38 protein-coding genes (1 of these 38 running past the window's edge) are annotated in these 57,671 nt (G+C 72.8%); 23 read left to right on the forward strand and 15 right to left on the reverse strand.

Going from position 1 to position 57,671, the window contains the following annotated elements; translation table 11 throughout:
* Positions 1-239: 239 nt before the first annotated feature.
* On the forward strand, positions 240-866 hold the full coding sequence (locus ABD978_RS38600) for a sulfotransferase family protein (protein ID WP_345365719.1): 627 nt from the start codon (positions 240-242) through the stop codon (positions 864-866).
* Positions 867-1,007: 141 nt separating this feature from the next.
* Positions 1,008-2,555: a SagB/ThcOx family dehydrogenase gene (locus ABD978_RS38605; RefSeq protein ID WP_345365722.1), complete on the forward strand. Its 1,548-nt coding sequence runs from the start codon at positions 1,008-1,010 to the stop codon at positions 2,553-2,555.
* A gap of 1 nt (position 2,556) precedes the next feature.
* Here the strand turns inward: ABD978_RS38605 and ABD978_RS38610 are convergent, their stop codons facing one another.
* Positions 2,557-3,450: a S1 family peptidase gene (locus tag ABD978_RS38610; protein ID WP_345365724.1), complete on the reverse strand. Its 894-nt coding sequence runs from the start codon at positions 3,448-3,450 to the stop codon at positions 2,557-2,559.
* A gap of 197 nt (positions 3,451-3,647) precedes the next feature.
* Positions 3,648-4,991 (reverse strand): 6-phospho-beta-glucosidase, encoded by a 1,344-nt coding sequence (locus tag ABD978_RS38615; RefSeq protein WP_345365726.1) that lies wholly within the window; start codon positions 4,989-4,991, stop codon positions 3,648-3,650.
* A gap of 223 nt (positions 4,992-5,214) precedes the next feature.
* On the opposite strand from ABD978_RS38615, the gene ABD978_RS38620 reads away from it, so the two are divergent.
* From ABD978_RS38620 to ABD978_RS38630, 3 genes are read left to right on the forward strand one after another with little or no spacing between them, the layout of a single operon-like run.
* Positions 5,215-6,030: a trypsin-like serine peptidase gene (locus ABD978_RS38620; RefSeq protein WP_345365728.1), complete on the forward strand. Its 816-nt coding sequence runs from the start codon at positions 5,215-5,217 to the stop codon at positions 6,028-6,030.
* Positions 6,031-6,044: 14 nt separating this feature from the next.
* Positions 6,045-7,367 (forward strand): dihydrolipoyl dehydrogenase family protein, encoded by a 1,323-nt coding sequence (locus ABD978_RS38625; RefSeq protein ID WP_345365730.1) that lies wholly within the window; start codon positions 6,045-6,047, stop codon positions 7,365-7,367.
* 40 nt (positions 7,368-7,407) lie between these two features.
* Entirely contained in the window at positions 7,408-9,675 is a 2,268-nt protein-coding gene (locus ABD978_RS38630; protein WP_345365732.1) for a WD40 repeat domain-containing serine/threonine protein kinase, read from the forward strand.
* 45 nt (positions 9,676-9,720) lie between these two features.
* Here the strand turns inward: ABD978_RS38630 and qcrB are convergent, their stop codons facing one another.
* On the reverse strand, positions 9,721-11,391 hold the full coding sequence (qcrB, locus tag ABD978_RS38635) for a cytochrome bc1 complex cytochrome b subunit (protein WP_345365734.1): 1,671 nt from the start codon (positions 11,389-11,391) through the stop codon (positions 9,721-9,723).
* Between the two features lie 180 nt (positions 11,392-11,571).
* On the opposite strand from qcrB, the gene ABD978_RS38640 reads away from it, so the two are divergent.
* Entirely contained in the window at positions 11,572-12,816 is a 1,245-nt protein-coding gene (locus ABD978_RS38640) for a PucR family transcriptional regulator (protein ID WP_345365736.1), read from the forward strand.
* A gap of 5 nt (positions 12,817-12,821) precedes the next feature.
* Here ABD978_RS38640 and ABD978_RS38645 read toward each other — a convergent pair whose 3' ends face one another.
* Positions 12,822-13,322, reverse strand: a complete 501-nt coding sequence (locus tag ABD978_RS38645; protein WP_345365738.1) for a hypothetical protein — start codon at positions 13,320-13,322, stop codon at positions 12,822-12,824.
* 133 nt (positions 13,323-13,455) lie between these two features.
* On the opposite strand from ABD978_RS38645, the gene ABD978_RS38650 reads away from it, so the two are divergent.
* Genes ABD978_RS38650 through ABD978_RS38660 form a run of 3 tightly spaced genes read left to right on the forward strand, consistent with a single transcriptional unit; the run spans position 13,456 to position 16,198 of the window.
* Complete coding sequence (locus ABD978_RS38650) at positions 13,456-14,718, forward strand: sensor histidine kinase (protein ID WP_345365740.1); 1,263 nt, start codon at positions 13,456-13,458, stop codon at positions 14,716-14,718.
* Positions 14,706-15,356 carry a response regulator gene (locus ABD978_RS38655; RefSeq protein ID WP_345365742.1) on the forward strand — a complete coding sequence of 217 codons (651 nt, stop codon included), beginning with the start codon at positions 14,706-14,708 and terminating at the stop codon, positions 15,354-15,356. Before ABD978_RS38650 ends, ABD978_RS38655 begins: the two co-directional genes overlap by 13 nt.
* Entirely contained in the window at positions 15,353-16,198 is an 846-nt protein-coding gene (locus ABD978_RS38660) for a DUF4097 family beta strand repeat-containing protein (protein ID WP_345365744.1), read from the forward strand. The genes ABD978_RS38655 and ABD978_RS38660 overlap by 4 nt, the downstream gene beginning before the upstream one ends.
* A 134-nt stretch (positions 16,199-16,332) precedes the next feature.
* Here ABD978_RS38660 and metG read toward each other — a convergent pair whose 3' ends face one another.
* From metG to ABD978_RS38685, 5 genes are all read right to left on the reverse strand, one after another.
* A complete protein-coding gene (gene metG, locus ABD978_RS38665; RefSeq protein WP_345365746.1) occupies positions 16,333-17,913 on the reverse strand; it encodes a methionine--tRNA ligase in 1,581 nt (526 codons plus the stop codon).
* Between the two features lie 187 nt (positions 17,914-18,100).
* Positions 18,101-19,129: an alpha/beta fold hydrolase gene (locus ABD978_RS38670; RefSeq protein ID WP_345365748.1), complete on the reverse strand. Its 1,029-nt coding sequence runs from the start codon at positions 19,127-19,129 to the stop codon at positions 18,101-18,103.
* Positions 19,119-20,501, reverse strand: coding sequence for an amidase (locus ABD978_RS38675; protein WP_345365750.1), 1,383 nt, complete (start codon positions 20,499-20,501; stop codon positions 19,119-19,121). The genes ABD978_RS38670 and ABD978_RS38675 overlap by 11 nt, the downstream gene beginning before the upstream one ends.
* 29 nt (positions 20,502-20,530) lie before the next feature.
* Positions 20,531-21,733, reverse strand: a complete 1,203-nt coding sequence (locus tag ABD978_RS38680; RefSeq protein WP_345365752.1) for a hypothetical protein — start codon at positions 21,731-21,733, stop codon at positions 20,531-20,533.
* Between the two features lie 12 nt (positions 21,734-21,745).
* Positions 21,746-22,666: a nitrilase family protein gene (locus tag ABD978_RS38685; RefSeq protein ID WP_345365754.1), complete on the reverse strand. Its 921-nt coding sequence runs from the start codon at positions 22,664-22,666 to the stop codon at positions 21,746-21,748.
* 224 nt (positions 22,667-22,890) lie between these two features.
* On the opposite strand from ABD978_RS38685, the gene ABD978_RS38690 reads away from it, so the two are divergent.
* Complete coding sequence (locus ABD978_RS38690) at positions 22,891-23,919, forward strand: LacI family DNA-binding transcriptional regulator (RefSeq protein ID WP_345365756.1); 1,029 nt, start codon at positions 22,891-22,893, stop codon at positions 23,917-23,919.
* A gap of 295 nt (positions 23,920-24,214) precedes the next feature.
* Here ABD978_RS38690 and ABD978_RS38695 read toward each other — a convergent pair whose 3' ends face one another.
* Positions 24,215-24,637, reverse strand: coding sequence for an ATP-binding protein (locus ABD978_RS38695; protein ID WP_345365758.1), 423 nt, complete (start codon positions 24,635-24,637; stop codon positions 24,215-24,217).
* Positions 24,638-24,760: 123 nt separating this feature from the next.
* Between ABD978_RS38695 and ABD978_RS38700 the strand changes: the two genes are divergently transcribed.
* From ABD978_RS38700 to ABD978_RS38710, 4 genes are all read left to right on the forward strand, one after another.
* Complete coding sequence (locus ABD978_RS38700) at positions 24,761-25,591, forward strand: helix-turn-helix domain-containing protein (protein WP_345365760.1); 831 nt, start codon at positions 24,761-24,763, stop codon at positions 25,589-25,591.
* Complete coding sequence (locus tag ABD978_RS44110) at positions 25,582-25,686, forward strand: DUF397 domain-containing protein (RefSeq protein WP_425550815.1); 105 nt, start codon at positions 25,582-25,584, stop codon at positions 25,684-25,686. The genes ABD978_RS38700 and ABD978_RS44110 overlap by 10 nt, the downstream gene beginning before the upstream one ends.
* Positions 25,687-26,212: 526 nt before the next feature.
* Positions 26,213-26,644, forward strand: a complete 432-nt coding sequence (locus ABD978_RS38705) for an Rrf2 family transcriptional regulator (RefSeq protein ID WP_345365762.1) — start codon at positions 26,213-26,215, stop codon at positions 26,642-26,644.
* A gap of 67 nt (positions 26,645-26,711) precedes the next feature.
* On the forward strand, positions 26,712-27,446 hold the full coding sequence (locus ABD978_RS38710) for an NIPSNAP family protein (RefSeq protein WP_345365764.1): 735 nt from the start codon (positions 26,712-26,714) through the stop codon (positions 27,444-27,446).
* A 57-nt stretch (positions 27,447-27,503) separates the two neighbouring features.
* Here ABD978_RS38710 and ABD978_RS38715 read toward each other — a convergent pair whose 3' ends face one another.
* Positions 27,504-28,151: a nitroreductase family protein gene (locus ABD978_RS38715; protein ID WP_345365766.1), complete on the reverse strand. Its 648-nt coding sequence runs from the start codon at positions 28,149-28,151 to the stop codon at positions 27,504-27,506.
* A gap of 32 nt (positions 28,152-28,183) precedes the next feature.
* On the reverse strand, positions 28,184-29,554 hold the full coding sequence (locus tag ABD978_RS38720; protein ID WP_345365768.1) for an MFS transporter: 1,371 nt from the start codon (positions 29,552-29,554) through the stop codon (positions 28,184-28,186).
* 144 nt (positions 29,555-29,698) lie between these two features.
* Between ABD978_RS38720 and ABD978_RS38725 the strand changes: the two genes are divergently transcribed.
* The 3 genes from ABD978_RS38725 to ABD978_RS38735 all read left to right on the forward strand — a co-directional run bounded on the left by ABD978_RS38725 (position 29,699) and on the right by ABD978_RS38735 (position 31,722).
* A complete protein-coding gene (locus tag ABD978_RS38725; protein ID WP_345365770.1) occupies positions 29,699-30,154 on the forward strand; it encodes a MarR family winged helix-turn-helix transcriptional regulator in 456 nt (151 codons plus the stop codon).
* An 89-nt stretch (positions 30,155-30,243) separates the two neighbouring features.
* On the forward strand, positions 30,244-30,870 hold the full coding sequence (locus tag ABD978_RS38730; RefSeq protein WP_345365772.1) for a TetR/AcrR family transcriptional regulator: 627 nt from the start codon (positions 30,244-30,246) through the stop codon (positions 30,868-30,870).
* A 12-nt stretch (positions 30,871-30,882) separates the two neighbouring features.
* Complete coding sequence (locus ABD978_RS38735) at positions 30,883-31,722, forward strand: NAD(P)H-binding protein (RefSeq protein WP_345365774.1); 840 nt, start codon at positions 30,883-30,885, stop codon at positions 31,720-31,722.
* Positions 31,723-31,889: 167 nt separating this feature from the next.
* Here the strand turns inward: ABD978_RS38735 and ABD978_RS38740 are convergent, their stop codons facing one another.
* The 3 genes from ABD978_RS38740 to ABD978_RS38750 form a co-directional block, all read right to left on the reverse strand.
* On the reverse strand, positions 31,890-32,075 hold the full coding sequence (locus ABD978_RS38740; RefSeq protein WP_345365776.1) for a hypothetical protein: 186 nt from the start codon (positions 32,073-32,075) through the stop codon (positions 31,890-31,892).
* A gap of 159 nt (positions 32,076-32,234) precedes the next feature.
* Positions 32,235-33,548: a crotonyl-CoA carboxylase/reductase gene (gene ccrA / locus ABD978_RS38745; protein WP_345365778.1), complete on the reverse strand. Its 1,314-nt coding sequence runs from the start codon at positions 33,546-33,548 to the stop codon at positions 32,235-32,237.
* A gap of 8 nt (positions 33,549-33,556) precedes the next feature.
* The gene (locus ABD978_RS38750) at positions 33,557-40,144 is read right to left on the reverse strand and encodes an SDR family NAD(P)-dependent oxidoreductase (protein ID WP_345365780.1); all 6,588 of its coding nucleotides are present in this window, start codon (positions 40,142-40,144) and stop codon (positions 33,557-33,559) included.
* A 151-nt stretch (positions 40,145-40,295) separates the two neighbouring features.
* Here ABD978_RS38750 and ABD978_RS38755 point away from each other — a divergent pair, with 151 nt between their 5' ends.
* The 6 genes in view from ABD978_RS38755 to ABD978_RS38780 are tightly spaced (at most 43 nt apart) and all read left to right on the forward strand, a layout consistent with a single transcriptional unit that may run on beyond the window.
* The gene (locus tag ABD978_RS38755) at positions 40,296-41,939 is read left to right on the forward strand and encodes an MFS transporter (RefSeq protein WP_345365782.1); all 1,644 of its coding nucleotides are present in this window, start codon (positions 40,296-40,298) and stop codon (positions 41,937-41,939) included.
* 5 nt (positions 41,940-41,944) lie between these two features.
* Positions 41,945-43,225, forward strand: coding sequence for a glycosyltransferase (locus tag ABD978_RS38760; RefSeq protein WP_345365785.1), 1,281 nt, complete (start codon positions 41,945-41,947; stop codon positions 43,223-43,225).
* Between the two features lie 13 nt (positions 43,226-43,238).
* Positions 43,239-44,978, forward strand: coding sequence for a fatty acyl-AMP ligase (locus ABD978_RS38765; protein WP_345365787.1), 1,740 nt, complete (start codon positions 43,239-43,241; stop codon positions 44,976-44,978).
* Between the two features lie 43 nt (positions 44,979-45,021).
* Entirely contained in the window at positions 45,022-45,426 is a 405-nt protein-coding gene (locus tag ABD978_RS38770) for an acyl carrier protein (protein WP_345365789.1), read from the forward strand.
* 6 nt (positions 45,427-45,432) lie between these two features.
* The gene (locus tag ABD978_RS38775; RefSeq protein WP_345365791.1) at positions 45,433-56,298 is read left to right on the forward strand and encodes an amino acid adenylation domain-containing protein; all 10,866 of its coding nucleotides are present in this window, start codon (positions 45,433-45,435) and stop codon (positions 56,296-56,298) included.
* Positions 56,295-57,671, forward strand: partial view of an amino acid adenylation domain-containing protein gene (locus ABD978_RS38780; protein WP_345365793.1) — the 5' end (the start) only. 9,234 nt of this gene lie beyond the right edge of the window; only the first 1,377 of its 10,611 coding nucleotides appear in the window; its start codon is at positions 56,295-56,297; its stop codon lies off the right edge, out of view. The genes ABD978_RS38775 and ABD978_RS38780 overlap by 4 nt, the downstream gene beginning before the upstream one ends.

Below are 57,671 nucleotides of genomic sequence, written 5' to 3' on the forward strand. Positions count from 1 at the left end.
TGAGCGCAGTGCTTGACGAGCCTGCTCGTGTTGAGGCCGCGCAACTCGTCTCGCAGCTGCGTTCGTCATCGGCGCGACGTTCTCCGCGTTCAGCTACTTCACCCCGATCCTCACCCGGCTCACCGGGTTCGGCGCCGGAACCGTCCCGGTCCTGCTCATCGCGTACGGCGCCTCGTGCGGGTTTGAGGGGATCCGTACGGGGATGACCTCCACCGGGCGGTGATTTTGGAGGGATCATCGTGTTGGAGGTCATCGGGGCCGGGTTCGGGCGTACCGGGACGCTGTCGTTGAAGCTGGCGCTGGAGCGGCTCGGGTTCGGGCCCTGCCACCACATGACCGTGCTCATCGACGATCCGGAGCAGATCGACCGGTGGACGCGGGTGCTCGAGGACGGCGGCCCGGACTGGGACGAGGTCTACCGCGGCTACCGCGCGACCACCGACTGGCCCGGGGTCGCGTTCTGGCGGCAGCTCGTCGAGCACTACCCCGAGGCCAGGGTGATCCTCACCGTCCGCGACCCGAGAAGCTGGTACGAGAGCGCCCGCGAGAGCATCTTCCGCGCCACGGCGATCCACCCGGCCGATCCGCTCGGCGCACGACGGCGGCGGTTCGTGCAACGGCTGGTGTGGGACGGCGACTTCGGCGGCCGGTTCGAGGACCCCGAGCACGCGATGGCGGTGTTCACCGAGCACAACGACGCGGTACGCCGCGAGGTCCCGGCCGACCGGCTGCTGGAGTTCCGCGTCAGGCAGGGCTGGGGGCCGCTGTGCGACTTCCTCGGGGTGCCCGTTCCCGGTGAGGCGTTCCCGCGCACCAACGACCGTCAGGAATTCGCCGAACGGGTCGCCCAGCGGGAAGGACGGTGAGGCGTCCCGCGCGGAACACCGCCCTGCCGGCGCGCGAGATCCTCTCCAACGCGGGAGTGCCGGCCGGCGCGTGACCGCGAGCAGGCCCACCGTGCGCCGGTTTCCCGCGTACGACCGGGCCGGTTGAGGTATACAGCGCAGATGAGCGACGGCGAGATCTCCCGGCTCTACCACGAGGCCACCGGCTTCGGCTCCGGACGGCCGCCGCGGCCGGGCTTCCCCGGGTTCGTTCCGTCGGATCCGCAGAACCGGCCGCACCCGTTCAAGCGCTATCCCGGCGCACCGGTCCGGGACCTTCCCGCGGACCTTCCGCCCGGCGGGGCGCCGGCGGTCGCGGCGCTGTCCGGACGGGTGCCGGCCGGACAGACCGGCGTGGACCTGGAGTTCCTCGCCCGGCTGCTGTTCTTCGCCACGGGGGTGACGCGGCGCACCGTCGTCCAGGATCTGGACATCTGGTTCCGCACCGCGCCGTCCGCCGGCAACCGGCATCCGGTGGAGACGTACGTCGCCGCCGGGGCCGTCCAGGGGCTGGAGCCCGGCCTGTACCACTTCGCGCCGGACGTGTTCGGCCTGGAGGAGCTGTCCCCGGGGGACTGCCGCCCGGCCATGGCCGGCGCCGCCGCCGCATCCGAGGTCGCGGCCGCTCCGCTGGTCCTCGTCCTCACCGGGATCCCCTGGCGGACCGCCTGGAAGTACGGTGAGCGGGGCTGGCGGCACGTGTACTGGGACGCGGGGACGGCCCTCGCGAACCTCCTCACGGTCGCCGAGGCGTACGGGGTCCGGGCCCGCGTCCTGCTGGGCTTCGTGGACTCCGCGCTCTGCCGGCGGCTCGGGATCGAAGACACGGCGGAGTTCCCGATCGCGATGGTCGTCGTCGGCGGTCCCGGCGAGGCGACCGAGGCGGAGGCGGAGGCGTGTGCGCCGCCGGGACTGGCGGCGGTTCCGCTCTCCCCCGCTCCGCTGGAGTTCCCGCTGATCAGCCGGGTGCAGCAGGCGGGCGAGCTGGCGACGGCCGAACAGGTGACGGCCTGGCGGGCGACGGCTCGCCTCGGGTCGCCGACCGCGCGGGACGGGGCGGAGCCGCCCGCGTCGGCGTCGGAGGAGCCGATCGAGTCGGTGATCCTGCGGCGCGGGTCGACGCGGCGGATGCGGCAGGAGGTCCTGCCGGCCGAGCTACTGGAGTGGGGGATGGCGGTGGCCACCCGGCGGCTGCCCGCCGACGCCGTCCCGGCCGGGGCGACGCTGCTCTCCCACCAGCTCGACGTCCACGCGGTCCAGGGCGTCGAATCCGGGCTGTACCACTGGGCCGGCGGACGGGCGGAGCCGTACCGGACCGTGCCGGAGGCCGCGGTCCGCCGGCTGAGCCGGTACCTCTGCCGGAACCAGGCGCTCGGCGGCGACTCGGCCTTCACCGCCTTCATGTGCGCCGACCTGGACCGGGTGTTCGAGGCGTACGGCGACCGCGGTTACCGCGTCGCGCAGCTCGAGGCGGGGGTGGCCGCCGGGCGCCTGCAGCTCGCGGCGTTCGCCCTCGGGTACGGCGCCACCGGCCTCACCTTCACCGATGACGACGTGTCGGCGGCGTTCGGCAGCGGCGCGGCGTGCATGCTCGCCGTCTCCGTCGGGAGCCCCGCCTACCGGAGCCGGCCGGGCGGTCCGCCCGGCCGGCCCACACGGGTGCGGATCTGAACTACGAGATGACGCTGTTGATCCAGTTGTAGTAGGCGCCGACGCCGGTGTAGGCGTCCGGGCCGCCGCCGCAGATGTCGCTGACGCCGCGGCTGTCCACGCCCTCGAGCCGCCAGCGCCCGTCGACCAGCATCAGCAGCGGCGAACCGGAGTCACCGCCGCAGGGGCCGCGGACGCCCTCCGGGTTGTCGGTGCAGACGTCGCCGGGGTAGGCGCCCCACGCGTCGCTGCCGTTCTCGTCGACGTGGCACTTCGGCGTGCTCAGCGGGAGGACCGTGGTGTCGAGCTGCTGCAGCTGGGTCGGCAGCTGGCTGGGGTCGCTCGCCTCGTTGGAGGTGTAACCCCAGCCGATCTCCCGGACCTTGATGCCCGGGTCGGGCAGCTTCCAGTCCAGGGGAACGGTCTTCTCGGGCTGCGGGGTGGTGAGGTGGACGAGGGCGATGTCCTTGCCGAGGCTCTTGTCCGGGTAGTTGATGAAGTCGGGGTGCACGACGATCTTGTCGATGTCCGAGACCGTGCCGCCCGTGGTCCGGTCGTTGGAGCCGACCCGGACGTGCAGGAGCGAGGGGTCCCAGGGCACGGACGTGCTCGAGTCCGAGCCGATCGTCGTGACGCAGTGCCCGGCGGTGACCACCCAGTCCTTGCGGATCAGCGCGCCGCCGCAGCGGTGGGAGTTCGGGACCCCGTTGCGGGTGTACTGCAGCGAGATCATGAAGGGGTAGTTCTGGGTCGCCGTCCCGCCGCCCACGATCTTGGGCGAGGGGTCGCCGGTCGTGTCCGCGGTCGCGGCGGCGCCGGTGGTCGCCAGGGCGCCGGCGACCACGGCCGCCGTCGCCAGCACGCGCGCGAACGTCCGTCGCCGGTCGGTGGAGGGGGTGGCCAGAGTCGATGTCACCGTCTGCTGACTCCTCGTCACATCGTCTGTCAGGGGGGTGGATGTGAAGGGGCCGCGCGGCACGTACGCCATCGACCCCGCGCCGGACGCTACCGGGGCAAAGTTGATCTTGAAAATGTGATCTTGGTCTCGCCCCGGCGACCGGCGGCGGGCCGGGCCGGGTCAGGCGCGTAGGTAGGACAGCTCGGAGAGCGAGGTTAGGCGCGCAGGTAGGACAGTTCGGGGAAGCGGGCCTCGTACCGCTCCAGGAGGCGGCGGGCCACGGTCACGGAGTCGATGAGCGGGTGGGTGGCGAGGGCGCGCAGCGCGGCCGGGCGGGAGCCGGTGGTCGCGGCCTCGAGGACGGCGCGCTCGACGGCCTTGATCGTGGTGACGAGGGCGAGCTGGTGGTCGGCGAGCGGCGCGCAGGCGACCGGGCGGGCGCCGTTGGCGTCGACCAGGCACGGCACCTCGACGACGGCGTCGTCGTCCAGGCCCGGCAGGGCGCCGCGCCCCCGGACGTTGAGGATCAGGGTCGTGCGCTCGTCGTGCGCGATGGCGCGCATGAGCGCGAGCGCGACGTTCTCGTATCCGCCGGACTCCAGGTCGCAGGACTCGCGCTCGCCGGCGTCGGCCGCCTCGCGGTTCTCCGCCATGTAGGTGGTCTCGCGGGCCATCCGGGTGGTCTCCCACGCTTCGAGCGCGGAGCCGGGCGAGTCGGGCGTACGGGCGTAGAAGTCGCGCTGCTGGTCCCGGACGAGCGTGCCGCGGGTGCGCTCGGCGGTACGGGCGGCGGCGACCGCGTCGCGGGCGAAGTAGTAATAGTGCAGGTACTCGTTGGGGACCGCGCCGATGGCCCGCAGCCACTCGCCGCCGAACAGCCGGCCCTCCTCGAACGACGCCAGCGCCGCGTCGTCGGCCAGCAGCCCGGGAAGGACGTCGCGGCCCTCGACGCGGACGGCACGCAGCCAGCCGAGGTGGTTCAGCCCGGCGTAGTCGAACCACGCACTGCCCGCGTCGACGCCGAGCGCGGCGGCGACGCGGCGGCCGAGGCCCACGGGTGAGTCGCAGATGCCGATCACGCGGTCGCCGAGGTGGCGGGACATCGCCTCGGTGACGGTGCCCGCCGGGTTGGTGAAGTTGATGACCCACGCGTCCGGGGCGACCGCGGCGACGCGGCGGGCGATGTCGACGGCGACGGGGACCGTGCGCAGGCCGTACGCGATGCCGCCCGCGCCGACGGTCTCCTGGCCGAGCACGCCCTCGTCGAGGGCGAGCCGTTCGTCGGCGGCGCGGCCGTCGAGCCCGCCGACGCGGATGGCGGAGAACACGAAGTTCGCGCCGGTGAGCGCCTCGTCCAGGTCGGTCGTCGCGGTGACCGCCGGGGCGTCCGGGTGGCCGGCCGCCTGCTCGGCGAGGACCTGACGGATCACGGCCGTACGTGCGGGGTCGAGGTCGTACAGGACCACGTCGGTGACGCGGCCCTTGCCACGGTCGGCCAGGAGCGCGCGGTACACGAGCGGCACCCGGAACCCGCCGCCGCCGAGGATCGTCAGTCGCATGATCCCGAGGCTAACTCGCGTAAAGGTCGCCTGAGCGCCGGGCGGGGCGTTCGGCGGCCGGATAACGTTCATAACGAACGGGTCACGGTCGATCAGGGGCGAGGGCAGGGCGGGTGAGCGGTACCCAGACACCTCACAGCAAGCCCCCAGGGCGCGGTGAGTTTCGGGAGTTATCCCTAAGGAAAGAACGCGGCAGGGGGGTGCGATGCGTAGATTGTTGTGTTTGGTGATGTCGGCCGTGCTGCTGGCCGGCTGCACCACGGCTCACGGAAAGACGCCCCAGGTCGCGGCGGAGACCCGAACCGCCGGGACCCCCCACCCATCCCCGACGACCAGTGCTCCTCCGACTCCTCTCCCGAAGGGCACGCCGACCGCCAAGACCTTTCCCGAGGGCCGCCACGTCGGAGCGATCTTCTCCCACGACACCTCGGGCACCCACTTCTGCACGGGGAGCACGGTCGACAGCCCCAACCACAACCTGATCATCACCGCCGCGCACTGCCTGCACGGCGGCAAGGGCAGTGACTACACCAGCGACCTCGTCTTCGTCCCCGGCTACCACGACGGCAAGGCCCCGTACGGGGTCTGGAAGATCCGTACGCTGCTCGTCGACACCCGGTGGGCCCACGACTCCGACGAGGACCTGGACGTCGGCTTCGCCGTGGTCGCCCCGCTGAACGGCCAGAACGTCGGCGACGTCGTCGGCGTCAACACGCTCGGCATCGACTCCGGCTTCCGCAACGTCGTACGGGTCACGGGCTACCCGATGCGCTCCGACAAGCCGATCACCTGCGTGAACGCCACGAGCAAAGAGGACACCTACCAACTGCGCTTCGCCTGCGACGGGTACCTCCCCGGCACCAGCGGCAGCCCCTTCCTCGCCGACTACGACACGAACACCCATACGGGCAAGGTCGTCGGCGTGATCGGTGGCCGGGACGAGGGCGGCGACGAGGACGACGTCTCCTACAGCTCCTACTTCGACGACGACGTGAAGCACCTTTACGACGAAGCGGTACGGGAAAGCGCGCCGCAGTGACACACGATGGGGTCATGGACGTCGACGTCATCGTGATCGGGCTCGGACCGGGCGGCGAAGAGGTGGCGGGTGGTCTGGCCGCCGCCGGCCTCGCGGTGGTGGGCATCGAGGACCGCCTGGTGGGCGGCGAGTGCCCCTACTGGGGCTGCATTCCCAGCAAGATGATGATCCGCGCGGCGGACCTGCTGGCCGAGGCCCGCCGCGTCCCCGGCATGGCCGGAGAGGCGGAGGTCCGGCCCTCCTGGGCCCCGGTCGCGAAGCGGCTGCGCGAGGCCACCGACGACTGGGACGACAAGGTCGCGGCCGACCGGTTCACCGGCAAGGGCGGCACGCTCGTACGCGGCAAGGGCCGGATCACCGGTCCGGGCGAGGTCACCGTCGAGGACCGGGTGTTCCGCGCCCGCAAGGGCATCGTCATCTCGAACGGCACCGCCCCCTCCATCCCGCCGATCGACGGCCTGCGCGACACGCCGTACTGGACGAACCGGGAGGCGATCGAGGCCACCGAGGTGCCCGAGTCGCTGATCGTGCTGGGCGGCGGGGCGATCGGCGCGGAGCTGGCCCAGGTGTTCGCCCGGTTCGGCAGCCGGGTCACGGTGGTCGAGGCCCTCCCCCGGCTCCTCTCCGTGGAGGAGCCCGAGGCGGGCGACCTGCTGCGCGAGGTCTTCGAGGCCGAGGGCATCACCGTACGGACCGGCGCGAAGGTCGAGCGGGTCCGCCACGACGCCGACGGGTTCGTCCTGAACGACGACCTGCGGGCCGAACGGCTGCTCGTCGCCACCGGCCGGCGCACCGACCTCAAGGCGCTGGGCGTCGCGGCGGTCGGCCTGGACGAGGACGCGCGGTTCGTGGACGTGGACGACCGGCTGCGCGCCGCCGACGGCGTGTGGGCGCTCGGCGACGTCACCGGGAAGGGCGCGTTCACGCACGTGTCGGTGTACCAGGCGCGGATCGTCCTACGGGAGATCCTCGGCCAGGACGGGCCGCCCGCGGACTACCGGGCGCTGCCGCGCGTGACCTTCACCGACCCGGAGATCGGCGCGGTCGGGCTGACCGAGCAGCAGGCCCGGGACCGGGGAATGGACGTGCGCGTGTACCGGACGGACCTCGCGAAGTCCGCGCGCGGCTGGATCCACGGGGCGGAGGGCTTCATCAAGCTGATCGAGCACGACGGCGTGCTGGTCGGCGCGACGTCGGCCGGGCCGGTCGGCGGCGAGGTCCTCGGCGCGCTGGCCGTCGCCGTCCACGGCGAGGTGCCGGTGGAGCGGCTCCGGCACATGATCTACGCGTACCCGACGTTCCACCGCGCCATCGAGGCCGCGCTCCTGGAGGACTGAGCCGGGAACCCGGCGCGGAGGGCGCGCGTCTGAACCGATCATGGTGGACGGTACGCCGGAGGGCGAGCAGGAGCTCATCAACGGGCGGTACCGCCTGATCGAGGTGATCGGTCAGGGCGGCATGGGCACGGTCTGGCGCGGTCACGACGAGATGCTCGACCGCGAGGTCGCCATCAAACGGGTGCGCTTCTCGTCCGACCTCGACGAAGAGGAACGGGCCGAGCTCAGTGGCCTCGCGCTGCAGGAGGCGCGGGCGACGGCCCGGCTGAACCATCCCGGGATCGTCACGATCCACGACGTGATCGACGATGACGGCACCCCGATCATCGTCATGGAGCTGCTGAAGGGCCGTCCGCTCGCCGAGATCCTCCGGACGGAGGTGCGCCTGCCGTACCGGCGGGTCGCCGAGATCGGCGCCGCCGTGCTGGACGCGCTGCGGGAGGCGCACGACTCCGGGATCGTGCACCGGGATCTCAAGCCCGCCAACGTCCTGATCTCGGACCGGCGGATCGTGCTCACCGACTTCGGCGTGGCGCAGCGGGTCGGCGAACGCGCCGACGGCTTCGACGACGTCCTGGGGACTCCGGCGTTCATGGCGCCCGAGCAGGCGGAGAACGCCGCCGCCAGCCCCGCCGGCGACCTGTGGTCGCTCGGCGCCGTGCTGTTCAACGCGGTCGAGGGGCGGCCGCCGTTCCAGGGACCGGACCACGCGACCGTCCTGCTGACCCTCCTCACCCAGGACGCACCGGCGCTCGTGAACGGCGGTCCCCTGCGACCGCTGATCAAAGCGCTGCTGACCAAGGACCCGGCACGCCGCCCCACGGCCGAGGAGACGGCGGAACGGCTGGACGCGATCCTGCGCCGGGACGACGGCGCGCAGCCGGCCCTCCCGAGCCCGGCGAGCGCCCCGCCGGACGCCGCCAAGGCCACGCCGCCGCACTCCGGCACGAAGGCCGCGAAGGCCACGAAGCCGACCGCTCCCCCGCCCTCCACGGCCGCTTCCTCCGCGACCGGGCCCCGCAGCGCGGCCCCATCCGCCACCGGCACGTCGGGCGCCGGCTCGGGCACCGGCCCTTCGGGCTCTGGCACACCCGCCAAGGCGTCCGGGGTCGCCGCACGGCCCCGTATCGTTCCGAGCGGCTCGCGCCCCGCGCCGCAGGCACACGGGGTGCCCACGCCCCGCGCGCCGCTCACCCCCGCCCAGCGGGGGCGTCGCGCCCTGACCTCGCTCTTGCTCACCCTCCCCGCGGTGGGCGTGGTGTACTCCTGCATGGCCGAGCACTCGCCCACCCTCTCGAGCGGCATGAACGCGAACCCGTCGTACTCGTCGGGCGGACAGGCCGGCGCCCCGGCGGGCTCCTCGAGCGCCTCCGCCCACGCGGTGGCCTTCAAGGCCACGGCGTTCAGCCCGGACGGCGATCTGGTCGCGTTCGGTGATGACCACGGCGAGGTCCGGCTGTACGGGACGGCGTCGAAACGGTCACGGGGCTCCTTCGACGCCGATCCGGCGAGCGAGGTCCCCGTCGACGCCCTGGCCTTCAGCCCGGACGGCCGGAGTCTCGCGGTCGGGTTGGAAGGCGGCGGCGTGAGGATCTGGGACGTGAGAGGTCGCGGGCTACGCGAACTCGACGGCTTCACGGAAGAGGTCGACGTCGAGGCCATGGCGTTCAGCCCGGACGGCCGTACCCTCACCGCCGTCGGCGAGTCGGGGCTGGTGGGCGTCTGGAACGTGCGGACGCGCAAGTACGGCGGGCACCGGATGCCCCTGAGGGATTCCAGCTGCAAGTCCGGAGCGTTGAGCGCGGACACCACCGAAGCGGCGTGTATGACCCTCGACGGTGACATCACGGTGTGGGACGTCGAGAAGAAGTACGCGGTCGCCCAGTGGCCGGGGGCCGACCAGAACCTGGGCAAGGGCTTTGCCCTGAGCCCGGACGGAGCGACCATCGCCGTCGCTGAGGAGCCGAACTCAGGGCAGGCCGGCGTGCGGCTCTGGGACGTCCGCAACCCCGACAAGCGGACCGACCTGGCCGGCGTGATGACGTCGCCGGGGAACGCCCTCGTCTTCGGCGCGGACGGCAGGACGCTGGCGTTCCCGGCCTACTCCGGGGCCGCCGACAGCAATGGCCAGATCGAGGTCTGGAAGGTCCCGCACGGCGGCAAGAAGACCGCCTGGAACACGACGACGCCGCAGGTCTGGGCGATGGCGATCAGCCGGGACGGCCGCCTGGTCGCCACCGCCGATGTCGACGGCGCCGTCCTGTGGGACGCACGCTCGGGCAAGGAGGTGACGTCCTGGCACGCGTGACCTCTACGTGCCTCCTCCCTGCACGTGACCTCAGGTCCTGGCGCGTCAGTCGGAGTGCCTGACCGGGGTCCGCGCCGGGGCGCGCTCGCCGTCGCCGGTGACGGCCACGTGCTTCTCCCTGCCGTCGTCGGTACGGATCCAGGCGGTGTCCGGTGACGGGACCACGTTCACGAACGCGTGGTTCAGCTTGATCTTCAGCCGGGTCTTGGGGTGGAGGGCCATCTTGGGCAGCACGCCGTGCTCGTCGGGCCCCGCCCCGGGCAGCACCTTCGCGGGGGGCACCCGGCGGCCGAGGACCACCGCCGCGCCCTCCTCACTGACCGGGGCCTCGACCTCGATGTACGCGCCGTTGGGCAGCCGCTTGATGATGCCGGTCTCCACGCCGTGCTCGAGCATGTGCCGTTCACGGTGCTGCAGGCCGAGGCACATCCGCCGCGCGATGAGGAACCCGAGGATCGGCCCGACGATCACCGAGATCCGGAAGATCCACGTGGTCGTGAACAGCGGGATCTCGAAGGTCTTGGCGATGATGTCGTTGCCGCCGGCCAGCCACAGCAGGCCGTAGAAGATGACGCCCGCCATGCCGATGCCGGTACGGACGGGCACGTCGCGCGGCCGGTCGAGGAGATGGTGGATCTCGTAGTCGCCGGTGACCCAGCGTTCGAGGAAGGGGTACACCGCCAGTCCGGTGAACAGCACGCCCGGCACGACCAGCGCCGGGACGATGACGTTCATCGCGAGCGTGTGCCCCCACGCGTTGATCTCCCAGCTCGGCATGAGCCGCAGCGAGCCCTCCAGGAAGCCCATGTACCAGTCCGGCTGGGATCCCGCGCTGATGCTCGCCGGGTCGTACGGGCCGAACAGCCAGACCGGGTTGATCTGGAAGAACGTCGCGAGCAGCGCGATGAACCCGAAGACCCACAGGAAGAACGCCGTGGTCTTGGCGAAGAAGACCGGCCACATCGGCTTGCCGATGACGTTGCGATTGGTGCGGCCCTTCCCGGGGAACTGCGTGTGCGTCTGCCGCCAGGTGAGGATCACCCCGTGCAGCGGGATCAGCGCCATGAGGATGCCCGGGATCAGCAGGACGTGGATGGTGAAGAGCCGCGGGATGATGACGTTTCCGGGGAACTCACCGCCGAACAGCCACATCGACAGGTACGACCCGACGAGCGGAATGCTCAGCAGCACGCCCTCGAGGATCCGGATGCCGGTGCCGGACAGCAGGTCGTCCGGCAGCGAGTAGCCGAACAGCCCGTTCAGGATGGCGAGGAGGAACAGCGTCACGCCGATCAGCCAGTTGATCTCCCGCGGCTTGCGGAACGCTCCGGTGAAGAAGTTGCGCAGCATGTGGGCGACGATGGCCGCGAGGAACACGATCGTCGCCCAGTGGTGGATCTGCCGCATCAGCAGCCCGCCGCGCACGTCGAAGCTGATGTGGAGCGTGGACTCGTACGCCTCGCTCATCGTCAGGCCGCGCAGCGGCAGGTACCGGCCGTTGTAGACGACGTCGTGCATGCTCGGTTTGAAGAACAAGGTCAAAAAGATGCCGGTCGCGACGATGATGAAGAACGAGTACATCGCGACTTCGCCGAGCAGGAAGGTCCAGTGATCGGGAAAGACCTTCTTCAAGGCTTTTGAAAGGAAACGGGCGCCGCCGACGCGTTCATCGACCGCGCGGCCCGTCTTGGACAGTGGTTTCGGCACAGTCGCCATCGCCGCACTCCGCTCTGGCGGCCCCCCGACCGCCTCGGCATTCGGTCTTCCACCACTTGTAGTACTTCCCCGTTGGTAACGCAACGGAGTGGAGATGGCCACTTTTGGCACAATTAGTGCAAATAGTCACTTCCGCCCGGTAACTTGCGATCTCAGCCGGTGGGCTGGGGGAGGTTCCGTGTGACGAACGAGGGGCGGCCGTGGGCGTACATTCCGCCCGAACTCACCACCAAGGTCAGACCAGGGCTGGCCGACGAGATGATGGAGGAGATCCACCATCGGATCCCCGAATACGCCCGCCGCTGGGATGACGCCTTCGCCGCGGTCATCCGCTCGGCCATCGACCGGGTGATCGACGAGGTTTTAAGACGTGTCACCGAGGCCGGGGACGGCGAGTCCCCCGGCGCCTCGACCGCCGAGCCCGTCGCGGACTTCTTCCGGGCGATCGGGCGGAGCGTGGCCCGCGAGGGGCGCGGACTCGACGGCCTCCATACGGCCATCCGCGTCGCCGGGCTGGCCGTGTGGCGCCGGATCTCGGCCGACGCCGCGCCGCTCCGGCTGTCCGCGCAGCTCCTGTGCGTCCTCGGCGAGACGGTCATGCTGATCCAGGACGAGGTCGCCGCCGCGGCCGCCGAGGGCTACGCCCAGGCCGAGGCCGCCGTGGCGGGTGAGCTGACCCGCCGCCGCAACCAGCTCGTCAACCTGCTCCTGGCCCGGCCCCCCGCCTCCCCCGAGGACATCGCCGAACTCGCCCGCGTGGCCCGCTGGCCGGTGCCGCGTACGGTCGCCGCCGTCGCCCTCTACGAACGCCGGCAGGGCGTCGGCCGGCCCGCCCTGCCGCCCGACATCCTCGCCGATCTCAGCCGCTCCAAGCCCTGCCTCATCGTGCCCGACCCGGACGGGCCGGGCCGGAACCGCCTGCTCGACGCCGCCCTCACCGACTGGGTCGCCGTCGTCGGCCCGACCGTAGGGCTGTCGGAGGTCTCCCGGTCGATGCGCTGGGCCCGCCAGGGCCTCGACCTCGTACGCCGTGGCCTCATCGCCGACGACAGCGTCGTACGGTGCGCCGAGCACATGTCCACGCTGATCCTCTTCCAGGACGAGGAACTCCTCGCCGCCCTGTCCACCCGGCAGCTCGCGCCACTGGCCCACCTGCGGCCCAGCCAGCAGGACCGGCTGGCCGAGACCCTGCTGGCGTGGTTGCAGGCGGGGCGCAACGCCAACGAGGTCGCCGTACGGCTGCACGTCCACCCCCAGACGGTGCGGTACCGGCTGCGCCAGCTCGACGACCTGTTCGGCGACCAGCTCCAGGACCCGGACCTGCGGTTCGAGCTGGAGATCGTGCTGCGCGCCCGCGCCCTGCTGTCCGAGGACGCCCGCGCGCGGGAGCCCGCCGAAGGGCAGGTGATCAGCCTCCGCCGCTGACCCCGTCACCTCTGGCGGGGCAGCATGCGGAACGCGAGGACGACGGAGAAGACGGCCAGCGGGATCTCCAGGAGCACCGCCATCGCCACCGCCGTCACCTGGTCCGCGCCCGGCGCGGCGGTGGACACGTCGAACCACGCGTCCGCGACCAGCAGCGTCGCGGTGACCATCGCGGTCAGGCACGCCCGCGCGTCGCGCCGGATCACCAGCGCGCCCGTCGTGACGAACGAGAGCGCCTCCAGCATGTCGAACCCGACCCAGGCGACCCGCCAGTGGGCGGCGGTCGCCGTCGCGGGCAGGCTGGTGGCCAGCACGAACAGCCAGGGCAGGAGGGCCAGGCCGGCGCCGATCAGCCCGAGGCCCAGCCGGACCGGCCACCGCGACCGGGCACGAGACGCGACACCATGGGCCGGCGTCCTCGGCGCGACGCGAGGGGCCGGCGTCCGGAGGGCGGCGCGGCGGTCGGTACGAGGCCGGGAGGGCGGGGCGGCGGTGATCAGCGACATGATCACCAGCATCGCGTCCGGCGACGTCACCGTCAGTCACGCCGCTATCCGACCTGGGGGTGGTACTGGCTTCACCTTCGAGCGGGCGTCCGCTTCATGGCAGGGCGTCCACCGCCCGGATTAGGGTCTTCTCATGACTCAAGCGGTTCCCCTGCACCGCGCCTCCCCCCATTGGAGCGACTACCTTCCGTTGTCGCGCGGTGCGTGGCGGAACACGACCTTCGTCACGGCCGGCGTGCCCGCCCATCTCGTGGCGCTGTCGGTGTTCGCACTGCCCTGGCTGGACGCGCCCGTCTCCGTGGGGGAGGTCCTGCTCGCGACCCTGATCTCGCTCGCCCTGCCCTTCCTCCTGCTGCGGCCGTTGAACGCGATGCAGCGGAGCCGGTTCTGGGGGCTGCTCGGCGTCGACGTGCCCGTGCCACCCCGCGGCCGCCGCGACCTCCGCGCCGCCCTCCGCTCCCGGACGACGTGGCGGTCACTGATCTACCACGGGCTGGCCGGCCCGCTCCTGGCCGGCGGGGGGCTGCTGGTCGTGGCCATGTGGGCGACCGGCTTCGGGCTGGCACTGCTGTACGCGTACGCGTGGGCGCTGCCGCCGCGCAGCCCGCTCTCCCTCACGGAACACCAGAAGTTCATCAACGTCCTGACCGTGTGCGGCGTCCTGCTCCTGCTCGTCGCGCCCGCCGTCGCGGCGGTGGTGACGCGACTGGACACCCGGGCCGCCCTGGCCCTGCTGGGACCGAGCCGTACCGAGGAGCTCGAACGCCGCGTCGAGGACCTCGCCGAGAAACGGGCCGGCGTCGTCGACGCCGCGGACGCCGAACGCCGCCGCATCGAGCGCGACCTGCACGACGGCGTGCAGCAGCGGCTCGTCTCGCTCGCGATGAACCTCGGCCTCGCGCGGGAGACGCTCACGGACGTGCCGGAGGACGCCATGCGGGTGATCGCCGAAGCGCACGCCGAGGCCAAGGAGGCCCTGACCGACCTGCGGAACGTCGTCCGGGGCCTGCACCCGGCCGTCCTCGACGACCGGGGCCTGGACGCCGCGCTGTCGGGCATCGCCGCCCGCGCCCCCCTGCCCGTCAAGCTCCGGGTCGACGTTCCCGCGCGCCCCGCGCCGACCGTCGAGGCGATCGCGTACTTCGTCGCCTCCGAGGCCCTCACCAACGTCACCAAGCACGCCCGCGCCTCGCAGGTGGAGATGGAGCTGGTCCGCGTGGCGGACGTGCTGCGGATGACCATCACCGACGACGGCGTCGGAGGCGCCGAGCCCACGCGCGGCACGGGCCTGACGGGCCTGCGGCAACGCGTCGCGTCGGTGGACGGTACCTTCCGGATCACCAGTCCGGCCGGGGGGCCGACCGTCATCACCGTGGAGTTGCCGTGCGCGTTGTGATCGCCGAGGATTCCGTCCTGCTGCGAGCCGGGTTGATCAAGCTGCTCGAGACGTCGGGGTTCGAGGTGCTCGCCGCGGCCGACGACGCCGAGGGCCTGCTCGCCGCGGTCGAGGAGCACCGGCCCGACCTGGTGATCGCGGACGTGCGGATGCCCCCCGGCTACTCCGACGAAGGAGTGCGGGCGGCGCTCGTCATCCGCCGCCAGTGGCCGGAGATCGCCGTGCTGCTGCTGTCGCAGTACGTCGAGGAGCGGTACGCCGCGGACCTCCTCGCCACGAACACCAGCGGCATCGGCTACCTGCTGAAGGACCGGGTCGCCGACGTCTCGTCCTTCCTCGACGCGCTGCGCCGGGTCGCGTCCGGCGGCACCGCCCTCGACCCGGAGGTCGTCGCCCAGCTGCTCGTACGCCGGCAGAGCGACCCCCTCCAGGCCCTGACCCCGCGCGAACGGGACGTGCTCGCCCTCATGGCCGAGGGCCGCTCGAACAGCGGCATCGCGCAGGCCCTGGTGGTCAGCGAGAGCGCCGTCGCCAAGCACATCAACAACATCTTCGCCAAGCTCGGCCTGATCGACGGCGCGGCCGCGGATCACCGTCGCGTGCTCGCCGTCCTCCGCTTCCTGGAAGGAGGGTCGTGATCGAATCCCCCGATGTACCGCGGACCGCTGGGGAGCCGGTGGCCGAGGCGACCCCGCAGCGCCCGCGCCGCCGGGTGCTGTGGAGCTTCGTGGCCGCCGCGACCGCGTTCGTCCTCGTCGTGCCGATGGGCGTGCAGATCTGGGGTCGTCTGATCCACCAGACGCAGCGGAGCCGCCTCATGGTCAGCACCCACCCGATCACGGCGCTGGAGGTGGCCATCGGTCCCGGCGGCCTGTCGGTCACCGCCGACGACTCCGGCGGGGTCACGGTGGACCAGACACTGAAGTGGGCGACGCACAAGCCGCACGTCAAGGCGACCTGGGAGGGCACGACGCTGCGGCTCACGGGCGCGTGCACGGCGTGGCCGCCGTTGTCCGGCCTCTCGTGCAGCGTCGGCCTGGACATCCGCGTCCCGGCCGGAGTGACGCTGCGAGCGACGTCCACCTCGGGCACGATCGCCGCCACGGGGCTCACCGGACCCGTGCGGCTGTCGACCACCTCGGGCGTCGTCTCGATGCGGAACCTGACCGGATCGGTCTGGGCGCGCGCCAGCTCCGGCGCCATCGAGGGGATAAGGCTCCGGTCGCCCCGGGTGGACGCCGGGTTGACGTCCGGAGCCCTCGATCTGACCTTCGCGGACGCCCCGCAGGAGGTCACGGCGCGGGCCAGGTCCGGCGCACTGTCCGTCTTCGTGCCGCCGGGACAGCGCTACCACGTGACCACGAAGTCATCGTTCGGCGACCCGTCCGTCGAACGCGGGCTGGCCGACGACACCGCGACGCGCCGCATCGACGCACAGACCTCCTCCGGCTCGATCGAGATCAGGTACGCCCGCCCCTGACCGATCCGCCCGGCACAGCACCGACCGCCCGGGCCGTACGAAAGGTTCGGTGATCGCGGGGGCACAGGGCGCGGAAGCCCGCAAATCACCGGCCGCGCTCGTTGTCGCCCGAGCCTTTCGTACGGCCCCGCCGATCAGCGCCGGGCGAGCCTGGCGAACACCGGCGACGGGGCGGGCAGCCGACCGTCGACCACCGCGCACTGCCGGGTGATGCGCTCCGCGGCGTCCGGCAGGAACGGCGACAGCTCCGCGCCGAGCGTCCGGCACGCTTCCAGCGCCACCGCCAGGGCCGCGTCGAGGCGCCGCCCGGCGTCGCGGTCACCGGCCCGTTCGGCGCGCGCGAGCTCCCACGGACGGACCTGGTTGACGAACCGGTTGGCGGCGTCGACGATCGCCCGGACGGCCTCCGTCGCCGCCCGGAAGTCGAACGAGCCGAGCGCGGCGTCGACCAGCGCGGGCGCCCGTTCGCACGCCGCGACCACCTCGCCGCCCGAGCGGCCGCCGGGACCAGGCGGCACGGGCGGGCGGCCGGCGGGGCCGGGGAGCACAGACGGGCGGCCGCCGGGGCCGGGGAGCACGGGCGGGCGGCCGTCGCGGTACCGGTGGATCATCGCGACCACCCGGTTGACGAGGTTGCCGACGCCGTTGGCGAGCTCGTCGTCGGCGCGCGCGATGAGCCGGTCGTGGGTGAAGTCCGCGTCGCCGACGCGGGGCACCTCCCGCAGCAGCCACCAGCGGACCGCGTCGGTCCCGTACGCGTCGACCAGCGCCGTCGGATCGACGGTGTTGTCGCTGGACTTGCTGATCTTGCGGCCGTCGGCGGTGAGGTAGCCGTGCACCAGGATCTCCGTGGGCAGCGGCAGGCCGGCCGACAGGAGCATGGCCGGCCAGTACACCGCGTGGAACCGGACCACGCCCTTGCCCGCGAGGTGGACCCGGCGGTCGGCCGCCGACCACCAGCGCCGCAGGTCCGCGTCGTCGGTGCCGTATCCGAGCGCGGTCAGGTAGTTGCCGAGGGCGTCCCACCACACGTAGATGACCTGGCCGGGATCGCCCGGCACCGGAATGCCCCAGCCGCGGGCGCGGGCGACCGAACGCGAGATGGAGAAGTCCTCCAGCCCGCCCGCGATGAAGCTCAGGACCTCGTTGCGGCGTTCGGCCGGCTCGATGCGCAGGCGGCCGCTCTCGATGAGGTCGTGGAGCCGGTCGGCGTGGCGGGACAGCCGGAAGAACCAGTTCTCCTCGGCGACCCGCTGCGGCGTGGTGCCGTGCTCGGGACAGCGGCCGTCGTCGAGTTCGGCGGGGGCGTAGAACTGCTCGCAGCCGACGCAGTACAGGCCCTCGTAGTGCTTGCGGTACAGGTCTCCCGAGGCCTCGCAGGCCCGCCAGAACCGCTCGACGCCGGCCCGGTGCCGCGGATCGCGACTGGTACGGATGACGTCGTCGACGGAAAGCGTCAGCGGCCGGTGCAGCGCCACGAACGCCGCCGCGTTCCGGTCGACGAACTCCTGGACCGGGACACCGGCCCGCTCGGCGGCCTGCACGTTCTTCAGCGCGTTGTCATCGGTGCCGGCCTGGAGCCTGACGTGGTCACCGCGGCGGCGGTGATGTCGGGCCAGCACGTCGGCCTGCACCAGTTCCAGTGCGAACCCGACGTGCGGGCGGGCGTTGACGTAGGGGATGGTGGTGGTGATGTAGACGTGGTGTCGGGTCATCGGAACCTCCCGGAGAGCCGGGGCTCCGATGCGCGAACACGAATCGAGGCCCCGTGCCAGGGCCTCGGATTCGGTACGTCCGTCAGTGCCAGCGGCCCCGTGCGGGGCGCATCATCACCTGACCTACGGACGTGTTCATGCCTCCACCATACGGCCCGCGGCCCGTAGGGCACGGCGATTTCCGCGGCTACCCCCTGCCGGTCTCGGTGGCCAGCAGGTCACGGACGGCCGCGTCGATGAAGGCGGCGTCGGCGGGGTTGGCGCCACCGCCGGTCAGATGGCCCCAGATCCCGGGGATCACCCGGACCCGGCCGCCGGGGATGTGCCGCGCGGCGCGGATCTCGTCCTCGGGCGGGAAGTACAGGTCCTTCTCCGCGGGGAGGGCGAGGGTCTCGGCCGTGATGGAGCCGAGCGCGCGCTTGAGGTCGCCGTCCATCCCGGGCGTCGCCGACACGTCGGCGTGCCGCCAGGTCCACAGCATCGACAGCAGGTCGTTGGCGTCCTGGTCGATGAAGTTGGCCTCCCAGAAGCCGGGCAGGAAGTCCTCCAGTGTCGTGAACCCGAGCTGCCGGTAGGTCTCCTCCCAGTAGAAGGCCTGGGAGAACCCCCAGCCGGCGTAGACCCGGGAGAACGCCCTGATGCCCGCGAGGGGCTGCGTCGCATAGCGTCCGTCGCGGTAGGCGGCGTCCAGAGTGAGGGTCGCCCGCAGGCTCTCGATGAACACCACGTTGTGCGGCGAGGTCTTCGGCGCCCCGCAGAACGGCAGGGCGCGCGCGACCATCTCGGGATGGCTCACCGCCCACTGATAGGTCTGCAGGGCGCCCATCGAACAGCCGAGGACGAGGGCGAGCCGTTCGATGCCGAGGTGCTCGGTGACCAGGACGTGCTGGGCCCGGACGTTGTCACGGATGGTGACGTCGGGGAAGTCGGCGGCGGCGTGCGGCGACGGGGTGTTGGAGGGCGACGAGGACACGCCGTTGCCGAACAGGTTCGGCACGATGACGAAGTACTCCCGTGGGTCCAGCGCCCGGTCCTCGCCGATCAGCCACTCGTTGGAACGGTGATCCCCGGCGAACCAGGTGGGGAACAGGACGGCGTTGGTCCGGTCGGCGTTCAGCCGGCCGTACGTCCGGTAGGCGAGCCGGGCCGGCCGCAGGGTGTCCCCGTTCTCCAGCGCGAAGTCGGGAAGCTCCAGGATCTCGTGGTCAGTGGACAAGTGACTCTCCGATGAGGGGATCTTCGTGATCGGGTCGGGGAACGGCGCGGGCGGCGGTCTCGAAGAGCCGGTCCTCCTCGCCGGTCCGGCAGATGAGCTGCAGCCCGGTGGGCAGGCCGTCGACCGTCCCGGCCGGGACGGTGAGCGCGGGCAGGCCGAGAACGTTCCATGGGCTGGTCAGCGCGAGCAGGGCGTCCCGTACGCGCACCAGTCCGCCGTCCAGGTCGACCTCCCGCCGGTCGACGGGCGGCGCGGTGATCGGCACGGTCGGCAGCGCGAGGACGTCGTGGTCCTCGAAGAGCGCGGCGACGGCGTCGGCGAGCCGCGGGCGTGCCCGCAGCCCCCGCACGTACCGCCAGGCGGGCACGGTGGCGGCCGTCCGGAGGCGTTCGAGGACCTCCGGGTCGAACAGGCCGGGCCGCTCGGCCAGGCGTTCGGCGTGGACGGCCGCCGCCTCGCCGCTCTGGACGGCGACGAACGCCTCACGCAGGTCCTCGGCGACCCGCTGCGGGAGGCGGAGCTCGTCGAGCGGGCCCTCCAGCGCGGAGCGCGCCGAGTGCAGGACGCGGGTGTCGGCGGGGAAGAACGCGCGGGGGTCGAGCCAGCCGACTCGGGACGTGCCCTCCGCCGACGGTCCGCGGCACGGGACGAGTGCGCGGTAGGCGATCCGGCAGTCGTCCGCGCTCGCGGCGAGCAGGCCGACGTGGTCCAGCGTCTCGGACAGGGGGAAGACACCGTCGGTCGAGATCACGCCGTACGCGGGTTTGAACCCCGATACCCCGCACAGCGCCGCCGGGATGCGGACGGAACCGCCGGTGTCGGTGCCGATGGCGAGGGGGACCATGCCCGCCGCCACGGCCGCGGCGCTTCCGCCGCTGGAACCGCCGGACATCCGCGCGGGATCACGCGGGTTGCGGCAGGGGCCGGTCGCGGAGCGGTCGCCCGTGGGGCCGTAGGCGAACTCGTGGGTCGTCGTCTGACCGACCAGGATCGCGCCCGCCTCCTTCAGCCGCCGGACACAGTCGGCGTCGGTGGAGGGCACGTGGTCGGCGAAGTGCCGTGAGCCCATGGTCACGGGCCGGCCCGCGACCATGATGACGTCCTTGACCGCCACCGGTATGCCGTGCAGCGGGCCCCGGTCGAGGCCGTCGGCGAGTTCGCGGTCCGCCTGCCGGGCCGCGGCCAGCGCCTGGTCGGCGGACGTGGTCGTGAACGCGTTGACGAGGGGGTCGAGCCGGGCGACGGCGTCGAGCGAGTGCCGCGCGAGGTCGGTGGCCGTGATCCGGCGCCGCCGCAGGTCCGCGGCGAGGTCGCGGAGCGACCGGCCGGCGAAGTAGCCGCCGGTCGCGGCGCTCGTACGGGAGGAGGTCACGGTGTTTCCTTGGGAGTCGGCGGCCGTCGTCACACGTGCCGGAAGCCGGGGAGCAGGTCGAGCAGGGGGACGATCGTCGCCGTGCACAGCGCCATGGTGGCGGTGTAGGCGACCATCGGCGGCAGGTGCGGTGGCAGTCGCCGGGCCAGCGCCGCCGCGAGCGGGGGCGCGATCATCGCGCCGAGCAGGGCACCGAAGATGATCGCCTGGAGCGTTCCACCGAAGGTCAGCACGGTGGCCGGGGCGACCGACACGACGGGGACGAAGGTCGGGTACCAGCCGTGGGCCGCATGGCGCCCGCGCCAGAACATCACGCCGCAGGCGGCCGTCAGGATCTGGGCGGCGAGCAGGTGCGGCAGCAGGCCGCTGCCGTACGCGGGCGCGGCGGGGTTCAGGAGGAAGTGCAGCACGCAGCCCAGCAGCAGCCCGGCTCCGGCCCACTCATTGCCGTAGAACTGGGCCTCGGTGAGGTCCGCGAGGATCCGGCGCGGCACCCACGAGGGGCCGTGGCGGACCTGGGCCGGCGGCATCGGCTCGGCAGGGCTGAGGCTCACCCGGAGGGGCGGCATCCAGGGCAGCCTGGCGCAGATCGAGCAGGCGATGAGGCCGCCGAGGGACATGGCCAGCACGCTGCCCACCACCGGTGACAGGCCCAGCGGGACGCAGACCTCGTTCACCGCGAGCACGGCGATGGGCGTGACGAGGGTGGCGCCCAGCGCCGCCCCGGTCACGGCGACGAGCCAACCCTCGCCGTACAGGATCACCACCGCGGGCGGGACGGAGACGAACGGCGCGAACGTCGGCTGCCAGCCGCCCGGCGTGGACAGCGTCCACCCCCACAGCAGGTTGCTCGCCACCACTCCCAGGCCACCGCTCAGGGCGACCCACGGCCACATCCCCGTGCCGCACGCCTGCGTGAACCCCTGGTAGCGGGCTCCGCGTCGTCGGGCGGCATGGGCGAACGCCGCACCGGTGATCAGGAGCAGGCCGCCGAGAGCGGACTTGGCCAGCGTCGCCTCGGTGGTGTCGCCGAGGATCCAGTACACGTACCAGGCCGGATGGGCGTAGCCGAGCCTCCAGGAGGCGTACCCGGGGACGACGGCGGGGAGCGCGGGCCGCAGGAGGTCCAGCGCCATCGCCAGCGACGACGCCAGAGCGACGACCGTGATGGCGGTGGCCCAGAGCCGGAGGGCGTGCGCGCGTTCGGGCGCGCGGAGTGTCGTCGTGGTCATCGTGACCGGTCCTCAGCGCGGGGCCGCGGGGCTGCGGGTGTAGCCGAGCATCGGGTCGTACAGATCGGTGCGCCGGTCGCGGATCAGGTCGTTCAACGGGGTCCAGATCGGGGCGCTGCGGGCGGAGACGACGTCGATGTCGGCCATCAGGATGGTCTCCTCCTCGGCGCCCGCGACCCGGCCGATCGGCCAGCCGTTGGTCCCGGCGATGAGCGAACAGCCGAGGAAGCGGGCGTCCCGGTCGGTCCCGACCCGGTTGGCGGCGGCGATGAACACGTTGTTGACGTGCGCGGCGGTCATGGTCAGATACGAGGCCATGCACCTGCCGCTCTCGTCGAAGATCGGCGGTGGCGTCCACACCCAGTTGTTGACGCTGCAGATGATGTCCGCGCCCTGCTGGGCCAGCAGCCGGGGCACCTCGGGGAACCAGATGTCCCAGCAGACCAGCAGGCCGATCCGCCCGATCCGCGTCTCGAACACCGGGAAGCCCAGGTCACCGGGGGTGAACCACAACTTCTCCCGGTTCCACAGGTGGGCCTTGCGATAACGGCCCACGTAGCCGTCCGGTCCGACGAGGACGGCCGTGTCGTACAGGCGCACGCCGTCGCGTTCGGCCAGGCCGCCGACCAGGTACACCCCACGCTGCCGGGCGAAGGACTCCCAGGCCCGGACCGTCTCCCCGTCCGGGACGCTCTCCGCGTGGTCGTACGCCTCGGCGCGGTCGCGGAAGCTGTAGCCCGTCGTCGCCAGCTCCGGCAGGACGATCAGGGTGGCGCCGTCGTCGGCGGCCCGGGCCGCCAGGGCGAGCGCCCGTTCGGAGTTGGCGGCGCGGTTCTCCAGGCCGACCTGGGGGTCGAACTGGATCACGGCGACCCGCGCCGGGCTGACGGACGAGTCGGGCGCCGATGATCCGTGCGGAGGGGTGGTCGTCATCGCGGGGTCCTTTCCCGTTGCCCAAACGTTTGGGCCAAACGTTTGGGTTAGCATGGACGCCAGTCCCGGAGCCCGTCAAGAGGCCCGGCGCGATCCGTTTCACCAGTTGTACGTGGTGGGCGGCTCGCCGACCTCTCGCGGGGTACGGGCGGGCGGCTCACCGGTTGCCCCGGGACGCGGTCACCGGCATAGGGTGAGCCGGTGCCGAAGGAGGTGAGGGGTTCGTGGCGGATCCGAAGGCTCGCCCGGTGACTCTGCGGTCCATCGCCGATCAGCTCGGGCTGCACGTCTCCACCGTCTCCCGCGTGCTGAACGGCCCCGCCGAGGACGGTGCGCGCGCGGCCTCCGGCGACACCGCCGAGCGCATCCGCCGCCTGGCCGCCGAACTCGGCTATCAGCCCGACCCCCACGGCAGCGGCCTGCGTACCGGGCGCAGCAGGCTCATCGGGGTCCTGGTCCCCCGGCTGTCCGACCTCGTGCTCTCGACGATCTACGAGGGCATCGACGAGGCGGCCGGCGAACGCGGGCTCACCACCATCGCCGCCAACACCCTCGATGACGACGAGACCCGGCGAACGCGGACGAAGATGCTGCTCGCCCGCCGCGTCGACGGCCTGATCTTCGGCGACGCCCGCCTCGACGACGCCTTCCTCGACCGGCTGGCCACGGACGGAGTCCGGTTCGTCCTGGTCAACCGCAGGGCGGGGAACCATCCGTCGGTGACGCCCGACGACCGGCTCGGCGGCCGGCTGGCCGCCGAACACCTCCTGGGCCTGGGCCACACCGACGTCGCCGTGATCGCGGGCCCGCCGTTCGCCAGCACCGGCGCCGACCGCACCGCCGGCTTCGTCGAGCACTACCGGGACCACGGCATCCGCGTCCCGGAGGCGCGGGTGCTGCACACCCCGTTCGACACCGCCGGCGGACGAGCCGCCGCGGACGAACTGCTCCGATCGCCGGACCGGCCCACCGCGATCTTCGCCGTCAACGACTTCGCGGCGATCGGCGCCCTGGGCGCGGCCCGCGATCACGGCCTCCGTGTCGGGACGGACGTCGCGATCATGGGCTACAACGACACCCCGCTGGCCGCGGAGCTGCCGATCCCGCTCACCAGCGTCGCCGTGCCGATGCGCGAGATCGGCCGCCGCGCCCTCGAACTACTGACCCGCCTGCTGGCGGGCGAGGACGTCGAATCGGAGCTCCTACCTCCGGTACTGGCCCCCCGCGCCTCAACCGGCGCCGCCCGCGCATAGGACCACCCCCCGCATCGACGCGCGTCGCCCGGCCGGACGCGCCCCTGACCGACCCGCCCGGTACGGCGAGATGCCCGGCGGCTGCTCGCGTGAGCGCACAGGCTCGACGAAGACACCGCCATAGGCCGAAGTCGAAGGGTCGCCGCCCGCGACCCGTCTATGCCGAGGATTTCCGTCGCTCCAGCGACGGAAATCCTCGGCATAGACCCGCAGCTTAAGGACGGCGCGAGAGGTGCCCCGCCTGGGCGTCGGTTCTCGCAGGTGTGAGCAACGGAAGCCCGCCCAGGCGAGGAGCTCAAGGACCGAACCGAGCCCAGACGACCTTTCCCCGGTGCGGGGACGGCTGCCAGCCGAGTCGTCCGTTCGTCAGCTCCCGGATCAGGAACAACCCGCGGCCGCTCTCGTCGGCCTCCCCCGGATCGACGATTCGCGGCATCGTCGCGGTGTCGGGATCCCACACCCCGACCTCGATCACCGGATGCGCCGGACGGGCGACCCATACGTTGATCAGGGCGCCGGGGTACTGCCGGGTCGCGTTGGTGGCCAACTCGGTCAGGATCAGCCGCCCGAGGTCCCGGAGTTCGGCCAGGCCCCACGATGCGACGGCCTGGTCAACCAGATTGCGCACCAAGTAGACATTTTCCGGACAGGCATGCATTTCAAGAGTGAATCGGTCCGGGACCGTCCAGTCGTTCACCTGTAGGGCCGTCATCACCATGCCTCGTCTTTCGCCGAAGACCTCACCGTCTGCCGTGTATTGCGATCTGGCTACATGGTGCACAAGCATGGATACTTACGGTGACAGCCAGCAGTTCCGTGGCAGGTTCAAGAGTGAGCCTGCATGATCCGGTTGTCGCCGGTTGTGAACCGGAAATCGGGAGTGGTGATGACGGTCGGACGAACCACAATGCTGAAAGTATTCGGGGGCGAAGTGCGGCGATTCCGGGTCGCGGCCGGCCTCTCGCAGGACCGCATAGCAGCGAAGATTCCCATCTCGGGCTCACACATCGGCAAGATCGAACGCGGCGAGACCCGCTGCGATAGGGCCATCACGGTCAGACTCGACGAACTCCTGGATACGAGAGGCACCCTGCCCTCGCTCTGGGACGAACTCGTCAAGAGCGCAGCCTTCCCCGTCTGGTTCGACTGGCCTCCCGTCGAGGAGCAGGCCACTCTGCTCCAGTCATACGAGAACCAGGTCATCTACGGCCTGCTCCAGACGGAGGGATACGCCTCCGAACTCCTGAACGGCGACAAGGAGGCCGTGGCGGCCCGAATGGGGCGGCAGCAGATCCTCATCCGCGAAGACCCTCCGCCGCCTCGCCTGGCCGTCCTGCTAACCGAGTACGTTCTCTACCACGAGGTGGGGAACCGAGAGATCATGCGTGAGCAGCTTGAACACCTGCTCAGCCTGTCGTCGGACCGCATCTCGGTCCACATCGTCCCCGGCCCGCTTCACCCGTCAGGCACTGATGGCGCATTCGTCGTCGCTACCCTGCCGGACAGAAGCGAGTTGGCGTACATGGATACGGTGATTCGCGGACTTACCATCGATGATGTCGAGGACATTCGGGCATTGTCCGACGCATACGAGGCGATTCGGTCAAGAGCCCTGCCCGTCGATGCGTCGAAGGACTTCATCCGCAGGGTCATGGAGGAACGATGGTTGTGAAGGACGCCACTTGGCGCAAGAGCAGCCGCAGCGGCGGCAACGGCGGCAACTGCGTCGAGCTGGCTGTCGTCGAAAGGGACTCTGGCCGGGAGTAGTCCGGCCACGGCTTGACGGCGCCCCCTCACCGGCATGCGGGGGGCTCCGTCGCATCGCTCAGCCTTGCCACTGCACTTGTCGAGGGGCGCTGTTGCCACCTTGCCGTCGGGATGGACGCCTTGCCGCCGATATGGACGGCGCGTCGCCTGCTTTGTTGCGGATTGTGCGTCAACGACGGCGGCGAGGTCGGGGCGCGCGTGGCCTGACGACGTGCTGCGGCGATTATCGGCGGTTGCGGGCGAGCCGCACCGGCTGGTGCCGGCTCCGCGGTCGCTCCTGCGCTGAGCCTTCGACGGCCGAGACGACCGTTGCTGGAGCGTGCGGAAGGCTCGGCGATGGCGCAGCCATAGCGGGACGAAGTCAGCGAATCACCGCCTGCGACCCGCGTTGACCGAGCGTTTCGCGCGCCCCACCGTTCAGGAGCCGTGTGCGACACGCTTCGTCGCGCCGGCGGGCGACTGAAATCCGCGAATCGTGGGCGCGCTGGGCGAGTTTCTGTAACATCCTTTGTTACAGGAGGTGGTGATGGCGGCGAACAGTCGGCTTACGGTCGCCGTGCACGCTCTCGCCTGGCTGGCGCTGGCGCAGCGGCAGGGGCGGGATCAGCTCACGTCCGACCAGGTGGCCGCCAGCGTCAACACCAACCCGGTGATCATTCGCCGCAGTCTCGGCGACCTTCGGCGGGCGGGTCTCGTCAGCGTCCGTCACGGGCCGGGCGCCGGTTGGAGCCTCGCCCGGCCGGCCGAGGAGATCTCCCTCGTACAGGTCTATGACGCGGTCGAGCGGGATCCGTTGTTCGGGATGCACCGCAGCGAGCCGAACCTCGAATGCCCGGTCGGCAAGGGCATTCGCCCGGCGCTCGGGTCGATCTACGACGGGGCCGAGCAGGCCCTGCGACGGGAGCTCGGCCGCACGTCGATCGCCGACGTGCTCCGTCAGACCCTGCAGGTGAGCTGAGTGACCACGCCTGCCGCGCCGTCAGGGCAAAAGTGTAACAACCTTTATTACAGAAAGGACTGCCTCAATGAGCGGAGCCCGGTCGCAGGTCTTGGAGCTGCGGCAGTACACGTTGCGCAGTGGCACGCGCGACGTGCTGATCGATCTCTTCGAGCGGGAGTTCGTCGAGTCGCAGGAGGCGACGGGCATGGAGGTGATCGGCCAGTTCCGCGACGTGGACGCCGCCGACCGGTTCGTCTGGCTGCGCGGCTTCCCGGACATGCGGAGCCGGGAGGCCGCGCTCCGCACCTTCTACGGCGGTCCCGTCTGGGCGGCCCACCGGGACGCGGCGAGGGCCACGATGGTCGACACCGACGACGTGCTGCTGCTGCGACCCGTGGATGAGGGCTCCGGCTTCCCGGCGCCGAGCGAACCGCGGCCCCCGGTCGGCCGGGCGGAGTCGCCGTCCTCGCTGGTCGTCGCGACGCTTTACCGCCGCGACCGGCCCTTCGACGAGGAGTTCGCCGAGTTCTTCCGTCGCCGGGTGCGGCCGGTGCTGGCCGAAGCGGGTGCCGCGCCGCTGGCGTACCTGCAGACCGAGCACGCGGAGAACACCTACCCCGTGCTGCCCGTACGGCCCGGCGAGAACTTCTTCGTGTGGTTCGCCCGGTTCGCCGGCCGCGCCGACGCCACCGCGCGTCTACGGCGCCTGGAGGATTCGCGCGCGTGGCGCGACGACGTGTCGCCGCGGCTGTCGGCGGTCCTCGCGAGCGCGCCGCAGCGGCTGGTGCTGGCCCCGACCGCACGGTCCCTCCTGCACTGAGCCCCCGGTCGCCCGGGCCGGGGGTACCCCCGGCCCGGGCGACCGGGGGCGTACCGCCTACCAGTGGTTCCAGTGCAGGACCTCGTCGCGTGGGATGCGGCGGGCGGGCTTGAAGTCGGTTCCGATGGTGTAGGCCAGTGGGATGAACGCGGCGAGCATGACCTCGTCGTACGGGACACCGAGCGCCTTGGCGAGTTCGCGTTCGCGAGGGCCTTGGGCGGTGGTCCAGACGGTGCCGAGGCCGCGGGCGCGGGCGGCGAGCATGAAGCTCCACACCGCGGGCAGGATCGATCCCCAGGTCATGGACTGGTCGAGCACCGATGCCCGGTCGGTGCGTCCCTCCACGGCCGGGATGACGAACGCGGGCACGCGGTGGATGTTGTCGTACAGATGCCGGAGCCCGTCGTAGATGCGTTCCATGCTGCCGGGGTGGGCGTTCATGCGGCGCAGGTCGCGGTCGTTGACCGGTTGTCCGCCGCCGGTGGCCAGGGCGCGGCGGAAGATGTCGGCGACGATCCGTCGCTGGTCGCGGTCGGTGATGATGAGGAAGTGCCAGCGCTGGCGGTTGCGGCCGGTGGGCGCCTGGGTGGCCAGGTCCACGCATTCCTCGATCAGTTCGCGGGGGACGGGGCGGGACAGGTCGAGGCGCTTGCGCACCGCGCGGGTGGTGGACAGCAGTTCGTCGGGGGTCAGATTCAGGGTCATGGCGTGCTTCTCCTCGGTTGTCGCGACAGGGATCAGGAGTCGGCTGTGGCCGGTACCGACTCGGCCGCGGGCGCCGGGGCGCGCAGGCCGAGGGAGGCGATGAGGACGCCGAGCAGAGAGAAGGCTCCGGCGGTCAGGAATGCCAGCCGGTAGCCGGAGAGGGCGGAGTGGCCGAGCGGCATGACGGCCGCCAGGACGGCGATGCCGACTCCCGCGCCGATCTGGACGGATGAGGTGACCAGCCCGGAGGCCAGGCCCTGCTGGTCGTCGGGCAGGCCGCCGACGGCGGCGATGTTGAGGCTGGGAAAGGACAGCCCGTTGCCGATGCCGTGGATGAGCAGGGCGGGCAGCAGGACGGCGACGTAGTCGCCGGTGGCCCCGGCCCGCAGGAACAGCAGGATGCCGGTGGCCTGGATCAGCATTCCGAGTGCGGCCACACGTCCCAGGCCCCAGCGGTTGATCAGCTTTCCGGCCAGGTTGGCGGTCACCACGATGGCCAGGCCCATGGGGACGATGCCGAGGCCGGTCGCCAGGGCGGTGTAGTGAAGTTCCCGCTGCAGGTACAGGACGGCGACGAACTGCCAGCCGATGGTCGCGCATGCCCAGGTCAGGGCGGCGAGGTTGGCGGCGGTCAGCCGGCCCGACCGGAACACCCCCAGCGGGATCAGCGGAAGGCGTTGCCGGCGTTCGATGGCGACGAAGGCGGCCAGCAGGACCACGGCCGCGATGCCGGCGGGCCAGTTCTTCTCGGTCAGGGCGTAGACGAGCAGGAGTACGCCGCCGGTGACGGCGGTCGCGCCCGCACCGTCGAAGCCGCCTGCCGCCGCGCTCGGTCGTTCGCCGCGTGGCAGCGCGAGTGGCGCGGCGACCAGGACGGCCAGGGCGATCGGTACCGGCAGGAAGAACACCAGTCGCCAGCTGACCTGGGTGAGCAGGCCGGAGAAGATCAGGCCGGCGCTGTATCCGGTCGCGCCGGCCAGGGAGTAGATCCCGAGCGCGCGGTTGCGCCGCGGCCCCTCGGTGAACGTTGTCGTGATCAGCGAAAGCGCGGCGGGGGCGGTCAGGGCGGCGGCCACCCCCTTCACCACGCGGGTGAGGACGAGAAGCCAGCCGACCGACAGCAGGCCACCGGCCAGGCTCGCCGCCGCGAAGGCGCCCAGCGAGATCAGGAACATCCGGCGGCGGCCGAACAGGTCGGCGATGCGCCCGCCCAGCAGCAGGAAACCACCGTAGGCGACCGCGTACCCGGACATCAGCCACTGCAGGGTGCTCTCCGGCAGGGACAGGTCACGTCCGATCGAGGGCAGCGCGACGCCCATGAGAGACAGGTCCATCGAGTCCAGGAACACGGCTGCGCACAGCAGGACCAAGGCCGTCTGTCGCCGGCCGTCGGAAACGGTCATGACAACTCCATCTGCTCGCCAACAATCTGTGGACAGATGATCCAGACCGTAGAGCGACAAATCATCTGCTGTCAAACAATTGGCGATCAGACGGTTGTTGGTAGGATCGAGCTGATCGAACAGGTGAGAGGATCAGCGCCGACCATGACAGCGGACCGTTCGAAGCCGACCTACTTCCCGCAGTTGGCGGCGGAACGCCTGGACATCGCCCTGTGCCGGGCCTCGGCCGCGGTCGCGCGGGCGGCCGACGCGCACGCCGGCGAGCACGGCCTGGGCGTAGGCCAGCATCTGGTGCTGAAGATGCTCGAGGCCGTCGGCCCCTGCTCGCAGCAGACGCTGAGCGAAGAGTTGCGCATCGACCGCACGGTCATGGTGAGCGTCTGCGACGACCTGGAGAAGGCGGGTCACGTACGCCGGGAGCGCAACCCTCGTGACCGGCGCTCGTACGCCGTCACCATCACCGACGCGGGGCGACGGCGCCTCGCCGAGGCCGAGGCGTCGATCCCGGAGTTCCTCGAGGACACCTTCCACGGCCTGACCTCCGCAGAACGAGACCAGCTGAGCGCCCTCCTGGGAAGGCTCCTGCGTCTCCCGGACTGAGCCCGTCCGCGCCGTACCCCGGCCGGTGACGGTCGATCCAGGTTGGATCAGAGTTGTCATTCAACTGATTGATTGAATATCGTTCCGGCATGCCGACACGGAGGACGTCACAGTCCGGGGATCGCGGCACGGCGGCATCGCAGACGCGGGAGCGGATTCTCGAGGCCGCCGTGGCCGAGTTCGGGGCCAAGGGTTACGCGGGCGCGCGCACCGCCGGGATCGCCGAGCGCGCGGGTGTGAACCAGCAGCTGATCTCGTACTACTTCGGCGGCAAGCAGGGCCTGTTGGAGGAGTTGCGCCGGCGCTGGCAGCGGACCGAGGCATCGATCGCCGCCCGGGACGCGTCGTTCGACGAGTCGGTCGCCGCCCATCTGAACGCGATGTTCGATCGGCCCGACTGGGCGCGGCTGGTGATCTGGCAGGCACTGGGTGACTGCCCCTTCACCGACGCCGAAGAGGGCGAACGCCACTTGGCAGCCCAGCGGGCCCGACTGGCCGAGTCGGTGGCGAGGATGCGCGAACGTCAGCGGGCCGGCGAGGTCACCGACGCGGTCGAACCGGAGTTCGCGCTGCTCATCGCCTACGCGGTGGCCTTCGCACCGATCGCGATGCCGCAGTTCGTACAAGAGCTGTTGGGCGGTGATCCGCTGTCGCCGCCGGTCCGGGACCGGCTGCACGACCAATTGATCAAGCTTCTCGGCACAGCCGGCGATTAGGGAGTTCACGGAATGGTCGCAGTCGTCTTCGGAGCCCGGGGAAATGTGGGCCGTCATGTCGCCGCAGGTCTGCTCGCGGCGGGCGAGGAGGTCCGGGCGACGAGCCGGACCCCCGATACGGCGGGCCTTCCGCCGCGGATGCAGGTGGTGGCGGCCGATCTCGAACGGCCTGAGACCCTGCCCGCCGCCCTGGACGGCGCGGAGCAGGTCTTCCTCTACGCCAAACCGGACGGCGTCCAGGGTTTCGTCGAGGCCGCCAAGGCGGCGGGCGTACGGCACGTGGTGCTGCTGTCATCGGCGGCGATCGTGGCCCCCGGCGCCGAGCAGAACCCCATCGCCCGGCAGCACCGGGCCGTCGAACTCGCGATCGAGCAGTCCGGCATCGACTGGACGTTCATCCGCCCGGGGATGTTCGCCACCAACACGCTGTGGTGGTGGCAGCGGTCGATCCAGGCCGACGGAGTCGTCCGCAACCCGTATCCGGACGCCCAGACCGCACCCGTGCACGAGAAGGACATGGCGGCGCTGACGGTGACCGCGTTCATCGAGCCGGGACACCGGGGGCAGGCGTACACCGTCTACGGCGCGGAGTCGCTCACCCTTCGGCAGCAGGTCGAGCACATCGGTGATGCGCTCGGCCGGAAGATCCCCTTCGAGGTGATCTCCGTGGAAGAGGCCCGGACGGAGATGGGCAGGACCCTCCCCCCTATCGGCGTCGAGACCTTCCTGCGCCAATGGGCGGCCCGCGACGGCACGCCCGCTCAGACCTCAACGATCATCGAGGAGACCACCGGTCGCCCCGCACGCACCTTCGCGGAGTGGGCCGAAGACCACGCCGATGACTTCCGCTGACGTCTGTGCCGAGGATTTTCGTCGTTGGAGCGACGGAAATCCTCGGCGGTGATGACGGGGTGAGGCGGGAGGGGAAGCCCCTCCCGCCTACTCATATGGATGCAAGCACAGCATGCCTGCTATGCCTTACCCGCGCCCGCGGACTCCGTCCGTGAGCGCTCATCCGATCAGCCGCCGTAGTAGTGGCCGGCACCGCGCGGGTAGGTACGCGGGCCGCTGGTCTGGCCGCCGACGGTGTTGTTGTTGGTCGCGTCGTTGGGGTAGACGCGCTTCCCGTTCTCGTCCACCGGGAGGCCGCCGGCCGGCTGCTTGGCCGAGCTGCTGCCGGCGCTCTTGTTGTCACGGTTCGACATGGTCGTCCCCTCCAGGGTTCTTGGTTGTGGTGATGAGTCCGGGCATTCGGATGCGCCGGGCACGGGGCTGCACTGTCCTCACCTGACCACCGACGGCAACTGCCGTCTTGGCCGTGGACTCCTGCGTCACCCGGGAGAGCGGCTGTACGGTCATCGGGGTCAGCGGCGGTAGAGGGTGAGGTTCTCCTCGCCGATGCGGTCGCGCAGGGCTGGGTTCTCGATGCCGAGGCCCTCCTTCTCGGCGGCGACGAGCAGGCCGACCTTGCCGACGTGCTGGTTCGTCTGGACCGCACGGGTCGCCTCGCCGGCCTCCTCCAGCGGGTAGACCGTGGACAGCGTCGGGTGGATCATGCCCAGGCCGATCAGGCGGTTCGTCTCCACGGCCTCGAGGTAGTTGAAGCCGTGGCTGCCGACGATGCTCTTGATGTTCATCCACAGGAACCGGTTGTCGTACTCGTGCCGGTAGCCCGTCGACGAGCCGCAGGTGACGATCTTGCCGCCGCGCCGGGCGACGTACACCGACGCCCCGAACGTCTCCGCGCCGAGGTACTCGAACACGATGTGCGGGTCCTCGCCGGTGAGGCTGCGGATCCGCTCGCCGAGCCGCCGCCACGCCTTCGGGTGGCGCAGGCCCTCGTCGCCGAGTTCCAGTTCGCTGCGGTTGATGACGTGCTCGCAGCCCTGCCGCCGGACGAGGTCGGCCTTCTCCTCGGAGCTGACGACCGCGACCGGGACGCCGCCGCCGTTCTTGACGAGCTGCACGGCGTACGAGCCGAGCCCGCCCGTGCCGCCCCAGACGAGCACGACGTCGCCCTGCTTCATCCGGGCGCCGTGCGCGCCGACCAGCATCCGGTACGCCGTCCCGGCGCACAGCGTGTTGGACGCCGCCTCCTCCCACGTCAGGTGCGCGGGCTTGCGGATCAGCTGGTTGGCCTTGACGACCGTGAACTCCCCGAACGCGCCGAAGTTGTTCTCGTACCCCCAGGCGAGGGCGTGGCTCGACACGCCGTCCTCCTGGCTCGCGGGCTCCTGGTCGTCGATCACGCCGGCGTGAATGACGACCCGGTCGCCGACCGCGTAGTTGCGCACGCCGCTGCCGACGCGCACGACGACGCCGGCGGCGTCCGAGCCGAGGACGTGCCACGGCTGGTCGTGCCGGGCGCCCCACGGACCGGTGCGGCCGAGCTTCTCCAGGAACGCGAACGTCGGGATCGGCTCGAAGATCGCCGACCAGATCGTGTTGAAGTTGATGGCCGCGGCCATCACCGCGACGACGGCCTCGTCCGGGGCCGGCTCGGGCATCTCGACCTCGCCGACGTGGATCGAGCGCCGGACGTCCTTGTCCGTCTCGCCGTCGAAGATGCCCACCTCGTCCTTGAGCGTGTGCGCGGCACGGAACCGCGTCGGCAACTCGCAGGCGAGCAGGTCGGCGGGCCCGGCACCCGCGCGGACCGCTTCGAGCAGATCGGACATGGAACCTCCTAGGTGAGCAGTGCCCCCAGATGTCCGGCGAGGGCGTGCACGGCGGGCGGGTCGAGCAGGTTCAGGTGGTGCGCCCCCCGGATCGGGACGACCTCCAGGCGCGGGCAGAGGTCACCCAAGCCGTTCGTCTCGTCGAGCTCGTAGCGGGCGTCCCGCACCGTCCAGGGCGTCGGCTCGGTCGCCCGGTACAGGACCACGCGCCCGTCGTACGGCTCGGGCCGGTACGCCTCCAGGGACCGCGTGTCCTCGTGCGACGTGAGCTGGTGCTGCAGGATCGCGGGCGGCAGCTTCTCCATGAGCGACGCGGCGCGCTCCATCACGAGGGCGAGCTGCGCGTCTTCGCCGAGCGGGCGCAGCTCGTCGACGTCGAGCACGACCCCGAGGTCGTAGGTCTGGTTGAGGTAGGCCGCGAAGTCGGCGTACCGGCGGGCCGCGGCCTCCGCCGGGTCGTCGGCGCGGCGCGGGATCCCCGCGTCGATCAGCGCGAGCAGCTCGACGTCGCCGAGGAACCGGGCCGTCTCGTACGCCACCACGCCGCCGAACGACCAACCGCCCAGCCGGTACGGGCCCTCGGGCTGCGCCTCCCGGATCAGCTCGGCGTACCGCGCGGCGCGCTCCTCGACACTCGGCGCGTCCGCGAACCGCTCCAGCCCGAAGAACGGGCCGCCGACGAGCGTTGCGAGCTGCCGGTACACGCCCGTCGTCCCGCCGGCCGGATGGACGCAGAAGAACGGCCGTCCCCGAGTCGACGAGGTGAGCGCCCGTACGATGCGCCGCGCGGCCTCCTCCTCGCCCGCGCGGATCACCGTGGCGAGGTGCTCGACCGTCGGGTGCGCGAACAGCTCGGCGTGGTCGATCGGGCGGCCCACCTCGAGCTCGAGGACCTCCAGGACCGTACGGGCCTGGTCCTCGCGCCCGCCGAGGGCGAAGAAGTCGTCGGTCGCCGAGACGCGGTCGGCGTCGAGAACGCGCTCGAAGACCCGGACGACGAGACGTTCGGCGGCGTCGCGGGCGTCGACGAACCCATGGCGCGTCTCCGCCGGGGCGGCCGATGACTCCGAGTCGGCCAGGCCCAGCTCGGTCAGCGCCCAGGCCGTCAGCACGTGCACGCTGCCGCCCTGCAGCAGGACGGTGGCGGGCACGGTCAGGCCGAGGTCGTGTTCGAGCGCGCTCTTGATGCGGACCGCCACGAGCGAGTCCAGCCCCAGGTCGGTCAGCGACTGCGCCGGGTCGGGACCGAACCCCAGGACGGTGGCGACCCGGTCGGCGACCCGGTCCCGGACCAGCGCGCGGGCGGCGGACGGCTCGGCCGCGCGCAGCGCCTCCGCGCCCGGCCAGTCGTCCGCGGCCTGCGGGAGCGCCTCGACCAGCGCGGAGAAGTACGGCATCCGGCCGAGCTCGGGGAACGCCGCGACCGCCTGCCGCGGGTCGAAGCGGAGCACGCCGGTGGCCGCCCGGCCGTGGGCGAGCAGCGCCTCGAACGCCTCCGCGCCCTCCTCTGGCGTGATCGGGTCGATGCCGCTCGCGGGGCCGCCGCTCAGGTTCGCCGCGCCGCCGACCCGCGACCAGGTGCCCCAGTTGACCGTGTAGGCGGGCACGCCCCGCTCCCGGAGCGACCCGGTGAAGGCGTCGACCGCGGCGTTCGCGGCGGCGTACGCGCCCTGGCCGGGCGAGCCGAGCAGCGCGGCGGCCGAGGAGTACACGACCCACCAGTCGAGCTCGCGCCCGCGCGTCGCCGCGTACAGCCGGTGCGCCCCGTCGACCTTCGGCGCCCAGACCCGCCGCAGGTCGGCCGGGTCGATGTCGGTGAAGATCCGGTCGGCCAGCCCGCCCGCCGCGTGTACGACGCCGCGCAGCCGGTCCCCGGCGGCGGCGACCATCCGCTCCGCGACGCCGGGCGCGGCCACGTCGCCGAGGACGACGTCGACCTCGACGCCGCTCTCGCGCAGTTCGCTGATGGCCTTCTCCGCGTCGGGCGGCGGGCCGCTCCGCCCGGACAGCACGATCCGGCCCGCGCCGCGCTCGGCCAGCAGCCGGGCGGTGACGAGCCCGAGGCCGCCGTACCCACCGCTGATCACGTACGCGGCCCCGCGCCGCACCACCGACCGCGCCCGACCACCGCCGAGGCGGCCGTCGCCGACGGGGGGGTCGTCGAGGCGGGCGGCGCTCAGCCGGGCGACGTAGCGGGCGCCGCCGCGTCGGGCGATCTCGGTGTCGGCGGGGCGGACGCGCAGTTCGGCGGCGATCGCCTCGGCGGCCGCGTCCGCCGGTCCGTCCGGGTCGAGGTCGAGATGGGTTGCGCGCAGGGCCGGCGTCTCGAACCCGAGCACCCGGACCATCGCGCCGGCGAACGCCTGCCCCGGGTCGCCCTTGCCGGTTCCGGTCGGGCGGAGCGCGCCCCGCGTGACCAGCCACAGCCGTGGCGGCACTGACCCGCTGGTCAGGCCGCGGACCAGGCCGGACACCGCGAGGACGAGGCGTTCGTCGGTCAGGTCGCCGGGTGCCACTGTGACGACGTGGGCGGGCACGACCGCCGCCGTCACCAGGTCGCGGGCCCACCGCTCGGCGGCGGCCCAGTCGTCGACCTCACGGACGACGCCTTCGGGCAGCGCCCCGGCGATCGGGTCACCGGGTGCGGCCAGCACGACGACGTCCGCGAACGCGTCACCGTCGGCCGGGGACGCCTCAGCCGAAGACGCCGCGCCCCCAGGAGCCTCGGTCACGGCGGCCTCGGCGGCCGGGGCTTCGGCCGGGGAAACCTCGGCCGGTTCCCAGACGACCTCGGCGAGCTTCGCGCTCAGCGGCACGGGCAGGTCCGTGCGCCCGTACGAGCGCATCCGGACGTCGGTGGCCTCGACCAGGGTCCGTCCCGTCTCCCCGACCAGGCGGAGGCTGACCAGGTGGCCGTCGTCGGCGGGGATGTGGCGGACCAGGCAGCGACCGCCGTGCCGCGTCGGCCCGTGCACTCGCAGGCCGCCGATCGACTCCGGCAGCCAGGCGCCTTCGCCCAGAAGGTCGGCGGCCGCGACCAGGCAGCGGCCGAAGACGTCCGGGTGCAGCCGGAAGTGCCGGTTGCCCTCCTCGGCCGGCCCGATATCGACCTCGACGGCCACGCCTGTGTCGTCGACCGGCGGGCCGTCCCCCGACGGAACGGTGACGGACGCGCCGCTGTCGCCGACCGGGTGGCGGGCACTCGCCGCGACGACGGCGGACACGATCGAGGCACCGGTGTCGTCGGCCGGGTGGCCGAGGCTCGCCGAGGCCAAGGCGGGCGCACCGGTTTCGGTGGCCGGGTGGGTGGGGGTCGGGGTGACGGTGGCGGAGGCGGCCGGGGTCCAGGTGCCGGCGGGGGTGCGCGTGTGGATCTCGACGGTCGCGCCGTCGTCGCCGAGGGTCACGGACGTGGTGACCGTCGTGTGGTGCTCCAGGGGCACGGACCGGTGCAGGTGCAGGCCGGAGACGGTGACGTCCGGGCCGAGCAGTTCCGCGCCCGCGGCCAGTGCGATCTCGGCGTACGCGGCGGCGGGTAGCAGGGGGTGGTCGAACGGGCGGTCCGCCCACGGTGCCGCCGCCGTGCCGACGTCGGCGCTCCAGACGTGGCGGTCCTCGCCGGGCAGTTCGACGTGCGCGCCGAGCAGGGGGTGCAGGCCGGCCGCGCCGCGCGGCGGCGCGTCGATCCAGTGGTGGCGGTGCTCCCAGGCCGGGGCGGGGACGTCGACGACGCGGCCGTCCGGCGTCTGCGCGGGCAGGTGACCGTGGACGGTGAGGGTGGCCAGGGCCTCGTGGAAGGTCACGGTGTCGTCGGCCTCGGGCGGCCGCTCCCGCCCCCGCCGGGGCGGGCGGCGCAGCGTCGGGACGACGAGCGCGCCGTCGGCGGTCTCGGTGATCGCCTGGGCGAGCAGCGGGTGGGCGTTGACCTCGAGGAACGCCGTGAACCCGTCCTCCGCCGCGGCGGCGACCGCGTCGGCGAGGCGTACGGTGCGGCGGGTGTTGGCGGCCCAGTAGTCGCCGTCGAAGGCCGGGAGTTCGCGCGGGTCGTCCAGCACGGTGGAGTAGAACGGCACCTCGGCGAGGCGGCCGTGGACGCCGGCGAGCTGGACGCGCAGCGGGTCGAGGACGGGGTCGACGGCGGGCGAGTGGCCGGCGCCCTCGGCCTGGACGAGGCGGGCGAGCAGGCCGTCGTCGGTGGCGCGGGCCGCGGCCCGTTCCAGCTCCTCGGCGTCGCCGGTGAGGACGGTCTGCCGGGGCGAGGACCGGACCGCCACGTGCACGTCGGCGCCGGTCCGTACGTATCCGAGGGCGTCGTCGGCGCCACAGCCCATGACGAGCATCGCGCCGCCGCCCGTCTCGGCGACGCCGTCGAGCAGCCGGGCCCGGCAGGTCATGACCTTGAGGCCGTCCTCCGGGGACAGCGCGCCGGCGACGACGGCGGCGGCGATCTCGCCCATCGAGTGGCCGATCACCGCGCCGGGCTCGGCGCCGTACGACCGCAGCAGCGCGGCGAGGCCGAGCTGCAGGCCGAACAGCGTGGTCATCGTGCGGTACACGCCGGTGACCCGTTCGCCGCTCTCGAGGGTGTCCCAGAGCGAGAAGCCCGCCTGCGCGGCGAACGGCCCATCGAGTGTGTCGACGGCGGCGGCGAACGCCGGTTCGTCGGCGAGGAGGCGGCGGCCCATGCCGGGCCGCTGCGCGCCGTACCCGGAGAAGACCCAGACCGGTGGGGCGTCGCGGGCGACCGTGACGCCGGTGATGCGCGGTTCGCGCAGGGCCGCGGCGAGCGCCGCGCGGTCCCGGCCGACGACGGCGGCGGCCGCGCGGCCGCGCCCGAAGCGGCGGCTCAGCGTGCGGGCGACGTCGGGCAGTGCCGCGTCCCCGGCCTCGAGCCAGTCGGCGAGGCCGGCGGCGTACGGGCCGATCCGGCCGGCCTCGACGTCGGAGAGCAGGAGGGTGTGCACGGCCGGCGCGCGGCGCCGCGGCCGTACGTCCTCGGCGGGGGCCGCCTCGAGGACGACGTGCGCGTTGGTGCCGCCGAACCCGAAGCCCGAGACCCCGGCCAGGGCGGGTCGGTCATGGGTCTCGGGCCAGGGCGTCTCTTCGGCGGCGACGGCGAGGCCGAGCCCGCCGAAGTCGATGTGCGGGTTCGGCTCGCGGTAGTGCAGGCTCGGCGGGATCCGCCGGCCGGCGAGGGCGAGGACGACCTTGATCAGTCCGGCGACGCCGGCGGCGGCCTCCAGGTGCCCGAGGTTGGACTTGACCGAGCCGATGAGGACGGGCCGGCCGTCGGCGTCCGGGCCGCCGAGCGCTGCGCCGAGGGCGCGGGCCTCGATGGGGTCGCCGAGGAGGGTGCCGGTGCCGTGCGCCTCGACGTAGTCGGGGCGGCCGAGCCCGGCGTACGCGGCGCGGAGCACGGCGACCTGGGCCTCGGCGTTCGGCGCGACGAGGCCGGTGGAGCGGCCGTCGGAGTTGACCGCCGAGCCGCGGATCACCGCGAGCACGCGGTCGCCGTCACGCCGGGCGTCGGACAGCCGCTTGAGGACGACGGCGCCGCAGCCCTCGGCGCGGACCATGCCGTCCGCCGACGCGTCGAACGCCTTGCAGTGGCCGTCCTGGGCGGTCGCGCCGCCCAGGTCGAACGTCTTGGTGATCAGCGGGGAGAGCAGCACGTTGACGCCGCCGGCGACGGCGAGGTCGCTCTCCCCGGAGTGCAGGGACCGTACGGCCAGGTGCGTCGCCACGAGCGACGACGAGCAGGCCGTGTCGACGATCATGGAGGGGCCGCGCAGGTCGAAGAGGTAGGACAGGCGGTTCGCGACGATGCTCAGCGCGGCGCCGGTGGCGGTGTGGGGCCGCAGCGGAGCGGTCCCGGTGATGTAGCCGTACTCGGGCGCGGAGACGCCGACGAACACGCCGGTGCGGCTGCCGCGCAGGCTCGGCGGGGCGATCCCCGCGTGCTGGAACGCCTCCCACGCGACCTCGAGCATGAGCCGCTGCTGCGGGTCCATGACGTCGGCCTCGTCGGGCGTGATGCCGAAGAACCGGGAGTCGAAGCCGGCGATGTCGTCGAGGAACCCGCCGAGGCGGGTGAGGTCCTCCAGCGTGCCGTCGTCGAAGGGGTCCCACCGGCCGTCGGGGACCTCGCGGACGCCGTCCCCGCGGTCGAGCAGAAAACGCCAGTAGGCGTCGGGGCCGGACACGCCGCCGGGGAAACGGCAGCCTATTCCCACCACGGCGATCGGTTCGCTGTAATCGGCCGATAGCGGAAAGGCGTCATTCGCCGAATCACCGTGCGGAGCGGAGGATTCACCCTGGGCGATGACCTCGGCGAGGCGGGTGATCGTCCGGTGTTCGTAAAGGAGGGTGGCGGGCAGCCGCGCGCCGACGAGCTTTTCCAGTTCGCCGGCGATGGCGACCGCGTCGCGCGAGGTCAGGCCCAGTTCGTCCAGCGGCCGGTCCGGGTCGACCTCGGCGGCGGGCACCTTGCACCGGCTCGCCACGGCGTCGACGAGAAAGCGGCGGATCGCCGGTTTTCCCGGTCGGCGGGGGCCTGCTCCGCCCGGCTCGGTAGCCGCCATTTGTGCTACCCCCATTACCCACGGTCACTGATGAAACAACGCGGAAGAGTGAACACCGTGTCTTATCCGGCGCGACTCTGGATGCGCACGAAGCCCACTTTTCTCTCAGCTGCCTTATCACCGCGATGACAAGACTCGCCGTCGTGAATATGGCGTTATAGGTCGAATGACCCGCACGCGACATGGATGGACGCTCACTGTGATCGCGGTCGCCGGGTTCATGACCACGCTGGACAACACGGTCGTGAACGTCGCGCTGCCGTCGATCCAGCGTGACCTGCACATCTCCCTGTCCACCCTGGAATGGGTCGCGACCTCGTACATCCTGATCTTCGCCGCCGTGATGCTGGCCGGCGGCCGCATGGCGGACGTGTACGGCCGCAAGCGGATCTTCCTGATCGGCCTGGCCGTCTTCACGGCGGCGTCCGGGCTCGCCGGGCTGGCGGGCAGCGCCGAGGCGCTGATCGCCGCCCGCGTCGTGCAGGGCGCCGGTGGGGCGCTGGTCATCCCGGCGGGGCTGGCGCTCGTCACCGTCGGCCGTACCGAACGCGAGCAGGCGCGGGGCACGGTCGTCTGGGTCGGCTCGGCCGCGCTGGCGCTCGCCCTCGGCCCGGTGGCCGGCGGGTACATCGCGCAGCACTGGGCGTGGAACTGGATCTTCCTGATCAACCTCGCGCCCGGCCTGGCCGTCGTGCTGCTGGGCCTCGTCGTGATCCCGGAGTCGCGGGACACCACGGCGGACGGCGTCGACCTGCCCGGCATGCTCGCCTCCGGGACCCTGCTGTTCGCCGTCACGTACGCGCTGAACGAGGTCTCCACGCACGGCTGGGGCAGCGGCCTGGTCCTCGGCTCGTTCGCGCTGGCCGCCCTGGCGCTCGTCGCACTGATCATGGTCGAGCGGTGGGCCGCGACGCCAATGATCGACCTGGTGTTCTTCCGCAGCCGGGCGTTCGCGGGTGGGGTCGCGGTGCAGGTCCTGTGGGGCGTCGGCTTCAACGGCGTGCTGTTCTACGCCTCGCTGTTCCTGCAGCAGGTGCTGCGGTTCTCCCCGACGAAGACGGGTTCGGTCTTCGTGCCGCCGGCCGTGGTGATCGCCGCCCTGACGCCCGTGTCGTTCTGGGTGGGCCGGAGGCTCGGCGCCCGGGCCACGATCGCCTGGGGTCTGTTCCTCATGGCCGCCGGAATGACGTCGTTCGCGCTGCTGCGACCCGGGGACGGCTACGTCGACCTGCTGCCCGGCGTGGCGCTGATCGGCGTCGGCTCCGCGCTCAACATGCCCCTGACCAGCTACGTCCTGACCTCCATCCCCGAGGAGCGGTCCGGCGTCGCGGGCGGGATCCTCAGCGTCGGACGGGAGGTCTCCGGGGCCTTCGGCATCGCCGTCATCGGTGTGATCATCTCCGCGCGGCAGCGGTCCGAGGTGGCGTCCGGAGTGGGGCACGCCGCCGCGTTCCAGCACGCCACCGCGATCGGGCTGCTGTGCGGCGCCGGCCTGGTCTGCCTCGGCGCGCTGATCGCCATGGTCACGCTGCCGCCCCGTCCGCGCCGCGCCCGGCACGCCCGGCCGTACGGCCCGGTGCAGGATGCGACCGCCGGCGTCGCCGGCCTCGCCGAAGCGCTGGAACCCGTTCGGGGCGAGACCGCCGGCGTCCCCGGAGCGCCGGAACCCGTTCGGGGCGAGGCCGCAGGCGTTCTGGGAGCGCCGGAAGCGCCACCGCCGCGGACCTGGGGAGAGACCACCGGCGTTCCCGAGGCACCGGAACCGACGCCGCTGCGGGTCTGGTCGCCGTCCGCCGAGAGCGTCCGGTGACCGCGGTGCGGCGTGACATCGTCATCTTCGCGGCGGGCTCGCGGGGCGACGTTCAGCCCTGCGTGGCGCTCGGTCGCGGCCTGGCCGAACGCGGCCACGGCGTCCGGCTGATCGTCGCGGCCGGTCACGAGCCGCTCGCCGCCGGGCTGGACACCTCCGTCCTGTCCGTCGACCCGGCCCGGCTCATGGAGACCGAAGAGGTCCGCGACTGGCTACGGGGCGGCCGCAACCCGGTGCGCTTCGTCACGGGTTTCCGGCGCGTCATCCGGCCGATGGCGGAGATGCTGCTCGACGAGATCCTGTCCGGCTGCAAGGACGCCGACCTGCTGATCTTCCCGACGCTGGGCTTCGTCGGGCACCACCTCGCCGAGTACCTCGGCATCGACGAGGCGCTGATCCACTTTCAGCCCAGCCAGCCGACGAACGCGTTCCCGCACCCGCTGGTGTCCCGGGCCGGCGGCGCGAACCGGCTGAGCTACCACCTGGTGGAGCAGCTCGCCTGGCAGTTGTCCCGGCCCATCCTCAACACCTGGCGCCGCGACACGCTCGCGCTGCCGAAACTCCCGCTGGGCGGCCCGATCCGCACCGTACGGGACGTCCCGGTGCTGGCCTGCTTCAGCGAGGCCGTCGTGCCCCGGCCGCCGGACTGGCCCCCGCACGTCCGCGTCACCGGCTACTGGTTTCTCGACGAGCCCTCCTGGACGCCGGACCCGCGGCTCGAAAACTTCCTCGCCGCGGGCCCGCCCCCGGTGTACGTCGGGTTCGGCAGCATGACGCCCCCCGACTCGGAGGCGCTTTTCACGACGGTACGGGGGGCGCTGCGCGCCGCCGGCGTGCGCGGGATCCTCGCGCTGGGGGAGGACGGGCCGGCCGACGACGACGTCCTGACGGTCGGGGACGTGCCGCACTCCTGGCTGCTCCCCCGGGTACGGGCGGCCGTGCACCACGGCGGCGCGGGCACCACCGCCGCCGCGCTGCGGGCCGGAATCCCGGCCGTGATCTGCCCTTTCTTCGGCGACCAGGCGTTCTGGGGCGGCCGGCTGGCGGCGCTCGGGGCCGGTCCGGCCCCGCTGCCGATCAAGCGGCTGGCGCGGGAGACGCTCGCCGCGCGGATCGCCGCGGCCACGGGAGACGAGGCGATGCGGCGCCGGGCGGCGGAGCTCGGCCGGCGGATCGCGGCGGAGGACGGCGTCGGCCGCGCCTGCGCCGCGCTGGAGGACGCCTACGGGGTCGAGGAGACCCCGCGGGCCGGCAGCGGCCCGGGGCGGCCGCGGACCATGGAATGAGCGGGGACGGTCGATGACGAGCTTCGTACACCACTTGCGGGCCCGGGTCGCGCGCTTCGGCGACGACCGCTGGTACGCGCTGGTCGACGAGCACAAGGGTGAGCTCGTCGAGCTCGAGCGGGCGACGTTCGCGGAGCTGGACGGCCGCGCGCGGGCGGCGGGCGCGTGGCTGGCCCAGGCCGGGCTGAGCGGCGAGACCGCGCTGCTGCTCTATCCGGCGGGGCTGGAGTTCCTCCGTGTGTTCCTCGGCTGCCTGTACTCGCGGGTGATCGCCGTGCCGTCGCCGCTGCCGTCCACCGACCCGCGCGCCCTCGAACGCGCGGCGGGCATCATCAAGGACGCCGACATCCGGATCGTGCTCACCGACACGGCGAACGCGCCGCTGCTCACCTCCTGGCTGCAGGAGGCGGGCCTGGACTGCCGGGTGACGTGCGTGGCCACCGACGCCACCACCATGCCGGACCCCGACGCGTGGGAGATGCCGGAGGACCTGGAGCCGGGGACCCCGGCGTACCTGCAGTACACCTCCGGGTCCACGAGCGAGCCGCGCGGCGTGCTGCTGTCCCACGGCAACCTGCTGCACAACTCGGCGCAGATCTACTCGGTCATCGGCCGGCCCGAGGACGGGATCGGCGCGGGCTGGCTGCCGCACTACCACGACATGGGGCTCATCGGGCTGCTCCTCCAGCCGCTGTACGCGGGCGGCAGCCTGGTCTTCACCTCACCCGTGTCCTTCGTGATGAAGCCGGTGCTCTGGCTGCGGATGATCAGCCGGTACCGCGCCCAGTACACCGTCGCGCCGAACTTCGCCTACGAGTGGCTGGTCCGCGGCGCCAGGGACGAGCAGCTCGCCGACCTGGACCTGTCCTCGCTCGCCTGGGCCCTCAACGGCGCCGAGCCCGTCCGGACCTCCACCCTCGACAAGGTCGTCCGGCGGTTCGGCGACCTGGGGTTCCGGCGCGAGGCCTGGGCGCCGGGCTACGGCATGGCCGAGGCGACGCTGCTCGTCACCGGCACCGGGCGCGGCCAGGAACCGGTCGTCGGCCGGTTCGACCCGGCCGCGCTGGAACAGGACCGCGCCGAACCGGCCGCCGACGGCGTCGAACTGGTCGGGTGCGGCCGGCCGATCGACCTCACGGTGCGGATCGTCCACCCCGAGTCGGCCGAGCTGCTGCCCGACGGCCGGATCGGCGAGATCTGGGTCGCGGGCGGCAGCGTCGCGCTCGGGTACTGGCAGCGCGCCGAGGCCACCGAGGAGACCTTCCGGGCGCGCCTGTCCACCGGGGAGGGGCCGTTCCTGCGCACCGGGGACCTCGGCTTCCTGCGCGACGGCGAGCTGTACGTCACCGGCCGGCTGAAGGACCTGATCATCGTCAACGGCCGGAACATCTATCCACAGGATGTGGAGGAGGCGAGCCGCGACGTCCACCCCGCCGCGCGTGCCGCCGCCGCGTTCGGCGTGGAGGCCGGGCGCGAGCACGTCGTACTCATTCAAGAGGTGCGCCCTGCGGACCTGGGCGACCTCACGTACGAGGGCCTCGCCAGACGGATCAAGGGGGAGCTGGCCCGGGCGTTCGGGCTGCCCTCGATGAACGTCGTCCTCGTCCCGCGCGGCGGCGTCGGCAAGACCACCAGCGGCAAGATCCAGCGGCGGCGCATGCGCGAGATGTTCCTGGCCGACCGGATCGACCCCCTGCACGCCGAGCTCGAACCCGAGCTGCGCGCCCTCGTCGACCGGCCCGCCGCCGGTTGACCGGCCGGACTCCCCCGCACCCGGCGCACTTACGGAGGCCCCCATGCCCAGCGAAACGCTCATCCGCGACTGGCTCACCCAGCGCGTCGCCGAATACCTCGAACGACCCCCCGCGGACATCGACCCGTCGGCGATGCTCGCCGAGTACGGCATGGACTCGGTGTACGCGATCAGCCTGTGCGGCGACATCGAGGCGGAGTACGACCTCGACGTCGAGCCGACCCTCGCCTGGACCCACCCCACCATCGACGCCATCGCCGCCCACCTCGGCGAACGCGTCGGCGACCGCCCCGCACCCGGCGCTGTCATCCCCGACCAACCGGCCCCGACCGACCTCCCGGTTCTCCCCGACCAACCGACCGACCTCCCCGTTTTTCCCGACCAACCGGCCCCGACCGACCTCCCTGTTTTTCCCGACCAACCGGCCCCGACCGACCTCCCGGCCTGACCCTCCATGACGACACCCTGGCCGCTGTCGGCGGCGCAGCGCGGCGTCTGGTACGCCCAGTTGCTGAACCCGGACGCCCCCGTCCAGGTCGCGCAGTACATCGAGATCGACGGGCCGGTCGACCCGGAGGTCTTCGCCGCCGCCGTACGGGCCTGCGCGCACGAGGTCGAGGCGGTGCACGTCCGTCTCGTCGAGACCGCCGGGGACGGCCCGCCGGGACAGGTCCTCGACGTCGCCCCGGTCGAGGTGCCCGTCGTCGACCTGAGCGGCGAGGACGACCCGATGGCGGCCGCGCGGGCGTGGATGCGCGCGGACGCGGCCACCCCGGTCGACCTCGTCGGCGGGCGGCTGTTCGGGAACGCGCTGCTGCGCCTCGGCGCCGGCCGTCACCTGTGGTACCTGCGCTGCCACCACCTCGCCGTCGACGGCTACAGCGGTCCGCTGATCACCCGGCGGCTCGCCGAGGTGTACACGGCGATGGTCGACGGCCGGCCGCACGGCGCGGGGACGCTGGGTTCGCTGGAGGTCCTGCTCACCGAGGACGAGGAGTACCGCGCCTCCGGCAGGTTCGCGCGCGACCGCGCGTACTGGCTGGAGCGCTGCGCCGACCTGCCCGACGCCCCGTCGCTCGCGGTCCGCCCCGCGCACGGCGTGCGGCCGTCCGCACGGTTCCACCGGGCGTCCGGGCGGCTCGGCCCGGACGAGGCGGACGCGCTGACGTCGGCCGCCCGGCTGCTCGGTACCACCCTCACCGGCCTGACGATCGCGGCCGCCGCGGCCTACACCACGCGCCTGTGCGGCGTCTCCGACGTCGTGCTCGGTCTCGCCGTCACCGCGCGGACCACCCCGGCGGCGCGCCGCACGCCCGGGATGCTGTCGAACGTCCTGCCGCTCCGGCTCACCGTACGGCCCGCCGACTCGGTCCGCGCGCTGACCGCGCAGGTCACCGAGCAGGTCGGGCGGCTGCTGCGGCACCAGCGGTACCGCCTGGAGGACCTGCGCCGCGACCTCGGCCTCCTCGACGGCCGGCCGCTGTACGGCCCGCTGATCAACGTCATGGGGTTCGAACAGGACCTGGACTTCGCCGGGCACCGCGGCGTCCCGCACGTGCTGACCACCGGCCCGGTCGAGGACCTCGCCGTCAACGTGTACGAGGGCACGGCGGGCGAGGGCACGCGCGTCGACGTCGACGCCCACCCGGAGCGGTACACCGAGACGGAGGCCACCGCCCACCACGCGCGCCTTCTGAACTTCCTGCGCACGCTCGCGACCGCCGCCCCGGACCGGCCCATCGGCGTGCTCGACGTCGCACTCCCCGAGGAACGCGTCCCCGGCGGCCCGCAGACGATCCGGACGCGCCAGGCGACGGTCTCGGAGGCGCCCGGGGCGATCCCGGACCCGCTCGAGGCGGTCCCGGCGACGTCTGAGGCGGCCCCGGAGACGCGCGGGACGGTCCCGGTGATGCGCCGGGCGACGATCCCCGGGCTGTTCGCGGACCGCGTCGCGCGGTGTCCGGACGCCGTCGCGGTGACCCACGCCGGCACGTCGCTGACGTACGCCGACCTGAACGCCCGCGCGAACCGGCTGGCCCACCGGCTCATCGCGCGCGGCGCCGGCCCGGAACGGCTCGTCGCCCTGGCCTTCCCCCGGTCCGCCGACCTCGTCGTCGCGATCCTCGCCGTGCTGAAGTCCGGTGCCGCGTACGTCCCGATCGACCCGGACTATCCGGCGGGCCGGATCGCGGCCATGCTGGAGGACGCCGCACCCGCCCTCGTCGTCACCGCCCCCGGCGTGCGGCCGCCCGCGGGCGTCGAGGGGGTCGTGCTCGACGCCGACCTGCTCGCCGGTTCCCCGGATCACGACCCCGTCGTGCCGCTGCGGCCCGAGCACCCGGCGTACGTCATCTACACCTCGGGGTCGACCGGGCGGCCCAAGGGCGTCGTCGTCCCGCATGCGAACGTCGTGCGGCTGCTCGACGCGACCGACCACTGGTTCGGGTTCGGGCCGTCGGACGTGTGGACGCTGTTCCACTCCTACGCCTTCGACTTCTCGGTGTGGGAGCTGTGGGGCGCCCTGCTGTACGGCGGCCGTCTCGTCGTCGTCCCGTACGACGTCAGCCGCTCGCCCGACGACTTCCTGCGCCTGCTCGACGACGAGCGCGTCACCGTGCTCAACCAGACACCGTCGGCGTTCGGCCAGCTCATGCGCGCCGACCGGGACAAGAGCCGCGACCTGGCGCTGCGGTACGTGATCTTCGGCGGTGAGGCGCTCGATCCGTCCCGCCTCGCCGACTGGTACTCCCGGCACGCCGACGACGCGCCCGTCCTCGTCAACATGTACGGGATCACCGAGACGACGGTGCACGTCACGTACGCGCCGCTGGACGCGGCCGGCGCCGCGGCCGGCTTCGGCAGCGTGATCGGCGGCGCCATCCCGGACCTGCGGGCGTACGTGCTGGACGCGGCGCTGCGGCCGGTGCCGCCCGGCGTGACCGGCGAGCTGTACGTCGCGGGGGCGGGGTTGGCGCGCGGGTACCTCGGCCGCCCGGACCTGACGGCCGAGCGGTTCGTCGCCGACCCGTACGGGCCCGGCCGCATGTACCGCAGCGGCGACCTGGCCCGCCGGCACGCCGACGGCCGGCTGGAGTACGTCGGCCGCGCCGACCACCAGGTGCAGTTGCGCGGCTTCCGGATCGAGCTGGGCGAGATCGAGACCGTCCTCGCCGCCCACCCGGCCGTCGACGAGGTCGCCGCCGTCGTCCGCGAGGACGGGCCGGACGACGACCGGCGCCGCCGCATCGTCGCGTACGTCACCGGCCGCGACGCGGACCCCGCCGCGCTGCGGGAGCGGGTACGGGACGCCCTGCCCGCGCACATGGTCCCCTCGGCCGTCGTACGCCTGGACGCGCTGCCGCTGACGCCCAACGGCAAGCTCGACCGCCGGGCGCTGCCCGCGCCGGAGGTCGGGTCGTCGTCGCGCGGCCCCCGGACGCCGGTCGAGGAGGTGTTGTGCGGGGTCTTCGCCGAGGTGCTGGGCACGCCGGTCGTCGGGGTCGACGACGGATTCTTCGAACTGGGCGGGGACTCACTGCTGGCCACCCGCGTCGTCGCCCGCGTCCGCGCCGTCCTCGGCGTCGAGATCCCGGTCCGGGCGCTGTTCGAGACGCCCACCGTCGCCGGCCTCGCCGCCGCGCTGGACGCGTCCGCGCCGGCCCGGCCCCCGCTGGTGCCCGCCGGCGACCGGCCGGACCGGGCGGCGCCGTCGTACGCGCAGCGGCGGCTATGGTTCCTGAACCACCTCGAAGGGGACGCGGCGACCTACACGATGCCGGTCGCGCTCCGCCTTGCCGGCCGCCTGGACGCCGACGCGCTGCGGGCGGCCCTCGCCGACCTCGTCGCGCGGCACGAGGTGCTGCGGACCGTCTACCCGCTGGCCGACGGGGAGCCACGGCAGGTCGTCCTGGACGACGTACGGCCCGAGGTGCCGGTGACCCGGCCCGCGGACCTGGAGGCCGCGCTCGCGCGGGACTCCCGGCGCGGGTTCGACCTGGCGACCGAGATCCCGATCCGCGCCCGCCTGTACGCGGCCGGGCCCGACGAGCACGTGCTGCTGGTCGTGCTCCATCACATCGCGACGGACGGCTGGTCGCTCGCGCCGCTGGCGCGGGACCTGGTCGCCGCCTACGCCGCCCGCGCCGAGGGCCGGCCGCCCGCCGGAGAACCGCTGCCGGTGCAGTACGCCGACTACGCCCTCTGGCAGCGGGACCTGCTCGGCGCGGAGGACGACCCGGACAGCCTGATCTCCCGGCAGGTCGCCTACTGGCGGAAGACCCTCGACGGGCTGCCGGACCGGCTGGACCTGCCGACCGACCGGCCTCGCCCCGCCGAGGCGTCCCACGCGGGCGGCCGGGTGCCGGTACGGCTGGACGCCGAGCGGCTGGCCGCGCTGGCGAGCGCCACCGGCGCGAGCGTGTTCATGGTCGTGCAGGCGGCGCTCGCCGCGCTGCTGACCCGGCTCGGGGCCGGCACCGACGTGCCCATCGGCACGCCGATCGCCGGGCGCACCGACCAGGCCCTGGACGACCTGGTCGGCATGTTCGTGAACACGCTGGTGCTGCGCACGGACACCGAAGGCAACCCGACGTTCCGGGAACTCGTCGGGCGGGTACGTGACGCCGACCTGGCCGCCTACCAGCACCAGGACGTGCCGTTCGAACGCCTGGTGGAGATCCTCAACCCGCCGCGCAGCCTGGCCCGCCATCCGCTGTTCCAGGTCATGCTCGCCTTCCAGAACACCGGCCAGGTCGAGGTGGAGCTGCCGGGGCTGACCGCGCGGATCCGGCCCCTCGAGTCCGGGACGGCCAAGTTCGACCTGCTGCTCGACCTGGACGCGAGCGGGGCGGGCGCGCTGGAGTACGCGACGGACCTGTTCGACCCGGCGACCGCCGAGGCCGTCGCCGCGCGCCTGGACCGTCTCCTGACCGCCGTCGCCGCCGACCCCGACACCCGCATCGGCGCGATCGACCTGCTGGACGAGCCCGAACGCCACCGGATGCTGGCGGAGTTCAACGACACCGCTCGGCCGGTGCCGGACGCGACGCTGGCCGAGCTGTTCGGCGAGCAGGCCGACCGGACCCCGGACGCCGTCGCGGTGCTCGACCCGGCGAACTCCGTCACCCTGACGTACGCGGAGCTGAACGCGCGGGCGGACCGGCTGGCGGGCGCGCTCGCCGCGCGCGGCGTCGGCCCGGAGGACTTCGTCGCCGTCGCGCTGCCGCGCTCGGCGGAGCTGATCGTCGCGCTGTGGGGCGTGCTCAAGGCGGGCGCGGCCTACGTCCCCATCGACCTCGGCCACCCGGCCGAGCGGATCGCGCTGCTGCTCGACGACGCCCGGCCCGCCTGCGTCATCGCCCACGAGGACACCGAACTGCCCCGGGACCTGCCCCGCTTGCCGCCCGACCGACGAGGAGACGCGCCGGGCGTACGGCGGGCGCGGCCCGGCAACGCGGCGTACCTGATCTACACCTCGGGCTCGACCGGGCGGCCCAAGGGCGTCGTCGTCCCGCACCGAGGAGTCGCCGACCTGGTCGACTGGGCCGTCCGCGACTTCGGGCGGGACCGGCTGTCCCGCGTGCTGGCCGCCACGTCGCTCAACTTCGACGTCTCCGTCTTCGACACGCTCGTCCCGCTCCTGGCCGGCGGCTCCATCGAGATCGTCCCGGACCTGCTGACCCTGCTGGACCGGCCGGTCGACGTCGACCTGATCTGCGCGGTGCCGTCCGCGCTGGCCGCCGTCCTCGCGGAGGGGGCGCGGCCGAAGGCCGGAACGCTCGCGCTGGCCGGCGAGGCGCTGACGCCGACGCTGCTGCGGGAGGCGCGGGCCGCGCTGCCGGGCACCCGCATCGCCAACATCTACGGCCCCACCGAGGCCACCGTGTACGCGCTGGCCTGGGAGGGCGACGGCGACCCCGACGGGACCGTCCCGATCGGCCGGCCGCTGACCAACACCGGCGCGTACATCCTCGACGCCTGGCTGAACCCCGTACCGGCCGGCGTGCCCGGCGAGCTGTACCTGACCGGCGGCCTGGCGCGCGGGTACCACGACCGGCCGGACCTCACCGCCGAACGGTTCGTCGCGAACCCGCTCGGCCCCGGCCGCATGTACCGGACCGGCGACCTCGCCCGCTGGACCGCCGACGGCCAGATCGAGTACCTGGGCCGCACCGACCACCAGCTCAAGATCCGGGGGTTCCGGGTCGAGCCCGGCGAGATCGAGGCCGTGCTGAGCGCGCACGAGACGGTCGGCCGGGCCGTCGTCGTGCTGCGGGAGGACCGCCCCGGCGACCGGCGCCTCGTCGCGTACGTCACCGGGCACGGCGACCCGGTCGAGCTGCGGGAGTTCACGGCCGACCGGCTGCCCGGCCACATGGTGCCGTCGGCCGTGGTCGTCCTCGACGCGTTCCCGCTCACGCCGAGCGGGAAGCTCGACCGGGCGGCCCTGCCCGCGCCGGACACGTCCGCCACGGCGCCGTCCCGCGGGCCGCGCACCCCGGCCGAGGGGATCGTCTGCGGGATCTTCGCCGACGTGCTGGGCGTGGAGCGGGTCGACGTCCACGACGGCTTCTTCGACCTCGGCGGCAACTCGCTGCTCGCCACGCGGGTGATCAGCAGGATCCGGTCGGCGTTCGGCGTGGAGCCGGCGATCCGGGCGCTGTTCGAGGCGCCCACGCCCGCCGGTCTGCTGCGGACGCTCGACACGGCGGGCACGGCCCGGCCGCCGCTGCGGCCCGTGGACCACCCGCCGATCGTCCCGCTCTCGTACGCGCAGCAGCGGCAGTGGTTCCTCGACAGCCTGGAGGACGAGCCGTCGGGCACCTACAACCTCCCGATCGCGCTGCGGCTGACCGGCAAGCTCGACGAGGCCGCCCTGCGGATCGCGCTGTGCGACCTCGCCGAACGGCACGAGCCGCTGCGGACCGTCTTCCCGGTCTCCGGCGGCACGCCGTACCAGCTCGTCGTCGACGGCATGGCGCCCGAACTGACGGTCGTCGACGTCGCCGAGAGCCCGGAGCTGTACGAGCGGGTCGCGGCGGACGCCGCGCGCGGCTTCGACCTCGCGGTCGAGCCGCCGCTGCGGGCGCACCTGTACGCGCTCGGCGCCGACGAGCACCTGCTGCTCATCGTCGTGCACCACATCGCCTGCGACGGCTGGTCGCTCGCCCCGCTGGCCCGCGACCTGATCGGCGCGTACGCCGCGCGGATCCAGGGCGAGACGCCCTCGTGGAACCCGCTGCCCGTGCGGTACGCCGACTACGCGCTCTGGCAGCGCGCCCTGCTGGAGGACGACGACCCCGCCGGACTCATCGGGCGGCAGGTCGCGTACTGGCGCGAGGCGCTCGCCGGGCTCCCCGACCGGCTCGCGCTGCCCACCGACCGGCCGCGGCCCGCGTGCGCGTCGTACCGCGGGGCGACCGTCGCCTTCGACGTCGACACCGCGCTGCACGCCCGCCTCGAGGCCCTGGCGCGGAGGCACGGCGCGACCGCGTTCATGGTCGCGCAGGCCGCCCTCGCCGCGCTGCTGACCCGGCTCGGCGCGGGCACCGACATCCCGATCGGGTCGCCCATCGCCGGGCGCACCGACGAGGCGCTGGACGACCTCGTCGGCATGTTCGTCAACACGCTCGTCCTGCGGACCGACACGGGCGGCGACCCGTCGTTCGCCGAACTGCTGACCCGCGTGCGCGAGACGGACCTGGCCGCCTACCAGCACCAGGATCTGCCCTTCGAGCGCCTCGTCGAGGTCGTCGCGCCGGAACGGTCGATGGCCCGGCACCCGCTGTTCCAGGTCATGCTCGCCTTCCAGAACAACGAGCGGGCCGTCGTCGACCTGCCCGACGTCCAGGTCGCCGTCGAACCCGTGCACGCCGGTGTGGCCAAGTTCGACCTGCACCTCATGCTCGAGGAACGCCGGACGCCCGACGGCGGCCCGGCCGGGCTCGACGGGACCCTCGAGTACGCCCTCGACCTGTTCGACGCCGGAACCGCCGAACGGATCGCGGCCCGCTTCGTCCGGCTACTGGAGGCCGTCACCGCCGACCCGGACGCCCGGATCGGCGCCATCGACCTGCTCGACGAGACCGAGCGGCGGCGGGTGCTGGAGGAGTGGAACGACACGGCCCGTCCGGTACCGGCGGTGACGCTGGCAGACCTGTTCGAGGCACAGGTGGCCCGGACCCCGGACGCGGTCGCGCTGGTGTACGAGGGCGTCGAGCTCACCTATGCGGAGTTCGACGCGCGGGCGAACCGGCTCGCGCACTACCTCGTCGAGTGCGGCGTCAGGCCGGAGCGGCCGGTGGCGCTGGCGCTGCCGCGCTCGGTCGAGCTGCCGGTCGCCATGTACGCCGTCGTCAAGGCGGGTGCGGCGTACGTGCCGGTCGACCCCGATCACCCCGCCGACCGCATCGCGTACGTGCTCACCGACACCCGGCCCGCCGTCGTCATCACCACGACCGGGATCGCGGGCCGGCTGCCGAACGAGGCGCCGCTGCTGATCCTCGACGACCCGGGCGTGCGGGACGAACTGGACGCGCTGCCCGCCACCGCACCGTCCCGGTCGGTCGCGCCGGGCGACGCCGCGTACGTCATCTACACATCTGGATCGACGGGACGGCCCAAGGGCGTCGTCGTCCCGCACGCGGGGATCGTCAACCGGCTCCTGTGGGCACAGAGCGAGTACGGGCTGGGGCCCGGTGACCGGGTGGTGCAGAAGACGCCGGCGACGTTCGACGTGTCGGTGTGGGAGTTCTTCTGGCCACTGCAGACCGGGGCCGCGCTGGTGGTCGCGCGGCCCGACGGGCATCGGGATCCGGCCCATCTCGCCGAGCTGATCCAGCGCCAGGGCGTGACGACCGCGCACTTCGTGCCGTCGATGCTGGCCGCGTTCCTCACCGAACCGGAGGCGGCCGGCTGTACCGGGCTGCGCCGGGTGCTGTGCAGCGGCGAAGCGCTGCCACCGGAACTGGCCGCACGGTTCCACGGCCTGTTGCCGGACGTGGAGTTGCACAACCTGTACGGGCCGACCGAGGCGTCCGTGGACGTCACTTCCTGGCGTTATACGCCCGGTTCGGCGAACGTACCGATCGGGCGGCCGGTCTGGAACACCCGCGCCTACGTCCTCGACGCGGCGCTGCGGCCCGTCCCGCCCGGCGTGCCCGGAGAGCTGTACCTCGCCGGAGACCAACTCGCCCGGGGCTACCACGACCGGCCCGCCCTGACCGCCGAACGGTTCATCGCCGACCCGTACGGAACTGGGCGGATGTACCGCACCGGGGATCTGGCCCGCTGGAACCATCACGGCGAACTCGAATACCTCGGACGCACCGACCACCAGGTCAAAATCCGCGGCGTCCGCGTCGAACTCGGCGAAATCGAGAACATCCTCGCGGGGCAGGCCGGCGTGACCTCGGTCGTCGTGCTGGCGCGGGAGGACCGACCGGGCGATCGGCGCCTCGTCGCCTACGTCACCGGCGATGCCGACCCGGCCGAGGTGAGGTCGGCGGCCGCGCGGGTCCTGCCGGAGTCCATGGTCCCGGCGGCCGTCGTCGCGCTGGACGAGCTGCCGCTGACCTCCAGCGGGAAGGTCGACCGCGCGGCGCTGCCCGCTCCCGTGTTCGGTGCGTCGGCCGGGTCGCGGGCTCCGGGCACCCCGGCCGAACGGCTGCTCTGTGAGATCTTCGCCGAGGTGCTGGGCTCCGCGTCCGTGGGGGCGGATGACGGGTTCTTCGACCTCGGCGGGGACAGCATCCTGGCGATCCAGCTCGTCTCCCGGAGCCGGGCCGCCGGGCTGGTGATCAGCGCTCGGGACGTGTTCGAGCACCGGACACCGGCCGCCCTCGCGGCGGTCGCCCGGACGGCCGCCGACGTGACGACGCGAACGGAACCGCCGGGTGCGGGGATCGGGCCGGTGCCGCGCACGCCGATCGTCGCGTGGCTGGCCGAACGCGGCGGCCCGTTCGGCGCGTTCAGCCAGGCGATGCTCCTCACCGTGCCGCCGCACCTGGGCGTGGACCGGCTGACGGCGGCGGTGCGGACGCTGCTGGACCACCATGACGCGCTGCGGACGCGGCTGCGCCGGACGGACGGCGACTCGTGGTGGCTGGAGACGACACCGCCCGGAACCGTGGACGCGGCGATGTGCGTCGGCCGGGTGGAGGGGTACGACGGCGAGGCGATCGCGACGCGGGCCGAGGCCGCCCGCCGGAGCCTGGACCCGGAGGCCGGGGCGATGGTCCGGGTCGTCTGGTTCGACGCGGGCGACGCGCCGGGCCGGCTGCTCCTGGTCCTGCATCACCTGGTCGTCGACGGGGTCTCGTGGCGGATCCTGCTGCCCGACCTGGTGCTGGCGCTGGAGGACGTGGCGCTGGACCCGGTGCCGACGTCGTACCGCAGGTGGGCGCAGCGGCTGGCGGCCGCCGCGAACCATCCACAGGTTGTGGACGAACTTCCGCGCTGGATCGAGATCCTCGACGTCGATGATCCGTCCCTCGGCGGCGCCGGGTCGCGGAACGTCGCCGCCTACACCGGAGCGGAGCTGCGGCGCTTCACCGTGACCCTGCCGCGCGAGCAGGCCGAACCGCTGCTGACCACGGTCCCCGCGGCGTTCCACTGCGGCGTGAACGACGTCCTGCTCACCGGGCTGGCCCGCGCCGTCACGGCCTGGCGACGCGACCGCGGGCAGGCGACCGACGACGGCGTCCTGATCGACCTGGAAGGGCACGGGCGCGAGGATCCCGACGGCCTCGACGGCGAGACCACCGAGGATCCGTACGGCGGTACCGACCTCACGCGGACGGTCGGCTGGTTCACCGCCCTCCACCCCGTGCGGCTGAACCCGGGCGGCGAAGACGCCGGGCAGACGCTGAAACGGGTGAAGGAGCAACTGCGGGCCGTCCCGGCGGGCCTGACGTACGGGCTGCTGCGTCACCTGAACCCGCGGACCCGTGACCGGCTGGCCGCCCTGCCCACGCCGCAGATCGTCTTCAACTACCTGGGCCGGGTCGACACCGGGGACGGCGACTGGAGCCTGGCCCCGGAGTCCGACGTGCTCGGCCCCGGCCACGACCCGGACCTGACGGTCTCCCACGGCCTGGAGATCGACGCCGTGACCCGGGACGGTGCCCTGCGCGCGACCTGGGTCTGGCCCGGCGGATGGCTTCCCGAGGACGCGGTACGCGACCTGGCCGACCGGTGGTTCGCGGCGCTGCGGGAACTGGCCGGCGCGGACGGCGGCGGGTACACGCCCTCGGACCTGACCCTCGTCGAGCTGGACCAGGACGAGATCGAAGCGCTCGAAGATCTTTGGGAGCAGGGTTGAACCGGTCGCAGATCGAGGACGTCTGGCCGCTGTCGCCGCTGCAGCACGGCCTGCTGTTCCACGCGCTCCTCGACGAACGGGACGTCTACGCGGCCCAGGTGGTCCTCGACGTCGAGGGCACGGTCGACGCGGACGCGCTGCGGAAGGCCGGGCAGGACCTGCTGCGCCGCCATCCCAACCTGCGAGCAGCGTTCCCGCACGACCGGCTGAAGAAGCCCGTGCAGGTCGTGCCGCGCTCGGTGGAGCTGCCGTTCCGGGAGGTCGCGGCGGCCGACGAGGCCGAGGCCGACCGGATCGCCGACGCCGACCGTGTCGCGCCCTTCGACCTGACCCGTCCGCCGCTGATCCGCCTCACGCTCGTACGGATCGGGCCGGAGCGCGCCCGGATCGTCCTCACCAACCATCACATCCTGTTCGACGGCTGGTCGACGCCGATCCTGGTCGTCGAACTGCTGACCCGCTACGCCGGCGCGCAGCCGCCGGCGGCCACTCCCTACAAGCAGTACCTCACCTGGCTGAAACGGCAGGACCACGAGGCCGCGACCCGCGCCTGGACGGCCGCACTCGACGGGATCGAGGAGCCCACGCTCCTGCTGCCCGAGGCGGCGGGCCTGGCCCCCGTCCTGCCGTCGGCCGTGTCCGAGGAACTGCCGGAGGAGTCGGCCGCCCGGCTTCGCCAGCGGGCCCGCGCGCAGGGCGTCACGCTGAACACGCTCGTGCAGGCCGCCTGGGGACTGCTGCTGGCACGGTTCACCGGCCGGTCCGACGTGGTGTTCGGCCAGGTCGTCTCCGGACGTCCGCCGGAGCTCCCCGGCATCGAGCGGATGGTCGGCCTGTTCGTGAACACGGTCCCCGTACGGCTCCGGATCCGGGCCGACGAGACGCTCGCGGAGCTGCTCACCCGCCTCCAGACCGAGCAGGCCGCGCTCCTCGGACACCAGCATCTCGGCCTCGCGGAGATCACCGGCCTGGTCGGCGGCGGCGCGGTGGCCGGATCCGCGCTGTTCGACACGCTCACCGTGTTCGAGAACTACCCCTTCGACCCGTCCGCGATGGGCGAACCGGTGGCGGGCCTCCGGCTGACCGGCGCGGCGCAGCGGGACGCCACCCACTACCCCCTGACCCTGTACGTCGTCCCCGGCGACCGGTTGACCCTCCGCCTCGACCACCGGCCGGACGTCGTCGACGAGGACGCCGCCGCGACGCTGCTCGCCCGGTTCTTGAGGCTGCTGCGCGCCATGGCCGAAACGCCTGACGTGCCGGTCGGCGCGGTGGATCTCCTGCTGTCCGGCGAGCGGCGGCGGGTGCTGGAGGAGTGGAACGACACGGCCCGTCCGGTACCGGCGGTGACGCTGGCAGACCTGTTCGAGGCA

Origin of the sequence: Actinoallomurus liliacearum, from assembly GCF_039542035.1 — a bacterium.
Classification (GTDB): Bacteria; Actinomycetota; Actinomycetes; order Streptosporangiales; family Streptosporangiaceae; genus Actinoallomurus; species Actinoallomurus liliacearum.

What these genes read in the sequence shown, in the direction of transcription:
- ABD978_RS38605 (WP_345365722.1), top strand. Translation starts at nt 1,008, where the DNA reads ATGAGCGACGGCGAGATCTCCCGGCTCTACCACGAGGCCACCGGCTTC.
- ABD978_RS38615 (WP_345365726.1), bottom strand. Translation starts at nt 4,991, where the DNA reads ATGCGACTGACGATCCTCGGCGGCGGCGGGTTCCGGGTGCCGCTCGTG.
- ABD978_RS38625 (WP_345365730.1), top strand. Translation starts at nt 6,045, where the DNA reads ATGGACGTCGACGTCATCGTGATCGGGCTCGGACCGGGCGGCGAAGAG.
- ABD978_RS38630 (WP_345365732.1), top strand. Translation starts at nt 7,408, where the DNA reads ATGGTGGACGGTACGCCGGAGGGCGAGCAGGAGCTCATCAACGGGCGG.
- qcrB (WP_345365734.1), bottom strand. Translation starts at nt 11,391, where the DNA reads ATGGCGACTGTGCCGAAACCACTGTCCAAGACGGGCCGCGCGGTCGAT.
- ABD978_RS38645 (WP_345365738.1), bottom strand. Translation starts at nt 13,322, where the DNA reads ATGTCGCTGATCACCGCCGCCCCGCCCTCCCGGCCTCGTACCGACCGC.
- ABD978_RS38650 (WP_345365740.1), top strand. Translation starts at nt 13,456, where the DNA reads ATGACTCAAGCGGTTCCCCTGCACCGCGCCTCCCCCCATTGGAGCGAC.
- metG (WP_345365746.1), bottom strand. Translation starts at nt 17,913, where the DNA reads ATGACCCGACACCACGTCTACATCACCACCACCATCCCCTACGTCAAC.
- ABD978_RS38680 (WP_345365752.1), bottom strand. Translation starts at nt 21,733, where the DNA reads ATGACCACGACGACACTCCGCGCGCCCGAACGCGCGCACGCCCTCCGG.
- ABD978_RS38685 (WP_345365754.1), bottom strand. Translation starts at nt 22,666, where the DNA reads ATGACGACCACCCCTCCGCACGGATCATCGGCGCCCGACTCGTCCGTC.
- ABD978_RS38695 (WP_345365758.1), bottom strand. Translation starts at nt 24,637, where the DNA reads ATGGTGATGACGGCCCTACAGGTGAACGACTGGACGGTCCCGGACCGA.
- ABD978_RS38700 (WP_345365760.1), top strand. Translation starts at nt 24,761, where the DNA reads ATGATCCGGTTGTCGCCGGTTGTGAACCGGAAATCGGGAGTGGTGATG.
- ABD978_RS44110 (WP_425550815.1), top strand. Translation starts at nt 25,582, where the DNA reads ATGGTTGTGAAGGACGCCACTTGGCGCAAGAGCAGCCGCAGCGGCGGC.
- ABD978_RS38705 (WP_345365762.1), top strand. Translation starts at nt 26,213, where the DNA reads ATGGCGGCGAACAGTCGGCTTACGGTCGCCGTGCACGCTCTCGCCTGG.
- ABD978_RS38710 (WP_345365764.1), top strand. Translation starts at nt 26,712, where the DNA reads ATGAGCGGAGCCCGGTCGCAGGTCTTGGAGCTGCGGCAGTACACGTTG.
- ABD978_RS38715 (WP_345365766.1), bottom strand. Translation starts at nt 28,151, where the DNA reads ATGACCCTGAATCTGACCCCCGACGAACTGCTGTCCACCACCCGCGCG.
- ABD978_RS38720 (WP_345365768.1), bottom strand. Translation starts at nt 29,554, where the DNA reads ATGACCGTTTCCGACGGCCGGCGACAGACGGCCTTGGTCCTGCTGTGC.
- ABD978_RS38725 (WP_345365770.1), top strand. Translation starts at nt 29,699, where the DNA reads ATGACAGCGGACCGTTCGAAGCCGACCTACTTCCCGCAGTTGGCGGCG.
- ABD978_RS38730 (WP_345365772.1), top strand. Translation starts at nt 30,244, where the DNA reads ATGCCGACACGGAGGACGTCACAGTCCGGGGATCGCGGCACGGCGGCA.
- ABD978_RS38735 (WP_345365774.1), top strand. Translation starts at nt 30,883, where the DNA reads ATGGTCGCAGTCGTCTTCGGAGCCCGGGGAAATGTGGGCCGTCATGTC.
- ABD978_RS38740 (WP_345365776.1), bottom strand. Translation starts at nt 32,075, where the DNA reads ATGTCGAACCGTGACAACAAGAGCGCCGGCAGCAGCTCGGCCAAGCAG.
- ccrA (WP_345365778.1), bottom strand. Translation starts at nt 33,548, where the DNA reads ATGTCCGATCTGCTCGAAGCGGTCCGCGCGGGTGCCGGGCCCGCCGAC.
- ABD978_RS38750 (WP_345365780.1), bottom strand. Translation starts at nt 40,144, where the DNA reads ATGGGGGTAGCACAAATGGCGGCTACCGAGCCGGGCGGAGCAGGCCCC.
- ABD978_RS38755 (WP_345365782.1), top strand. Translation starts at nt 40,296, where the DNA reads ATGACCCGCACGCGACATGGATGGACGCTCACTGTGATCGCGGTCGCC.
- ABD978_RS38765 (WP_345365787.1), top strand. Translation starts at nt 43,239, where the DNA reads ATGACGAGCTTCGTACACCACTTGCGGGCCCGGGTCGCGCGCTTCGGC.
- ABD978_RS38770 (WP_345365789.1), top strand. Translation starts at nt 45,022, where the DNA reads ATGCCCAGCGAAACGCTCATCCGCGACTGGCTCACCCAGCGCGTCGCC.
- ABD978_RS38775 (WP_345365791.1), top strand. Translation starts at nt 45,433, where the DNA reads ATGACGACACCCTGGCCGCTGTCGGCGGCGCAGCGCGGCGTCTGGTAC.